Here is a 42,492-nt window from a genome sequence, read left to right as displayed (position 1 = left end):
CGGTTGAACCGTCCTTGATTTGTGAAAGTACATTTCCTAAAGGCATTACACTTTTGTCAATCATGTCCATGTGTCTACAGTCAAAAACTTATCATTAGTATATTTAATTCGCCTAGCGCTCATTATCCTATTTCTACAAACAATTTGTTTCCCTTTTAAATACAAATGAACACACTGATCTCCAATAAAATACGCTTTTCGCATACAGGATAAAATGCAATGAATTATATTGAGATGGTCAAAAAAGCTGAACAAGATCGTTTCCAAGCATTGATAAATCAGGACTATGTTGCTTTTCAAAACTTTTGTGACCCTGCTCTAACTTATGTACACAGTAGTGCTCGAGTAGATACACTGCAAAGCTATATGGATAAATTAGAAAATCAGTTTTATATTTATCAAACTATTGATTATAAAATTGAAAATGTTGTGGAATATTCCGATAGTCTATTAGTTTTTGGTGTATTTGAAGCCAGTTTACTATTGCAAGGCGCTCCGATGCAGTTAAAAAATCGAACTTTATCTGTTTGGAATAAAACCACCGATGCGGTTAAATTGTTTGCCTATCAACCCACACCGATCAAATAAAAATAGAGGGAAATTCCCTCTATTTCAAAATAGTCATACTTTAAAATTTCAGCGTATAGGTGGTAAAGAAACGATTTTCCTGATAACTGCCTTGGACATCATTTTTATAGTTCAGATTGAGCCATTGGAAACCCAAACCTTTCAACATACCTTCATTTACTCGATAATTTGCAATAAAATCAAGTTCGCTTTCATCATACCCTTTTTGCCCTTTGATTATGTAGTTTTGTCCATCGACATAACGTGCCATTACGCTTAAACCGGGAAGCAACCAACTGACATCATGATTAAACGTAAAATGATAGGATAATTCATTGGCTTTGTTAAAAGTACCTTGTGTCCAATTAACATAGCTCAGTACAGGTACAGCCCCATCCAACATTGGAAAATCACTTTTACCTTCTATCTTTTGTAATCCGATTCCGAAAGTATTCGGACCATAAGCGACTTCTTGTAATATACCAAAATATTGGTTATCAATTTTTCCTAAATATTCAGCACCGTTTTCAGTCGTATAATAATATCTAAATTTGCTGTTAAATCTTAAATCATCCATCTGTGTCTTATATTGCAGACCTACAGAATATTGATTATATAAATCTTCCAATTCACTTAAGAAAATTTGCGTTTGTAAGTTCCCTTGCAACGCTTTATATTTTAAATCCAGATAAGCAAGTCCATCTGACTCCTGATTATTTACTGTGATTTTTCTAAATTTATCTTCATTCCTTGGTGAAAATTTATCTAAATAGCCCACGTCCACTTTGAGTTGCGGATTCAATTGCCCTGAATATAACCAGCCTTGATAAATTGTGAGTAACTGTCGACTATAATCCGTTGTCGCTAAAGGCGTATCTACCCATTGTTCACCCCAACTGATTTGATATTGCTTGTGTTTTACACCCACTGATCCTGCGATTTTTTTGTATTCAGATGCCTGCTCCTGACGATTTTGATCAAATGGAATAATCATATCATTGCGATGCTGATCTTCACTAAGGCGCTGCGCGTATTGCAATGAACCTGTATACAAAAGTGCTGTTTCATCGCTAAATTCATGTTGACCATTTGCACGGGCAATAACACCTTGACTCCAACTTCCAATCGAAGCTCGATTGGCTGCATCAAAATCACGTTTGGCATATAAATTTTTGAGGGTCACATCAAAGTTGATCTCTTTTGCTGAGGCGTAGTTTACCCCTGCAGCTATTGCAATGAGCAATAGCACAGTCATTTGTTTGTTCATGCTTAATCCATTAAATTATTTTTTCAGTTATTTGATCTTTTTCACAGTCCTGAAGCCAACATGACTAATGCCTAAATCAGCTTCTTGTGAATGTCTCGCAGAAGCTCGGTAACGCATGCAGTAATTCGATGCACACAGAAATGATCCCCCTTTGATGGTGTATTGATTAAATACAGGTGCTTCTTCTGACTTTAACTGGTGCATCCCCATATGATCATCATGTGTACCTGTAAATGGGCTGTTGGTATATTCCCAAACATTGCCAATCATGTCATATAGACCAAAGGCATTTGCTTTAAAACATCCGACAGGTGCAACATCTGTAAAACCATCTTTGTTGTCATTCTGATAAGGAAACTCACCTTGCCAAACGTTGGCATCTATATGTTCCAAGTCTGCACTCACATCTCGTGCCTGAGTAAAACCTTTAGCCGCATATTCCCATTGTTCCTCTGTAGGGAGCTCATGCCCAAGCCAGTCAGCATACGCAATGGCATCTTTCAAGGTAATCATACGCACAGGTTCATTCGGTAAAATCTGGCGACTCGCATTTGGTCCCCAAGGTTTTTTCCAAAATGCACCTTTAACCAATGACCACCAAGCCAATTCTTTGACTTGTCCTTGTGGTGTTATAAATACAGCAGCTTCGCCTTGTGTTTCAGCTTCAGTAATATAACCTGTAGCTTGAACAAAGCTTTCAAATTGTGCATTGCTGACTTCTGTCGCATCCATCCAGAAATCAGTAACTATTCGCTCACTTTTATATAACGCCCGTTCTTCAGGATAGCTTTGATTGTTTCCAATCTGGAAAGTTCCCCCCGGAATTTTCACCATACCAGCTTCAGGTTGCTTTAACCAATTGTGCGGTAAACCTAAATATTGCTGGCATTGTATTTTTCCACCTAATGTCACATCCTGTGTTTCTGTAGGTGCCCCACCACAAGCGTTGAGTACCAATGCAACTGTTGGTAATGTGAGAAGTTTAAAAATATTCATCATCCTTGATCTCTATTTTCAATCATTTAAAACACAATACGTGATTTCTGATAAACAGAAATAAATGGTCATTAATCTCTGAAATACTGAGTTTAATGACCATTTTCCATTTTATTTACCTATTATTTACCTAGATTTTTCAGGAACTCAGGTTCAATACAGGTGTCATAAAAACAATTCATTTGACCATATTTATAACGAACAGGTGCTTCAACCACGCCCACATGCTGTGCATATTTATCCCATTCACTGGCTAAATTTTTCACAATATCTGGATGTTGGTCTGCGACATTTTTGATGAAGCTTTGGTCTTGAGTACGGTTATACAATTCCCAAGTGCCCGTCCCATACGGCGGTGCTTGCATTTGTAAAGCCCAGTCACCACGGTATAAGGCACGACGAGTATTAAACTCCCAACCTAATGAACGTTCTGGCAATTTTTGCTGATTGAAAATTGGCAGGAATGAAATCCCTTCCAAAGGCAAAATTGGATGGTCATTAAAACTGTTTGGGCGTTGCGTTTTTGTCAGCTCCAACACGCTTGGCACAAAGTCTTTTACATGGACTAAATCTGTTTTAATCTGACCATGCTGCACCATTTTTGGATAGCGGACAATTGCTGGAACTCGAATACCACCATTGGCAACAAAGCTTTTGAAATATGGCAGTGGTGTTGAAGCAACCTGAGCCCATTGTGGACCTAAGTTTACATACGAACCTTTTTTACCCATATTTTCAATACTGTTATCAAAGTTTGTATCGACCCATTCACGGATACCATTTTTATCTTCAGTGGTTCCCAATGATTCAGGTGTTGCAGATTCAGCACCATTATCTGACATGAACAAAATAAAAGTATTATCCAAGTCACCTGTTTGCTTCAGATAGTCTATAACGCGTCCAATATTATAGTCCAAGCTATCAATCATGGCTGCATACACTTGCATGGTCTTAATTTGATCTGCTTTCTGCGCTGCGGTTAACTGATCCCACGCTGGAAATGCTGATGCAATCGGATTATTGACTTGTGTCCCTTTAGGCATAATACCCAATGCAATCTGACGTTTTAAACGTTGGTTACGAATATATTCATAACCTTCTTTATATGAATTTTTGTATTTCGCTAAAAACTGATCGGGTGCCTGTAGTGGCCAATGTGGTGCGGTATATGCCAAATAAGCAAAGAAGGGCTGATCTTTTTTACGGTCATTTTTCAAATAAGACAGCATTTTGTCTGTATAGAAATCTGTCGAGTAAAATTCTTTAGGCAATGTTACATCTTCGCCATCTTCCAAATAGCGTGCTTTGTAGTTGCCTGGAAACATTGGGCTTGCATCCATATGGCTTGCACCACCAGGCATTAGACTGAATGATTTGGTAAATCCTCGTGCTTTAGGATTACTGTCTTCTGTTGCACCTAAATGCCACTTACCCGCCATAAATGAGACATAACCTTGAGCATTTAAAATCTCAGGCATAGTCATCACTTGCTGGTTCAGCTTACCTTCATAACCAGGCTTGCCTTTTTGTTCAGGCTGTAAATATTCAGCCATCGTCCCTAGACCAGCTTGGTGACTATCATTTCCAGTCAACAGCATTGAACGGGTCACAGAACAGGTTGGACCTGCATGAAAATTGGTTAAGATCGCGCCATCATTTGCCAATTTTTTAAGATTTGGCGTTTTAATTTCACTGCCGAATGGCTCAGTATCTGAAAAGCCTAAATCATCCGCCACAATGACCAACACATTCGGTTTTTTCACATTTTCAGCTTGAACCAGTGTGGCACTCAATAAAGTGGGAACAAATACAACCGCCAATGCTAACTTTTTAATGACCATAACATTTCCTTGATAATGGTAAGGTTTAAGCAAAATCCTTGCTAAACGTCAATGTAATGAAAATTGAAGCAGAACAAAATCGCAAAGAAACGAATTAAATGTTCATATTTTTCGAACAATCTTGTAGATAAATATTACCATCTTCAACATAAACAGATTCTTGTACTAGACTGTTCGCCTTACATGGTCCATCGATACATAAACCTGTCTTGATCTCAAACATCGCTGAATGATGGGCACACATAATCCATTGATTATCATAGGTAAAAAACTGCCCTTTGGCGTTGTCTAACTGCACAGAAAAATGTGGACAGATATTATGATAAGCATAAAAATCTTGATCATTTTTAATCAGGACGAGATTGAGCCCCGCTTTCGAGGGATGGGCAACTTTCTTGACAGATTCATGTTCAAAATCTTGCACTTGGCATAATGCAATTTTTGCTGACATCACGCCTGCTCCTTTGCCAACACAAACTGATAATCCACTTTGTAATAGGCAGAATCTATATTGAATTTCTGCTCCATTTCTGCTGAATACTCACAACGCTGATAATCAACAATCAATGCATCTTTCACTCCAAATACCGTATCTGACTCCAAATATGGATCATCTTTCAAAAACAAATGTGTGACTAAACGATGGTGATTTTCTGCTGTAATCATGAAATGAATATGCGCAGGTCGCCAAAAATGGCGTTTTGAAAAATTCAATAACTCACCTACAGGTCCATCAGATGGAATCTGATAACTCACAGGAATAATGCTTTGTATCGCATATTCCCCCTGAGCCTGACTGTAGAAGATGCCTCTTAAATTTCCCAATTGTTGTGCTGCATCCTGACCTGAATACATGCCATTTTCGGCAGTTTGCCAAATTTCGATCTTGGCATTTTGAATCGGGTTTAAGTCGGGATCAACGACCCGACCTGTGATGAGTAATGGGAGCTGTTCCGTTTCCGTATCTGCATGTTCAACAATAGAAGCACCGTAGTCACGGACAGGCATTTCTGGAATAAAGAAAGGACCAAAAACGGTGCTTGGTGTTTGTTTCTCATGTTGATGATGATTGATTTCATCGACCAACATAGAGATACCCATCACATCAGAAAGCAGAATATATTCCTGACGCTGTCCATGGCACATTTGCCCTGTACGCGTCAGAAAATCAATCGCCATTTCCCACTCATTTTGACTCAATTGCACATCTTCAATATATTCATGCAACTTTGCAGCCAAAGTCGTGATCAAATGTTTCTGTCGTTCATTTTCAATCTTTGAAAAACTATCGATTACGTCTTGTGTTAACTGATACATATGACACCCTCCTTGTCATGACCGCCAAATTAATTTGGCGGCAATCCTAAGTAAGCACGTTGCATTAATTGCTCAAGCTCATCGTAGTCATATGCACGTGGGTTGTAGTACGGGCTGTCACAGACGATTTTCGCCACAGTTTGTGGACCTTCTTCAGGTAAACCAATGTCTTTCAATGCCATTGAAATATTCAGTTTTTGATTCAATTCATAAATCAATTGCCCTACTTGCTCATGGCTTGTTCCGCCCAAAGCCTGTGCCAGTTGCGTCATTGCTGCAACATCTGCATTACGGTTGTAATGAACTGAATATGCCAACGTGATGGCATGTGCTTCAGCATGCGGTAAGTTGTAAGTTCCGCCCAAGGTATGACAAATTTTGTGATGAATCGCCATGCCAACAGACCCCAAACAAATACCCGCTAACCAAGCACCATAAGTTGCTTTTTCACGTGCAGCCATATCCGTCGGATCTTGCACAATAGCAGGCAGAGCATCTTTTAAAGCACGAATCGAATCCAATGCCATCAGGCTGATAATCGGGTTTTTATCCTGTGCATACAGGGCTTCCACTGCATGTGCCATAGCATTCATACCTGAACAAGCTGATATTTTTGCAGGCAGTGTCAGTGTTAACTCAGGATCATAAATCACCACTTTAGGCAGAACTTTGATGTCCTTTCCTGTCGTTTTTAAACGATTTTCCGTCATACCATACACAGTCGTCATTTCACTGCCTGCGTAAGTTGTTGGGATCGCCACGATTGGCAAAGCAGTTTTCAAAGCAATCGCCTTTGCCAACCCAATCGTTGAACCACCACCGATCGCCAAACAACAATCTACATTTAAACGTTCGGCTTCAAGAATAGCTTGTTCAGCCACTTCTACAGGTACATGCATAACTGCTTTGGGATAAACACTGACGCAGAGGTTGCCCAATTGTTCAGCTAACTTTTGACCATCTGCTTCTTGTTCAGGTGTGGTGATGATCATCACAGAACGAAAATTGTATTCATTGAGAATGCTGTGTACTTCTTTGGCACGCCCACGTCCAAAATGGACGTTGATTGGCAGTGCCTTATAATTAAACATTTGCATTATTCACCTCGCTGAAAATGTGGCGGGATTTTTGCATCGACATTGACCCAGATCGATTTCGCTTCGGTATAGTCATGAATCGCCTCAAAGCCCATTTCACGACCGTAACCTGATTTACCCATACCACCGAACGGACTACCTGGATTCACACGTTTATAACTGTTAATCCAGCACATGCCAGCTTTAATTTTGCGAGCAAAGCTATGCGCACGGTGAATGTTCTGTGTCCATAAACCACTGCCTAAACCATATTCTGTACAGTTGGCAATTTCGAGCGCTTCAGCATCATCTTTAAAGCGCAGTACAGTAACAAATGGACCAAAGACTTCTTCTTGCGCCACGCGGTCAAAAGGTTGTGCTTCAACAATCGTTGGCATCACATAGAAACCATTTTGTAAGGCTGGATCGGCTGGAACTTCACCACCAAGCAGTACTTTACCGCCTTGTTCTTTGGCAATCTGGGTATAAGACAGAACTTTATTACGGTGTGCTTCAGAGGTTAAAGGACCCATTTCTGTATTTGGATCCATTGGATCACCCAGACGAATAGAAGCTGCAAGCTTAATAAATTTTTCTAAAAACGCATCTGCAATATTTTCATGCAAGACCAAACGTGAACCTGCAATACATGCCTGTCCTTGGTTGTGGAAAATCGCCCATGCTGCACCATTCACTGCTGCATCAATATTGGCATCTTCAAATACAATGTTTGCACCTTTGCCACCCAGTTCAAGTTGAACACGCTTTAAGTTTGAAGATGACGCATTGATGATGCCTTGCCCTGTGCGAGTTGAACCTGTAAACGCAATTTTCCCAACTTCTGGATGTTCAGCTAGGCTTTGTCCTGCTGTTTGCCCATAACCAGGAACGACGTTTACAACGCCATCTGGGAAACCTGCTTTTTTAATCAGTTCAGCAATTTTTAACGTTGAAAGTGGCGTAATTTCTGAAGGTTTTAAAACCACTGTATTTCCAGCAGCCAAAGCAGGTCCAAGCTTCCAGCTAGTAAACATCAATGGGAAATTCCAAGGCACAATTTGCCCAACAACACCAATCGGTTCACGTACCACATAGTTCAGGAAACCCTGTTCAACAGGAATGACCGAACCTTCAATTTTATCGGCAATGCCACCGAAATAACGGAAACATGCTGCAGTACGTGGAACATCCAAACGACGTGAATCACGAATAGGATGACCTGTATCCAAAGACTCTAATTGAGCGAGTTCTTCTAAGTTTTCTTCAATTAAATCAGCTAATTTTAATAGTAAATGTCCACGTTCAGCCGCTGGCATTTCTGACCATGCAGGAAATGCATTTTTTGCCGCTTCTACAGCAAGATCAATATCTTCGGCTTCGGCTGCTGCAATTTTGGTAATCAATTCACCATTGGCAGGGTTTAATACATCAATGGTATTGCCACTTTTTGCAGGCACAAATTGCCCGTTAATAAATAATTGATTATTCATATTTAACCTAAATTTTAGAAATGACAGGGCGAGAACACGCCCTGTTTTGGATAGGAATAGAGAGATTAGAACGCCACTGGATAAGGAGCTAATTCACCTGATGCAAATTTTTCTGGTAAATCAGGTGTTGCATTTTCCCAAACCAATAACATTGAACGTTTAGTTGAATAACCTTGGTGACGAATATTTGCTGGCATTGCGCAAATATCGCCTGGCTTCATGACAATACGAGCGATTGGCGCGCCATCGACTTTATCGCCGATATCCCAAGTGATTTCGTCTGAGAACTGCATAAACCATTCAACACGGTCATTGCCATGGAAAATAGGCAAAATATATTCTTCTGTGGTTGGGCAAAATAAGCTTGCTTTACACACGGAAGTCACCGATGGGTTCCAAGTTACATCCGAACGCGACAAGTATTTAAATAAATTAAAACCACCCAATTGACCTTCAAAACCAGGTTCACAATGAATTAATGGCTCATCTTGATTTACATCAGCAAACTGACGATTGATCTCCAGATCATCACGAAGTGGAGAATCCCCTTCTAAACTTGGCATACGTTTAGTCGCGATACGGTAACGATCAATGGCTTCAATATTTTCACCATTTTTACGACCAAATGCAGAACCAGTTTCTTCAGGTGCAGCAAATGGATCAAAACCTGCATTTACCCAATCATGTAAAATGGCTTTAAAAGTTGCCATGATTTTAGGTGTAGCAAAATTTTCCACATAATCCACGCCAGCATCTTTTAATACACCATTAAAAGTCCCTGCGTAAAAATCTACACTACCATAGTGGTTTTGTGTGCCAATGACGTGGTCAAAGTTGACCCAACCATAGAAAAAACCCCATGCAACATCACGCATGATGGCACGTAAAAAGGCATCTACAGACATCAGGTGTGAATGTTCCTGACCTTTTGCTACCCATGTGACTTTGGCAAAATATTCATCACGAGTGATAGAGAAATTACCCAGTTTAAATGCCTGATAACCCGTAATAGCATCTTTGCCCGTTACTTCAACTTGATCGATGTGTGCAATTTGATTCATAGTATTCTTCCTTGAATATGATTATTTCAAACAAATTTCTGACCATTTTTCTAATGATAATGGTCCCTTGATTGTTTGGATTAATAAAACAGAAGGATCATTTGCTTCAAAACGATAAGCTGAACCTGCTGGTAAAATTGCTTGATGACCTTTTTTGAGTACAACATAACCCATCGGTGTACCATCAGGTAGTTCACCAGCAAGCTGTGTTCCTTCTATTTCAACATTCACTGTGCTTTTTAGCTTAAGGAAATCAACACGAACTTCTCCATCCATCACCACCACAAACTCATCATGAGAAGCGGTGTACCATACTGACTGACCTTCAGCACGCACAGTTTCAATCACATACTTTTGATTGAGACCGACCACAATTTTGTCATAGGCTGTTGCATGCTCAGCAACTTCAAATACATTTGAAAAAGCGTAATTGGTTGCTTCACCCTGAACAATTTGGATTGATCCTTTTTCGTAGTCTTTCAAACTACCAAATTTTGTTGTGTAAGCAGTCATTTGTTGTTCCCTTTGCAAATTTCCTATTTCAAAATTAAGGGATGTTTAACGAATGAACAATAAGCACTTTTTCGACATGAATGTTCGTTATTTTCAAACAATCAAGCACAAAATATCTTTCTATAATCGATTTCCGAGAAAAACGTAAATGAGTAACAGGAACGCTTACTCATGATAATTAGGAAATACATATGGATATTCAAAAATGGGACACTTCCTATGAATGGAAGATCGTTTTACTGCTGACCTTAGGTTTTGGTTTGGTCGGTTTAGACCGTTGGATCATTGCACCACTCCTGCCTTCAATCATGAAAGACCTCTCCCTTAATTATCAGGATGTCGGTCTAATCTTTGGTGCGTTAGGTATTACTTGGGGCATTTTTTCGATTTTCTCAGGGCATCTTTCTGACAAAATTGGACATCGTAAAATCCTACTGATTTCTTTAGTGATTTTTTCGTTGGCTTCTGGTTTTTCAGGTGCTGCAATGGGATTGACCAGTTTAATTCTGATTCGGGCTTTGATGGGTATTTCTGAAGGTGCGTTTTGTCCAACCAGTTTTGCAGCAACGGCTGTAGCGGCAAAACCTTCGCGCCGTGGGACTTTACAAGGCTTGCAACAAAGTGGATTTGCATTGTTTGGTCTAGGTTTAGGACCCATTATCGCCACACAATTAATGTTATTTTTGCCCTCATGGCGTGAGGTATTTTGGGTTGTGGCGATTCCAGGTTTTGTTCTAGTCATTTTTCTATTTTTCATTTTGCGAGAACCTGAACAAACTCAGGGTGGCAAACTACTTATTACTGAAAAAAAAGAAACCAAACAAGAAAAAGTCAATTGGTCTGTGATCTTGAAAACCCGCAATATTCTGCTAAGTATGATCGGCTTATTTTGCACCATGTCTTGTGTTTTTGTGATCAGTGCGATGGTACCGTTATACCTAGAAAACTATCTTAAACTGAATATACAACAAATGGGTTTTGTAGTGTCTGCAATTGGTTTTGGCGGCTTCCTTGGTCAATTCCTTGTACCTGCCTTTTCCGACTGGTTCGGTCGTCGTTTAAGTGCAGTATTGAGTTTTCTTGGTTCTACCATTTTTATTGTTTTATTTGCCAATTCAGCAGCATCCATCTCAAGTTTATTTATTTTACTTTTTGCCTTATCTTTTTTCAGTTTAGGTCTAATTGCACTACTTTCAGGACCAATTGCAGCAGAATCAGCACCTGCTGGACTGGTTGCATCTTCAATTGGCTTAGTCGTTGGTGCAGGTGAAATTTTTGGTGGTGGCATCGCCCCTGTATTGTCTGGCTTAGTTGCAGAACATTATGGTATTCAAAATATTTTTTATCTAAGTCTGGTTGGTACTGTGGTGGGCATGATAGTCAGTTTATTTATCAGAGAAACAGCGCCACGAAAAATAGGTACATTGCATAAAGAAAAGAATGAATCAACAGAAACGATCCAATCACATGAATCAGCTTAAAATTTATTTTTCATAAATTGAATCATGGAAATATTGCCTGAACTAATTTGAATTTTAGGCAATATTTCCAACTATTTTCATGACTTAAACACAGCATGGTCTCAATCAAAATAGCATACGATATTGTTCTAAATCCAATGCATACCTCTATACCTACGATACTCAATGTAAAGCTCAAAGATGAAAAAAATTTATGATATTACACAATTGAATCTAGCTGAGTTTATTTCTCCGAATGATTGTGTGGTTTGGGGGCAAGCACAAGCCGAACCAACGACTTTGACAGAATATTTAATGCAAAATCGAGCACAAATCGGTCGATTTAATGTCTTTTTAGGAATTTCAGAATATCCAACTTGCTTGGCTGAATATTCAGATCAGATTCAATATTCTAGCTATTGTGGTGCTGGATATAATCGTATGTTGGCACAACAACATTGTTTAGATATTCTACCCTTCCATTATTCACAATTACCAACATTGATCGAGCAACAAAAATTAAAAGTTGATGTGGTTTTAATTCAAGTATCTTCTGCAAATGCACATGGTCAATATAGTTATAGCCTTGCACAAGATTATTTAAGATCAGCAATTCGACAGGCACGTGTTGTTATTGCAGAAGTCAATCAACAAGCCCCGTGGGTATATGCAAATGACTACTTAACTGAAGACGATTTTGACCTTATGCTTTATACAGATCGTCCAATTATCTCAAAACGGTTTACCCTAGCTACTGAAACTGAACAAAAGATTGCTAAAAATGTAGCTTCTTTAATCGATGATGGTTCGACTTTACAAATTGGACTTGGCACGATTCCTGAGTCAATCTTACAAGCACTTGACCAACATCAACACTTAGGTATTCACTCAGGAATGATCAGTGATGGTGTTGCACAGTTAATGCAAACAGGTGTCATCACAAATGAGAAAAAGAGTTTTGATTGTGGTCAAACCATCACTGGACTCATTACTGGTTCTCATCAATTACACCAATTTGTTCAAAATCGTGTAGAAGTACAACTCCGTCCAACAGAATATACTCATCATCCTGCTGTTCTGGCAGCAATCAAACAATTTATTGCAATCAATTCGGCTATTGAGGTTGATCTCACAGGGCAAGTCAATGCTGAGGTACTGAATCAAACTTATGTTGGCGCAGTTGGTGGTGCTTTAGATTTTATTCGTGCTGCCAATCAATCACAAAATGGTGCTTCTATTATCGCATTACCTGCTTCAAGTAAAGGATTCTCTAGGATCGTACCACAGCTACAAGGTCCTGTATCAACACCACGTAGCGATGTCGGTTTTATCGTCACTGAATATGGTGTTGCAGATTTACGTGGCTTGTCTATTTCTCAACGTATTCAGCGCATGATTGCTATTGCTGAACCCAGTTTACAAGATGAATTATCCTTTCAGGCTTATATATTAAAACAAGTTAAATAGGATTTAGTTATGACGGACTAAATAAAGGAAAAATAAGCTATTAAATACTTATTAGTGACAGAAGAATGTATTTAGACTAATCTTCAAATTTTGCATTGCAAATTTTATTCTAGACAAAATACATCTTCTATAAAAGTTGAAAAAACTATAGCGCATAAACCCTATAGTTGACTTATATTTATGCTCTTAGTTAAAAATAATATCCAATATTTATATTGACTTGATTTTCCCATTGATTACTTCCACCAATAGCCAAGCTTTGCCCATAATCACTTCCTCCAATATATGGATTATTTTTGCCAAATAACCATTCTGTAGCGATGTAAATATTTTTTTTGAAGGTAAATGCAGACCCAAGCACAAATTGCTGTGAATCTAAGAAATCCTTTTTGGATTTGTCATAACGACTATAATGCCCATAAACATTAAAATCATTAATGTCTTTTATATTTAATTTTGGAATTTTATAATTGATATCAATACTACTAATCACACCTTGATTGGCAATATTAAATGTCCCATCATAAGAACCTAAAGTAGTTTGAGTGAATGGCGTATCAATATGATTATATAAACTAATTAATTTTAAACTAAATCGATCATTATTTAAGCCATAATGTAATCCAATGACTTTCCGTTCACCATTATTTTCATCAAAATCACTTTTTGATTTTAATTTTGAATAATAACCTGACACACCATAGTTTGAAATCCAATGATCAGCTTTTTGAGTATAATTATATTGTACTGCAAGAGCATCTTTCTCTTCATAATGTGTACCATTTTCTAAACTATCATCTGCTGAAACAATCTGATTAGAATAGTAAGTACCACGACTTGTCCCCTTACCTTGCCAAGGATTTGCAGCATAGTAAGCTGCTAAAAATTCATGATTTTCATTTTTATAATCATATTTCACACCTAAGCGATATAAATCCTCAATCCCTGCAATATATGCTATAGATTCAATAACAGTACTCGTATAATAAGGCTGAAAACCAATAGGTACTTGATTTAAACCCACTTGAATGGCTTGCTCTTTATCTACTGTATATTCTAAATAAGCTTTCTTTGTGAAGTTAATATCTCCAATATGATCAGTATAAGTATAAGGGTATGCTCCACCTAATATACGATGTTCAACATGCCCTGAGAATTGATCATAATAAAAATCTAAATTTACAATTGCAGTATCAAAACTTAGTTTTCGAATATCACGGTCAGGATCATAATCAAATCGCATTCGTATAGCACCACCCAAATCTATACGATTTTTCTGTGTTAAACTTTCTTCTACCACATCATCAGCATAACTCAAGCTTGAAAAAAAGCATGAGGAAGCAAATAAGAAAACAGAAGCTAATTTTAATTTATCATCTTTTAATGATAAGTCCGCATATATAAAAAATTTCGATAAAATATCCATACTTAATCCCTAAGTATCTGTATCATTGTACTTTATTTTGACAAAGCTTCGCTCTTCGCCAGAACGAATGTCAAAATTTAAAATTGATTTTAAAAGAGAAATTTCTGATCAGACTGCCCATTCAATCTGATCAGAAAGCGAGTGAGTGTTACTCAACAGGTTTGTCATAAAAGAAAATTTTAATAATCGACAACACTTGCAACATAAATATAAATAGTACGCAGAAACCACCGCATGCAGCTAAAAACTTAATGCCATCAATCCCTTGCTCACCACCCCCAAAAACACTCATAATAATCGCAATTGATCCAATTAATGTGCCCCAAATAATACGTTGATAAGCAGGTGCTTCTTCACCAATTGGTACATCTTTAGTACACATTCCTGCAATAGTGGTTGTTACACTATTTGCAGCAACAGCATAAGCAAATAAACTAAGTACAAGAATTAATGGCACGATCACTACACCTAGTTTAAAAGGAAGATGTTGTAAAAATGCCCATAAACCAGATACAGCACCATTATCTTTAATAATTTGAACTAAATTTAAAACATTGCTTTCTTGTAGATATAATGAGGTTCCGCCCCAAATTGCAAACCAAATCAAAGCAAAACAAGAAGGTAGAATCCAATTGACAATAATAAATTCTTTTAATGTACGACCATAAGCAATCATGGCAAGGAATAATCCCATCAATGGTGCATACGCAATCCACATTGCCCAGTCAAATAATGTCCACCATTGTGTTAACTCGACGCCACCAATATCACCTGGATCTAATCCCCATAAAAAGAAGTTATCTAACCATACAGCCATTCCAGCTGTTGAGGTTTTTAGAATATAAATCGTTGGACCTGTAATAAATAAAAGCATAAGTAAGAAATATAAAACTTTTGATTTTATATTTGCTAAAACTTTAAAACCTTTATCTAGTCCTAAATAAGATGAGAATGTGAATAACGCTGTTGTCATTACACCTAATACAACAAATACTGTCGTTGTAATATGAATGCCATAAGCAATTTTCAAACCTGTAGCAACAACTGTTAAACCTGTTCCTAAACCTGATGCAAGAGCAAGTACAATCGCTAATGTAGAAAATACATCAATAAAATTTGCCACAAATTTATTTTGGGCATATTGACCTAATATCGGCTCTAAAGTCGCAGATACTGTCAATCCACGCTTTTTATTGAAATACATATAAGCAGCGATTAAGCCTGATAAGGTATACATTGCATAAGGAATAAAACCCCAATTATAAAATGAACGACCTAATGCCCAAATAGCAGCATAATGCGTATGAGGTTCAACAGGTACATGATTCAACTCACCATAAATATTACCAAAATAAATAATTGGCTCATTTGCACCATAAGTAATTAAACCTGTTGCAATACCACTACTCAATGCCATTGCAAACCAGCGCCCAAAACTCATGTTGGCTTGGGCATCTTTACCGCCAATACGTAGGTTTCCATAACGCGATATCATTATTACACCCACTAAAATAAGAGCAATAATTGAAATCCATTGATATAACCAGCCAAAACTTTGCAACGACCAATTAAAAAAATCTTTGGTTAAGGCAATCAACATTTCACTATGAAAAATACCTAAAATCACCGCAGAAAAAACAAATAAAAACATTGGAGCAAAGACCCCCCAACGTATCGTTTTTTCCTCTTTTTTTACATCTTCCATATACTCATCCTTTTGTATCTAGTGGCAGTAAGTCCATTAAAAAATCTAGATCGCATGCTGATGAAATCTTTTCATCCTCTAAGCCATACAAAAGATCATTTACAAACTTTAGATATAGCTAAACCATTCAATTTATCCATATATGGATTTTTAAAATAAAAATATTCCTTAGCTCCCTATTCCAAGCTAATTTCATCCATAGAAAATGATTGGTTTTTACATACTGAACACTACATGATTTAACATGTATATACAACATAATAAATTTCTTTTGAAATTAGTAGTTTTTTTTGAACGATTTTTACGTTTTTTATTGATTTTTTAAGTGGAAAAACATATAAAAAATATCATTTAAAATATTTATTTTTAAAAAACATGTGTTTATAAAAATTAAAAACAAAGATTCAATTCGCTTAAAAACAAATATAAACTAAAGTTTTATACGATTAGCTCATATATCAGCTTTATTGCAGAAAGCTTTCAAAGCTAAACTACTTTTTAATTACTCAAATTTAAGTAGCAACTTGAGCATAGAATTAAGTTCATTTTATAAACTTATTGAGTATGACCAAACATACATGTGTTATTAAATTGACGATCAAAATTCTTAGTTTTGAGTTATAAGCTTCATCTGTATCGATTATATCTAGCATACTATCTAATCCAATCCACACAGTTTAATCAGCGCTTAAACAAGCTATTATGCATAAAAAATAAAGTCGAAACTAAATATTTGATCATCTACAACCTTGCATGCTGTCTTAGAATAGGTTTACTTTTATTGATATTTGCCTGATAGCCAAAAATACCCTTGAGTCTTAGGCTCAATGAAGTATTTATTCGATTAATTAATGCTAGATCATAAGAGGAACTATTGATTAGATTTTGGATATAGGCTTTTCATTTGGAAATGATATTGATAAATAAATCTTCAATGATAACTTTATACAAAAAATTGCTATAACAATAAAAAATAGGGATACATTTGTATCCCTATGAAATAAAAAATTTATGTCGTGATTTTTTACTGATCAAACCATAATACTTAATTTAGCTCACCAATCACATTTTCTACAATCGAAACTAAAGTCCCATTATGAATCATGCTTTTGATCTCTGTTATAAACTGAAAAATATAGGCATCTTTTTCTGGAACTTGAATTGTTTTTTGTAATTCAGTAAGAATTGTTTCAACTGCTAAACTATGCTTCTTATTTTCCAATAAAAATTGCTGACTATAATAGGCAGATAACAACTCAATTGCCAAAATATATTCAAGCTTATCAACAACAGAAATCGCTTTTTTAGAGGCATTATATCCCATTGCCACATAATCTTCTTGATTACCACAAGTCGGTGTATTATCAATTGTCGCAGGATGAGATAATATACGCATATCATTTAATAATGCCGCTTGTGTATATTGCGGAATCATCAAACCAGAATTTAAACCAGGTTGTTTAATTAAAAAAGATGGAAAACCAGATAAACTGCCATCAATTAAACGATTATTACGACGCTCAGACATTTTTGCTAAATTTGTCGCTGCGATGGCTGCTGTGTCCATCGCCAGCCCCACATACGATGAATCTGGATTACAAGCAGAAATAATTTCTTTTTGATCTAAATCTAAGTCATACCAGACAATTGGATTATCACAGCAAGCATTCATCTCAATTTCGATCGTCACCAAAGCATCATTTAAGACTTTTTTAGCTGCACCATGCAACTGTGGAATACATCTGAGCGATAGTGCATCTTGCAATTTTATAGGATGACGTTGTAATGCCAGTTCTGAATCTTTAAGTAAACGACGAATATTTGAAGCAGTTTTGGCTTGCTCTGGATGCGGACGCACATTCATAACACGCTCATCAAATGCAACTAAAATTCCTTCTAATGACTCCAAAGTTAAAGCTGCAATAATATCAGCAGATTTAGCTGCGTTTTGCATATCATATAAAGCTAAAGCGCCTAGTGCAGTTGTTGAGGTCGTTCCAGAAATCAGCGCCAAACCCTCTTTCGCATGTAGTTGAATAGGCTGAATATTCTCTGCTTGTAATACTTCGACTGCGGTGCATAATTTTCCTTGATAAAAAATACGCCCACGACCTATCAAAGTCAGTGCAAAATGTGCTTCAGGTGCTAAATATCCGACTGAACCTTCTTTTGGCATCCAAGGAATGAGATTTAAATTTAAAAATTGACGAATCATTTCCAAAACTTCGAAACGGACACCACTATAACCTTGCCCTAAGTTTTGCAAAATCATAAGCATACAAGCACGCACCTGCTCTTCATTCAGCGGATCTCCAACTGAAACTGCGTGTGATAGAATTAGATTTTCTTGTAATTCAGCGGTTTGCTCTTGTGAAATTTTCTCTGAACATAAAGCACCAAAACCTGTTGTAATCCCATACATCAACTCATCACTTGCCATCATTTCTTCAAGAACTTCACGTGATTTTTTTACACGTTTGACATACTGTTCTGAGAATTCGATCTGCTTTTTAAAGCGAGCGATTTCAATAAACGTGTTTATATCAATTTTATCGCCTAATTGTATGTTCATATTTTCGTCCTGATGTTCATATTTTACATTCGTAAAGTCCATGAATTTCCATTTTCATGTGATTTCAATAGAAAAAAGTCCTTTACTTTTCACATATTCTTCTCTTTTTCTAACAAAAACTAGAAGAAACGATTTGTTTTCTACTCTTACTTAAAGAGGAATTAAGAAAAAAATTATTAACTCCCTATTTTTGAAAAAAATAAGGAGTTAGGGAGAGTTTTTAAATTACATCCAAGTCATTAACCTGGATAAATACCGCGTTCTTTACGCGCACGTAGAATACGTTCGCATGCCAAAATATAGGCTGCTGTTCGTAGACTACACACTTTTTCATTAGCAGCTTTCCAGACATCATTCACTGCTTGAATCATCAACTTATCCAGACGTTGATTAATTTCTTCTTCAGACCAGAACAAACTCGCCATGTCCTGAACCCATTCAAAATAACTCACAGTCACACCACCCGCATTACAAATTACATCAGGTACAACAGTGATACCTCGTTCAATTAAAATGTCATCTGCATCTAAATACGTTGGACCATTTGCACCTTCAAGCACTAATTTTGCAGACAGTTTTTTTGCTCTTTCAACAGTAATCTGACCTTCTAATGCTGCTGGAATAAGAATATCCATTTCAACATACCAAAAATGATCATTACTGATTGCTTCTGCACCCACAAAGCCAGCTACGCCTTGATGTTCTGCTAAATGCAATTTTAATGCCTCAATATCCATACCTTCAGGCTGAAAAATCGTTCCTGTATGATCTTGAATAGCAACAATTTTTGATTTTGCATTTGCAAATAAATAAGCTGCTTCACTACCGACATTACCAAAACCTTGTACAGCAACTTTTGCGCCTTCCAAAGGTAATTTGATTTTTTGTGCAACTTGTTGACCTGTAATAAACACACCTCGACCAGTGGCTTTAATACGCCCTAATGAACCACCTAAATGTACAGGCTTGCCCGTCACAACACCAGTCACTGTATGACCTTGACCTGATGAATAGGTATCCATAATCCAACCCATAACATTAGGATTGGTTCCTACATCTGGTGCAGGAATATCTTTTTGTGGACCAATAATATGACCAATTTCACTGGTATAACGACGCGTCAAGCGCTCAAGTTCACGTGGTGATAATGATCGAGGATCAACACGAATACCTCCTTTTGCGCCACCAAATGGTAAGTTTAGCGCAGCAGTCTTTATCGTCATCCAAGCAGATAATGCCATCACTTCATTTAAATCTACATCTGGATGATAACGAATCCCACCCTTACCTGGTCCACGAGATAAATTGTGCTGCACACGATAACCTTCAAAATGGCGAATTGTGCCATCATCCATCACAATGGGCACATCTACAATCAAAGCGCGTTTTGGGCGCTTTAAAGTATTGATATAGTCTTTGAGATGTTCCAAATATGGTGCAACACGATCAACTTGTGCCAAATATGTTTGCCATGCACCATTACTTTCTGGAACATACGATAAATTAGACATGCTTCATCCTTGTGAAATTATTTTATGAGCTTTTTACACCGATTTTTCATCTATTTTAATAAATCTCAGATTCAAAACTAAAATGTAAAAAGCCCCTGTTGTGTAATGTTGATTCGCTCAGAACTTCAACCCTATTCTTTAATCCTTCTCTTTATAAAGAGAGTATAAGAAGAGGTTTTCTAGCTTTTAAGTGCTTTAATCGAAGATATAATTAAAAATAATATAAGCCGCCAACTTGGCAGTTTTATTGTCCAAGTCAAATTTTGGATTACATTCAGCTACATCAAACACTCTGATTTTTCCAGAATCTTTAATGAATTGAATTAATGGATCAAATACAGCCAAATCAATGCCTTTTACTGCTGGCGCACTTACACCTGGTGCAATACTTGAAGCAAATACATCCAAATCAATGGTCACATATAAATAGTCAACCTGATCAATAAAGGATTGGATTTTCTGTTTTAAGCTTTCAAGCTGTGTAACTTGTACATCACGGTCTAAAATATAAGCAGCATTTAAACGATCAGCCGTTTCAAACAAGACTTGAGTATTTGAATGTTTTGCAACACCAATACATAAGTAATGAAATGATTTGCCCTGCTCTTTAGACTTTTGTGCTGCCTGTAAAAATGGTGTACCTGACGATGCTTGATCAGCTTGTCTTAAATCAAAATGTGCATCAAAATTGATTATTCCAATATTTTTATCAGGTTCATGTGCCTTCAAATACTGAAATAATCCACTAAAACTACCATAAGCAACTTCATGACCACCACCCAATACAATGGGCTTTTCACCTTGCTCAAGTGCTTGAGCAACATGGTCTGCTAGTACTGCTTGTGCTTCTTCAAGTAAACCATGTTGACAAATAACATCGCCACGGTCAGCAATGCTTATAGTCTGATGCACAGGTAAATTTGCCAATTGCTTACGTATCGCATTTGGTGCTTCTGCTGCACCAATACGACCTTTATTACGCTGTACACCTTCGTCAGAACCAAAACCAATTAAACTATACTCGGTTGATTCTGATTGATTAATCACTTGAAAAATACGCTTATGATTAACCGCAGTGCCATCATCACGCCCATCCCAATGAAATGTATTACTCATTTTAAAATCTCTATACAGCAGGATACTTAAGCTCAAAAAATCATTATTTCAAATGAATAGGGAAATAAATCTCTTTATGAAATTTGCAATTCTTGAGCTTGATAAATAATACGTTTAGACAAATCACCACCTAACCAATAGGTAATTTCAGATGGATGCTCAATTTCCCAAGCAATAAAGTCCGCAACTTTACCGACTTGTAAACTACCATGTGTATCTTGTAACCCTAATGCTTTGGCTGCATGAATCGTCACACCTGCTAAGGCTTCTTCAGGTGTTAAACGGAAAATAGTACTGCCCATGTTCAACATCAAACGTAAAGATAAACATGGTGATGTACCTGGATTTAAATCTGTTGATAGCGCAATTGGAACTTGATGCTGTTTCAACACATCAATCAGTGGAAATTTAGTTTCTCTTAAGAAATAAAATGCGCCTGGCAAGATCACAGCAACAGTGCCTGATGCTGCCATTGCTTTAACATCATCTTCGGTAATATATTCTAAATGATCTGCTGATAATGCCTGATAACGTGCTGCCAAACTTGAACCTGCTAAAGCTGATAATTGTTCTGCATGAATTTTGACAGGAAGTCCTAAACTTTGTGCAGTCTGAAATACTCGCTCAACTTGTTCAGGTGAAAATGCCAAGTATTCACAAAATGCATCAACAGCATCCACTAAACCTTCTTCATGTAATTTTGGCAGTATTTCTGTACAGATATACTCAATGTATGCATTGCTTTCCCCTTCATATTCTGGTGGAAGTGCATGTGCTGCCAAGCAGGTACTTTTTACTGTAATAGGCAAATGCTGTGAAATTTGACGAATCACACGAAGCATTTTTCTTTCATTTTCATAATCAAGTCCATATCCAGACTTAATTTCAATGGTGGTTACACCATCTTTTAATAGACTTTTGATACGTTTTAATGCGCTAAGTAATAACTGTTCTTCACTTGCTTCGCGTGTTGCTCTTACTGTGCTAGCAATGCCACCACCTTGCGCTGCAATTTCGGCGTAACTCATCCCTTGTAATCTTTTTTCAAATTCGATGCTACGATTTCCGCCAAACACACTATGTGTATGACAATCGATAAAACCTGGTGTTACCCAAGCTTGATTTAAATCGGCAGTTTCATCATATTGATCGAATGCTAGATCTTGTTCTGGTCCAATCCAGTGAATCACATTCCCTAAAGTCACAATTGCTGCATTTTCAATGATGGAATATTTTCCATGCTGCATCGTTGCAATATGACAGTTGTGCCAAAGTTTTTTCATAACATCCACCTTAGGCTTTTGACCTAACTCTGTATCGTGATTTACTTTTTCTTTGTTCATGTTTTAGGAAACAAACGAATCCTTTATTGAAATTGTTTATTTACAATTTCAGAAGGCTACTACTGATCAGTCAATAGCAACCTAAAATTTCATCTAAAAATAGGATTAACCTGTAATCATTGGCAGATTCAGCCCTTGTTCTTTCGCACAATCAATGGCAATTTGATAACCTGCATCAGCATGACGCATAACACCTGTAGCAGGGTCATTCGTTAGTACACGTGCAATACGTGCCGCTGCTTCATCAGTACCATCACATACAATTACAACACCAGAATGCTGAGAGAAGCCCATGCCTACACCGCCACCATGATGTAAAGATACCCAAGTCGCACCACCAGCAGTATTGAGTAATGCATTGAGTAACGGCCAATCTGAAACAGCATCTGAACCATCTTGCATAGATTCAGTTTCACGGTTTGGACTAGAAACAGAACCAGAGTCTAAATGATCACGACCAATTACGATTGGTGCAGATAATTCACCACTACGAACCATTTCGTTAAATGCTAAACCAAGTTTTGCACGAAGCCCTAGACCTACCCAACAAATACGTGCAGGTAAACCTTGGAAACTAATACGTTCACGAGCCATATCTAACCAGTGATGTAAATGAGCATCATCAGGAATAAGTTCTTTTACTTTTGCATCAGTTTTATAGATATCTTCTGGATCACCAGAAAGTGCAGCCCAACGGAATGGACCAATACCACGGCAGAACAATGGACGAATATAAGCTGGAACGAAACCTGGGAAATCAAAGGCATTTTCTATACCTTCTTCCTGAGCCATCTGACGAATGTTATTACCATAGTCAAATGTTGGAATACCTTGCGCTTGGAAATCAAGCATCGCTTGAACATGCTTTGCCATAGACTGTTTTGCGGCTTTTACAACAACTTGAGGCTCAGTTTTAGCACGTTCTTTATATTCTTCCCAAGTCCAGCCAATAGGTAAATAACCATTTAATGGATCGTGAGCGCTTGTTTGGTCAGTCACCATATCTGGACGTACACCACGACGTACAAGCTCAGGTAAAATTTCAGCAGCATTGCCATGCAGTGCAATCGAAATTGCTTTACCTTCAGCTGTATATTTTGCGATACGCGCTAAAGCATCATCTAAATCATCAGCTTGTTCATCGACATAGCGAGTACGTAAACGGAAATCGATACTTGCTTGTTGGCATTCAATGTTTAATGAACATGCACCTGCAAGCGTTGCAGCCAATGGCTGAGCTCCCCCCATGCCCCCTAAACCAGCAGTCAGTACCCAACGACCCGTCAAGTCACCATTATAATGTTGACGACCTGCTTCAACAAAGGTCTCAAATGTACCTTGAACGATTCCTTGGCTACCAATATAAATCCAAGAACCTGCTGTCATTTGACCATACATTGCCAAACCTTTGGCATCAAGTTCATTGAAATGTTCCCAAGTTGCCCAATGTGGTACTAAATTTGAATTTGCGATTAAAACACGAGGAGCATCTTTATGTGTTTTGAAAACACCAACTGGCTTACCAGATTGAACCAATAAAGTTTCATCATCCTCAAGATTTTTTAGTGTTGCAACGATTTTATCAAAACATTCCCAATCACGTGCTGCACGACCAATACCACCATATACCACCAATTCTTTTGGATTTTCTGCAACATCTGGATCGAGGTTGTTCATAAGCATACGTAAAGGTGCTTCTGTTAACCAACTTTTCGCATTTAACGTTGTTCCTCTTGGCGCACGAATTTCGATGTCACGGTAACGTGGATTATTTGTCGTCATGATTAGACTCCTTTCCTTTCAAAAATCTTTTCATAGCAAAAGCACTATGAAAATCTATATGTATTAACTTGTATATACATATATATACTACATAAAAATTTACTTTTAAATACTTTATTTAATTTATTTTTTATCTTAATGATTTTTAAATAAAAAAAAGATGTACAACTTTCGTCATACATCTTTTGAAAAACAGTAAAATTTAGATTTATGCTCAATTTTTACTGTATAAGTCAATGTAAAATAGATTTATCAATATAGACAATTAAAATATGATGCTACAATCAGTATGCTCTAAAGCTCCTAATTTGTATAAATATCATACATTATTTATAAAAAATTCTATGATCAGATATTATTTGCTAAATAGTTCAATCAAACAAAAATCAAAGCCACCTTCAGATTCAAAGTCCAACTGAGTTAAAATATTCATTTCATCTGCAAGATGTAAAGTTTCAAATGTATTCAAAACAAATTCTTGCTGCTTAACTTTAATTTTAAGTGTTTTTGAATGCGTAAATACAAACACTTGCTGCGCATTACTCAAAATAGAAAATAATGATGCCTGATTTACCCATTGCACACGTGCTGAAAACTTTTCAGGATCATAAATTAGATTAAAATCTCGAATTTCATTTTCTAATAATTCAGCATATACATCACATTCGCCATGAAAAGAAATAAATTCTTTTTTCAAGATATTAACAGGTCTATTGTGATCAATTTTTAAAGCTAAACCTGTACCTTCCAAAATACTAAGTACACGTTGTTTCTTGGGAAAATAAGAAAACGAACCTGCGGTTTTAACATCAGCAATTGAAATACGCCAATCAAAATCATCCAAAGCTTCACCATGACTACGAGCAATTTCTAAAGTTACACCTAGCCCGTTTTTCCACGGCATTTCTCTATACTGCTGTGCTGTTAATACCTGAATCATGGTGTAAATTTACCTTCTAAGTGATAACGACTTCCCGGATAAATCAAACGTGCGCTAGAAATCAAGTTTTTATTAGACCATGTTCTACGCTGAATAAATAAACAAGGTTCAGTTTTATTAATTTTAAGCCATTTACTTTCCTGAGTAGATGCTAAAACTGCTTTAACGATATGTTCACCTTCTGTAATTGGTGCATTTGCCATTAAATACGCATTTGGTGTGACCTGTGTAAAATCCTGCTTTAAATAGTCAGGAACTAAAAATGAATTAACTAAACGATCTTCAACTTGTACAGGAATATCATTTTCATAATGTACAAGAATTGAATGAAATAAAGGTTGTCCTTCTTGTACTTGCATTTGTAAACTTTGAATTGAATTTGCCTTAATATTTTCTAAAATTAAAACCTCTGCACGATGTATATGATTTCTTGCAGCAATTTCATCGGCAATATTATGAATTTGAAATAGTGAAGTTTGCCCTTGCTCTTCTGCAACAAAAGATCCAACCCCTTGAACACGAACCAATACACCCTCAGCAGTCAGTTCACGTAAAGCACGGTTAATCGTCATTCGACTACAGCCTAATTGTTTTACGAGTTCACTTTCTGAAGGAATTTTTTGATTTGCAATCCAAATACCTTTATTAATTTTAGTTGTAATAAGTTGTTTAACACGTAAATAAATAGGAAGTGGACTATTTTCCTCAATAAACAGTTCTAAATCCTGTGTAGTTTTTTTTTGCTCTGACATAACATGACTCAACTCAAATAATTTAAAAAGATTTTACTCTTTTGCTTAGTAAAGGTATATACATATAAATACAAGTTAGAATTAAAATATGATTTCCATGAAAATCATATTTGATTGTCCGTTCTAAAAAGGCAAGACCATCTCAAATTTATTCTATTTTTGTCTTTTTAATCAAATTATTAGCTATTTTATTTACTTGAAAAAAATCGCATCCTGAGTAATCATAAGAATAGTGATGAAACAAATCCCATCAAAATTAGAGCTTATCAATCAATCAAATTTTATATAGTAAAAAGAAAAGTATGATTTATGAAAATCTTCAATCAAATTACCATTAATCATAAGCTTTTGTTTTTTAAAAAATATGATCATATAAAAAATTTAAGTTTGAAATTACATGTAATATATCTATTTTTTATCCACTAAAGTATAGATAAATAGATAAAAAAACGGTGATATTTAAGTTATATTACAAGCAAAATAGGGTTGAGATTTTTTAAATGTTACCAATAATCAAGGAAATAGATTTACCTTATGCATCTGCTTATTTTAGTCAGCAGATCGTATGGTTTGATTTAGAAATCAACCCACATAACAACAAGCTATTAATAGGCGCTTTACTGTGTGTGATAGATCAACAACCTTATGCTGCGACCTTTAAAGAAAGTGACTTAGAAATAGTTATGCATATTTTATGTAATGCGACTTATGTTGCAGGGCATAATATTGTGCAATTTGATTTAAAATGGTGGATTGATCATACCATTCATGCTGATTCAGCAAAATTTTTATTAAAAAATAAAGCATTAGATACTCTAATTCTATCAAATTTAGTATTTCCTCAACATCCATCACATGCATTACTCAAAATCTATAAAGCACCTGATAGTGAAAATAATCCTATATATGATTGTTTAGAAACTTATCAACTTTATCAAAGAATTTGTACGTATTGGAAGCAAGAAATACATCCTCAAATATCAGCGTGGATCGAACAAAAGCAACCCGATTGTCAATATTTACCGCAAGCTTATACAGGCGAAAATTGTACAGCCTATGAACTTTTAGTTCCCCAAGGCGATATACAAACCTTAAAGGAATATATCGAAAATATTCCAACACATGACAAAAAAGCATGGATTGGTGCAATTACATTTGCACATTGGATACTGCATTTAGATCATCCGAGTTGTCGTCGCCCATCATGGCTCATGGATAAATCAGAATATGGTGAAAATTTTATTATTGCGGAGCAAATTTTCTGGGAAAATAAACAATTCCAATATATTGATTTTAATACAGAAAGTCAAAATATATTTGGTTATTCTTTACGTCCAGGGCAAGAGAAAATTATTAATACTTTGGCTAAAGGACTAGCAGTGCCACTGGGTTTATTACCAACAGGTGGCGGGAAAAGCTTGACCTTCCAATTGCCTGCTTTTGTATTGAGCCGTTATAGACGTGAATTAACTGTCATTATTTCCCCATTAAAAGCCTTAATGGAAGATCAAATTTTAGGTTTACAACAACTTGATCCATGGGGGAAACGCGCTGCTTGTTTAATTTCAGGACAAGGTCATGAAGAACAACAACGTATTTTAGAAGAAATTTGGTTGGGTAGTATTGATTTACTCTATATTAGCCCTGAACGATTACGTACACATAGTATTCAAGCTTTGCTACAACGTCGACGTCCTGCACTCTGGGTGGTAGATGAAGCACATACATTTAGCCAATGGGGAACAGACTTTCGCCCTGACTTTATGCGTATTGGGCAATCCATTGCTAAATGTTATCAAGGCGCTGAAATAGCGACTCAACCGCAATTAATGCTGGTCACAGCAACAGCGTCACAAAGAGCGATACAGGAAATTGAACGTGAAGTGGTCAAGCCTTTACAACATCTTTTACAAGTACCTCTTGAAACTGTCATGGTTGAACCTACTCAAAATGTATGGCGAGATGAAATTAAAGTCGATATCCGTTATTTAGAGCGAGAAGATCGCTTAGTTGAAATTTTAAAAATTTTAAAACAGATTTTTCCACAACGAAAAACAGAAGAAACAGTAGAATTGGTTGCAGATGATCAAACGCATCCTGTTGTACTTATTTATGTGCGTAATCGAGATAAAACAGAAGAGTTTGCCGAAGATTTAGCAAAACAAGGTTTTATTACTGCTGCTTATCATTCACGTTTAACAGCATTACAAAAGAAAGAAGTTTTAGAAAAATTTAAACAGCATCAACTCGATGTAGTCATCTGTACCAATGCTTTTGGGATGGGCATTGATCGCGCTAACATTCATACTGTCATTCACTATACACCTCCGAATAACCTAGAATCATATTTACAAGAAATAGGACGTACAGCCAGAAAGCAAGGGGAACAAGGTCAAGCCATTTTATTTTGGAATAATCAAGACTTAGAAAGCTTAGTACGTAAAAATATTGCAAGTGAATTAGGTGGACATAAAGTCTTAGCTGACTGTTGGCAAAAAGTTATTGCACCGACATTAAAGCGCCCACCTGAAGAACGCTGGTTTAGTTCAGAAGAACTGCAACCCTACTTATCTTTTGAAAATGAAGAACTCGTGACCCAAATTCGAGTCTTATTATTAGCATTAGAACGTTATCGTTTATTGGTTGAAAAAGATCAATTGCCTGCTTTGCTGAGCATGCAGTTATTGGATGCTCCTCGTACTTCAAGCACCCGAGCTGCTCAACTTTATCAACGTTTAGCACCTTTATTACAGCATCAACAAAACGTAAAATTATATTTACCTGAAGTATCTGTCGCTTTAGGAATGAGTGTACGCCAATTATTAAATGGTGTGCGTCAGTTGGTAAAATTAGGCTGTGCGCGTTGGTCTTGTGAGGTTAGAATTCGTTTTGCCTATCGTTTTGCTCATTTACAACAACGTAAAATTAAAGAGAAAGATTTAGCATTAACAGCAATTCAAGAATGTTGGCAAACTTACCCTCCTGAGGATTTAACACGCATTGATTTACGTCATTTAGATACATGGTTTACACAACGTGGATATCGTGTAAAAGCACGAGAAATTTTTTATTTGTTTAAAATCTTTAAATTAGTCAATTTAAAAGAAAATAAATATAGTTTACGCGTCGAATCACGTGATAAAGAACATACATGGAAAGATTGGCTTTCTGAAGCAAAACAAGGCTTAGCAGATCTCCATCATAGTTTAAACTTAATTGTAAATGAACTTCCTGATGATATTCAGACCAGTCATCAACTCAATGTTGATACATTTTTAGAAAGACATGATCTTGAAATCGATTTATTTTTAGAACATTTAGAAATGATGCAACGTTTTGGTTGGCTGAATGTCAGTCGTTTAGATGATGATACACAAAAAATATTTTTCATTGACTATCCCGCAGAAAATGCAGCACAGCGTTTACATTCTAAAGTTGCATATCAATATTTAGAAGAACATTACCAAGACCGCAATCGCCGTTTACATTTAATGAAAGCGTGGCTTTTAAGAGAACCACAACAACGCAAAAAAATGCTTAATGATTATTTTAATCTAGATTTAACGGATATGTGTAAACGTTACCTAGATGATCCTGAACAAGCAAAATAAGCCCATCTTGTGAATTATGAAGCATTAATTTTTCCAGATTTTTTAAATGAAGTACAACGTAATATTATTGCCGATGATACTCGCCGTGCGATGTTAGTTTTGGCAGGTCCAGGCTCAGGCAAAACAACCATTATTGTTCATCGTGTAGCGAACTTAGTTATGCTACGTAATATTGATCCAGAAAAAATCTTGATTTTAGCGTATAACAGTCAGGCAGTATTTGAAATCCGTCAGCGTTTAATGCATTTAATTGGTATGGAATATGCCTTAAATATCAATATTTTCACTTTCCATGCTTTAGCGCGTTATTTAACAAATATTCATGAAAATCAAGCACCTTATAATCAAGATATAAATTATAAATATCAATGGTTACTTGAACAAGCAGTACAGTATTTAGCAGATACACCACAATATTTTCAATATATTTTAGTTGATGAATTTCAAGATATTGATGATGTCCAATATCAATTAATTTCACACTTGGCAGGTATGCAAGCAGAACCTGATGAGCAAGGAGAAATTAATCAACAAGGTTTCTTAGTGGCTGTAGGTGATGATGACCAAAACTTGTATGGCTTTAGAGGCGCAAATATTAAATATATTCAGAACTTTAAAGAAGACTTTAAAATTGACGAAGAAAATATTTTTTATTTATTAGACAATTATCGTAGTCCAAGCGATGTCATCGAACTTGCTAACCAATATATTCAAAATTGTTTACCTGCAGAACAACGGTTAAAAGGTTTAGCTCATGCAATACGCCCAAATAATCCTGCTAAAAATAATATTCGCTTTGGACAATACCAACAAAAACATGGTTTAGATGCAATTGGCTGGTTAATATCGGATTTAAAAAATCGAAAAAATCAAAATCAATGGTCAGATTTTGCGATTTTAGCACGTCAGTGGAATGAATTATTAGTCATACAACATGCTTTAACAGAAGCAGGTATTCGTTTTCAAATCTTAAATAAAAGCGATAATTTAGACTTATCAGACAGTTTTTTAGCTAAGCATTTATTTGCAGATTTAGCACAACGCCCTGCATTAGATATTATAGAGGGAGATGCGAGCCAATATTTAGATGAATGGTTAGAAAGTCGTGGATGGAATAAACAAGATTTAAGCTGGGGGATACTTAAACAACGTGTACAAGGCTATCAAAATTTAAGTTGCCAACAATTGTTAGAAACTTTGCAAACTGCTCCTGAACAAAACCGTACGGATCGACTGATTTTAAGTACTTATCATTCTGCAAAGGGTTGCGAATATGAGCATGTTTATATTTACGATCAATGGAAAAAAACACGAGATAGCGATAATGAAAGTCAAATTCGTTCCATGTATGTTGCTTTAACACGAGCTAAAAAAAGTTTAACCATTATTCAGCCTCAAGATCAACGTTGGCTTTTACAATATGATATACAGCTTGCTCAGTATTTAAAGGCTGTTGAAAAATTAATATTTGAACCTGCACCACAAATTAATGAAATCACCTACTTTGAGCAATTTAGTTTGGCTGATATTTATTTATCTCATCCAGAAATTGTGCAAGAAAAAGGACGCCAACGTTTATTAGATATGGCACAAAATTCATTATTTGATGTGCGTAAACAGGTCATTATAAAACCTAAAAATAAAAATGGTCGCTTTGATCGCTTAGAAATATATAATCATGATGGTGTAATTGGCGCTTTTTCTGCCATTACCTCACAGCGTTTATTCCGCATAAATTCACAAATTCGTGAAGTAAAATGTGTGGGTATGCAAATGATCAGTTATTATCAAGCAGATAAAAAATTTTACCATTTAGCAAATTATCAAGGTAAAGAAGAGAGTCATTATGTATTTATTCCTACTTTAAAGATTCGACGTGTTTTAACTTAAATGTGAATTTATAACGTTTTAAATTGAGTTTAATCGTGTTTTTTGAATTTTAGTTATTTCCCATATTGCTTAGGCTATTTTTCAACCAAAAAGAATAGCCTTAAAAAGGTATTAAATCAGTTATAAAATGAGTGAATTGATTAAATTAAAGTTAATCGTTATATTTCACCCTATTATGTCTATAGACATTCAATTGCATTCTCATCTGGAAAAATATGTTTTCTGAAAATACTCAAATTAGCGTTGTTTCTAGTTTTACTGAACTGGTTGATTCAAGTTTTGCAGGAAATATCAATGCCATGTGTTGGTCTAGAAATTTAATGGGTGATTTTCAGGAAATTGTCACTAAACTTAAATTAAAAGAGAATATTACAGAAATTTCTACCCATGATCTTTTAGCACTTCAACTTTCAGAAAATGGAAAATTAGCAAGGCAAATTATTTTAGAAGATATACAACAACTTACTGATTTTGGTGCTTCCCCTTCTCTTAATTTACTCAAAAATTATGAGCGAGATGAAGAACTCGATTTCATCGCCACTGATGTATATTCTTATCATGTTGATCGCTCACCTGTAGCCACAGACACTTTTTTATGTACCTATTTTGGTCCTGCAAGTGATATTTTACCTAATCATCAAGTTAAACAAAAAATTTATATTCCTGAAATACGAACAAAACTTAAAGCTTTGTATGATGGAGCTGAAAATGGTTTTGAAAACTTTTTAGAAGAATATTTTTTTGATTTACATTATGAAGCTCAAGCTGATGCTCTGCCGATTAATTTAGGTACAGGTCATTTATGGAAACTCGCTGTGGATCATCCCACACAGCAAGTATTACCCTGTGTACATAGAGCACCTGTTGAAAATGAAGGTGAATATAGACTGCTGTTGATTTGTTAATACAATGTCAGTCGATCAAAATATTCATTTTATTAACAATTGAACCATTAAATTTTGATTAGATTTTTCAGTGAACCCTTCATAATATCCATTGGATAATTAAACACAAAAGACTGGTGGTGCTTCAAATAACATTTGAATTGCATTTTATGCAAAAAATTAAGTCAAAGATCATAAGGTATTGAAAATATATAAAATATTACTTTATTTATTTTCAACTCTCCCATAAACTAGTTGAGTCAACATGTGATTTAACACACCACCAAAATCACTTTAAAAATCATAAATTGCGGTGAAATTTACACGATTATCAAGCCCTTTTTTATGGTTAAAAGTTTCACGCTCACCGTACATGTATTCTAAACCAAAATTAATAGGCTTCACTGGATTATAAAATACATTGATCCAACCTTGTTTCAGTGCCTTATTCTGCGTTTCATCACCATAAACTAAGTTTGCAAATGTATTATCATCATCTGCACGCATATAACCAAAGCCTAAAGTTGAACGTAATTTGGGTGTAATTTTATGACTAATCCCTAAGGTTAAAGCATCAAATTCATTTGCTTGCATGTGACCATGATCATCAAATACATATGCCATATTAGACCATAGCAAATTTTTGGTATCCCCTTTAATGTGATTATAATCCATGCGGAGCAACGTGTTTTCTGTAATTTGATATTTTCCTCCTAATGCTGCTCCCCATGCTAAAAAAGTATCATTAGCTTCATGATTAGTACGTTTTTCTGTCAAAAATACACGCCCTGAAAGTATTGATTTATCATCAAATTTATAATTGATACGACCTGTTATAGAAGGTAATTTTAGTTTTGCATCAGCATCGGTCGTAAAGTTCTGCGTTCCTGTACGAGTTACAGTTTCTGCTTTTGAATCTTCCAGACTCAAGGCAAAATTAAGTTTTGGATCTACAGCTATAGAGTACTTAATTTGAGGAACGCGCGTTAAAGAACCACCCACAGCTAAAGAAGCATCAACAGTTTCGGGAAAATATTCAACAGCGTTAAAGTTAGACCAAGTTTGCCCCAACAACCATTGGTCATAAGTGATATAAGCATGGCGAATACGGAAAGTGTCGCGTCCAGATCCTCCAAAAAAATCCATTTCTACTTTACCACCGATTTTATGATCTCCTTGTACTGGCGTGTTAAAGTTAAAACCAAAACGTGTTGCATTTAATGTGCTTTGGAATTTATTTGAATTTTTATGTTCAGCTTCCGTGCCTTTCAAAGGAACAGCACTAATCAGGTTATACATCGTACTTGGACCTTTACGCTGATAGCTCATGTCTCCACGAATGTTGCCATATAACTCAAATGAAGCATCACCTTTAGTCGTATGTTTTATTACTGGAGTATTTTCAATTGAATGTTCTTGGATCTTGGGTATTTCAGCTACAATTTGATCATTTACAGCTTTTTGCTGTTGCATCAATATTTGTAATTCTTGAATTTGCTGCTGCAATTGAGCAACTTGTTGTTCCAAAGTCATTTCAGCATAGCTAAATGTTGTACACATAAAGAGCGTTAAACTCACAGTACTTTTCACGAAAAAACCAAAATGCTTTTCCATTATTTAATTCCTTTTATTCAATATTTTTAGTTTTTCAATCCATTTCATTTTTTTCAGCACGAACAAACCCCATTTGATCAATACTTAAATATTGATCAAATCACTTGAGGTGAGTGTGTTGCTGTTAAATTTTAGACCAAATCCGTTTTAGGTCTGGTCAGCATGCTGTAATAATTCACGCAGTTTAAATTTTTGAATTTTACCTGAAGGTGTCATTGGAATATCATTCCATATTTCTAAACGCTCAGGAAGGTATTGATTTGCAAGATTATGCTGTTTTAAAAAGTCGACCAAATCTTTCAATGCAATATGCTCTGTATTTTCTTTTAGCTTGACAATAGCACATGCTTTCTCACCCATTCTTTCATCTGGATAAGGCACTAAAGCCACTGTCGCTATATCTGGATGCAAATAAATCAGTGATTCAACTTCAGCAACAGGTATATTTTCACCACCACGAATAATCACATCTTTTTTTCGACCTGCAATACGGATATAGCCTCTCTCGTCTTGATAAGCAATATCACCTGTATCAAACCAATCATCTTCATCTGTTTCATTGAGATGAGCGCGTTTAAGATATCCTCCAAAGTTTGAACAACTGCGAATCATCAACGTACCTGATTGATTTGCTGCTAATAGATGTCCCTGATCATCGACAATTTTAACTTCTACACCAGACAACGGTAATCCGTCAGTGTTAAATGAACGTTCATCATCATCTTCAGGGCGTGTCATCGTCACTGCACCGCACTCTGTCATTCCCCAAGCAGAAATGACTTTGACTCCCATATTTTGACGCGCTTTTTGAACCAATGTACTAGGAATTGGAGCGCCTGCACAAAGGAAAAGTTTTAAACTATCCAAAGATTGATGTGTATCTAATACCGCTTCTGATAGATCATTTAAAAATGGCGTTGAAGCCATCGTAAAGCTCACTTGGTACTTTTGAATTAAATGAATCGCAGTATTTACATCCCATACATCTTGTAATACAGCTTTTGCCTGCAATAAAATAGGCATAATTAGACCATACATAAAACCAGTCTGATGAGCCATAGGTGATCCCATTAAAATGACATCATCCTTATTTAAATTCAGGCGTTTAGCATAAGGCACAATATTAGAAAATAAAGTATTTGCAGTATGCATCACCCCTTTTGGTTCACCTGTAGTTCCTGAAGTAAATATCAGTTGAGCAACATCATCCGCTGTGATTTTTACATCATTCAGTGTTTCTAACATCTGAGGATCATGATCTAGACCATGATTTAATAAGCATGTCTCAAAATTATTTTCACCTTCGCCACCAATGACAATAACATGTTCAAGACTTTTGATATTTTCCTGTAATTGATAGGCTAAATTTTCATGATTAAACTTACGGAAAGTTTTTGGCACAATGAACACTTTACTTTCTGTATGTTTCAACATAAATGAAAGTTCACGTTCTCTAAAAATTGGCATTAAAGGATTTAAAACAGCGCCAATACGTCGACAAGCGATATAAAGTAAAGTAAATTCCCACCAATTGGGTAACTGACAGGAAACAATATCTTGTTTTTGAACACCTAAGTTTTTCAAACCTAAAGCAATTTTCTGAGCTGTATGCAAAATTTCACGATAAGTAAAACTTTTTTCAGATTGCTCTTCAGTTTTGTAACTCACCAAAGCTACTTTATCGGGATTTTGATGTACTGCTTGGTTTAATGACTCTAATATGGTTGTATTTAACCAATATCCTTGCTGTAACATTTTTTCCTTACGTGGTGGTAAAAGAACCGCATCGAAATCCATTTCATAACTCCAATTTATAATTATGTAGTTGTCTTATATTGCATGGTGATACTTGATACATTGCATGAGCTTTCACGCTTATTTCTCTTTATTTTCTCCAAAAATTTGGAACATTTAAAAAGAAAAATAAAAGCAATACATATTTTTATTAAGCTGGAACAGCCTGACGACCTGCTTTATGTCTTGCAATAATCGTCTTCATAATCTGTGCTGTACCATCGCCGATTTGAAAACCTAAAACATCTCGCATACGCTGTTCCATCACTCCACGGTCATATCCTGCATGCCCAAGTGTAAGTAAACATTGATGAACGACATCATAAGCTAATTTTGGTCCCCACCATTTACACATCCCTGCTTCGGCAGTATGAGGTAAGTGGTTGTCTTTTAACCATAATGTCTGTAAACAGAGCAATCGTGCTGCTTCAACTTGCGTTTCATAATCTGCCAACGGATGTGAAACCCCTTGAAATGCAGTTAATGGTTTACCAAACGCTTCTCGTTGCGCTGCATATTCCCATGCCTCATCTAAAGAAACACGTGCGACAGCTAACACTTGCAGACCAATTAATGCCCGTGAAAAATCAAATCCCTGCATCACTTGAACAAAACCTTTATTTTCATCTCCTAAACGGTGACTAACAGGTACCCTAACATTGTCAAAAAATATAGATCCACGTCCAATCGCACGCTGCCCATGACAGTCAAAACGTGTTGTGCTTATACCTGGCAAATTCATTGGTACAAATACAGCAGTCACCCCATGTGCGCCAGATTCAACTGTGCCAGTACGACCAAAAATAACTGAAGCATCAGCTTGATCTGCGGCTGAGATTGAAGTTTTTTCACCATTTAATATGTAGTCATCACCATCTCTCTCGATTTTTAAACGCAAACTTCCTGCATCTGAGCCACCACGTGGTTCAGTTAAACCTATAGAAAAGATTGCCTCACCTGCAGTAAGCTTTTTCAGCCAAGGTTCAACAATTTCAGGTTGCCCATGTTCAGCTAAAATTTGCCCATTTAATGAAGCTAATAAATTAATATATGAAAAACTCAAATCTGCCTTTGCAATCGCTTCATGAATCACCCCTGCCGCTAATCGTCCCATACCTTGACCGCCATATTGCTCAGGTAACTCAGGTGCAATAAAACCCATTTCTCCCATTTTTTTAACCAAGGCACGGTCAAAAATACGACTTTGGTCACGTTCTAAAAAACCTGGAGCGATATATTTTTTTGCAAATTTATCTACAGTTTCTGCCAAAAACTCTAAATCTTCAGTGATATAAGGATTTTTATTCATCATTTTTTTCCTTACTTAAAAAATTTACGAAATTCTGGCTTACGTTTTTCCTTTAGCGCATTCACACCTTCACGTGACTCTTCTGTATCGTAATATAGCTTTAATGCGTACATACCCATGCCTGCAATGCCTGCCTGATGCGCGGTATCCATATTGAAACTACGTTTTGCAATTGCTAAAGCAGTTGGGCTACGCTCACAAAGTTCTTCACCCCATGCCTGTACTTCTGCATCTAACTGATCTGAAGGCACACACTTATTTGCTAAGCCTATTTCAACAGCTTCTTGTCCTTTATAACGACGGCACATATACCATATTTCACGAGCTTTTTTCTCTCCAACAACGCGGGCAAGAAAAGCTGTACCGTAACCTGGATCAACTGATCCCATTTTAGGACCTACCTGTCCAAAAATTGCATTTTCAGAACAAATGGTTAAATCACAAATAGTTGCCAATACGTTACCACCACCAATTGCATATCCTTGTACTCGAGCAATCACAGGTTTTGGCACATCACGAATCGCGTTATGTAACTCTTCCATCGGTAGACCAATTGTGCCACGTCCATCATAATTACCATCATGTGCAGACTGATCACCACCAGTACAAAAGGCTTTCTCACCCGCACCTGCAAGTACAATGGCACCGATCTGACGGTCATAACCTGCTTTATTTAATGCACGAATAATTTCATCACAGGTTTGACCACGAAATGCATTCATTTTTTCTGGGCGATTAATAATAATCCACGCTACACCGTTACGTACTTCATATAAAATATCTTCGAAATTCATGATTTTTTCCTTTCCTTGAAACTGCTTTTAACTTTATTTATTAGATTGTATTGTGGGCTTGAGTGGTGAATATTCTATTGCTCAAGACCCATATTTTACTGTATTTATCATTTAACCATTCATGGTTAAACCACCTGAAACACTTAATACTTGTCCCGTAATAAAGCTTGCATCATCACTTAAGAAAAAGGCGATAGATGAAGCAAGATCATCTGGTTGCCCCAAACGCCCTAAAGGAATGGCACGAGTAAAAGCTTCACGAAGTTTTTCAGGATTTGCTGCACCTTGCGTTACACCTGCCAATAAAGCTGTATCTGTTGGTCCAGGGCAAATGACATTGACTGTAATATTATTACGAGAATGTTCACGAGCTAAAGTTTTGGAAAAAGAAAGTAATCCACCTTTACATGCAGAATAAACAGCTTCACCAGAAGAACCTACACGTGCCGCATCCGAAGCAATATTGACAATAGCGCCCTTATTTCGTTCTACCATGCCTTTGAGTACGGCATGGTGCATATTCAACATACCAACCAAATTAATTTGGATCAGTTTTTCCCATTCATCTGGTGTAGATTGAATGAATGGTTTAAAAATATCCCAACCTGCATTATTGACTAAACCATCAATTTTACCCAGTTTAGCTTCTGTGGTCTCAACCGCCTGATCTACAACTTCTTTATTGGTGATATCGCATTCAATTGCCAGCGCAATACCGCCTGCGGATTTAATTTCATCTACGATCTGCTGTGCAGCATCTAAATTCATATCAAAGACTGCAACTTTGGCACCTTCTTTAGCCAAACGTTTACAAGTCGCTCCACCAATACCACCAGCACCACCAGTCACAATAATGACCTTATCTTTGAGTCCATTCATCTTGCTATCCTTCTTTGTTTTCTTCGAAATATTTCTATGTTGTATCTAATTTCAAAATAGACAAAAAGAAAAATAATTTCAATTATCAATTATATAATTTCGTCATACGAAATTTATTAAAAAACCAAAAAATCAATATAAGATATTGTTATAAATAACATTTATTAAAATAAATTCAGTATTTTTGAAATATTTTATTACATATTGAATAAATTAAAATAATTAAAATTTTTATTTTTTAACTTTTAAAACAAATTTTAAATATTATTCAGTAAAAATCGTCAATATTTGACTATATTTCATAATACAAAATATAGTTTCTATGGTGATGAATAAACATCGTAAGTCTAATAGCAGCAATAAAAACTATCCCAATACATCGACTTTAAATGTTCAATAAGAGCAAAAATACGTGATACATTTTACTTTTAACTGAAGCCATTAATAAGCGTTAGAAAAGTAAAAAACGAGAAAAGGCTTTGTTTAACAAAGATAAAAGTCTTTGAGCTTCTGCTTTTTGTTAAAAAAGCAAAGTAGCAATCTGATTATTGGTAAGGAAAGATCTTATTTTTGTGTATTTTTATTTTTCTATCATTAAGTATTACTATTGAATATCATTGGTAAAATTTTTATAAAAATCAAAAATATAATTAAAATCTAAGCAAAAAATCATATAAAATTATTTTAAGTGATATATTGGTAGGCACGTTGAGTTCTTCAGTCTTGTGTCGTGATTAAATTGTGACTCAAGTGCCTATCTCTTAAAAAATTTTATGCTTAAAAATTCTTAGCATGAATTTTCATTTTAAACAAAAAACTATTTTAAAACGCCATCTGTAGCAGTCCTTATCATGTCACGTGCAATAATAATCTGTTGGATCTGCGTTGTTCCTTCATACAGGCGAAATAATCGTACATCACGGTAAAAGCGCTCTATAGCATATTCACTAATATAACCCGCCCCACCATGTATTTGTAGGCAGCGATCTGCGACCCGACCACACATTTCAGTCGCAAACATTTTTGCACAAGAAGCTTCTGTACTAATATTTTCACCTAAATCACGACGACGTGCCGCATCAATGACCATGCATTTCGCTGCGTAAATTTCCGCTTTTGAATCAGCAAGCATGCCTTGTATCAGTTGAAAATTAGCAATAGGTTGACCAAACTGTTTACGTTCAATCGCATAATTTAAAGCATCATTTAACATACGCTCCGCCATACCAGCACTATAAGCTGCAATATGTAAGCGCCCTTTATCCAGTACTTTCATTGCAGTTTTAAAGCCAACACCCTCTACGCCACCAATCAATTGATCTTGATGTATACGACAATCTTCAAAAATAACATCACAGGTATATGAGCCTTTTTGTCCCATTTTTTTATCTATTTTTCCAAGTGATAACCCTGATGTACCCGCCTCAACTAAAAAAGCAGATATTCCACCTGAGCCTTTAATATCAGGATTGGTTCTTGCCATGACTGTAAAAGTTTGCGCACGTGGAGCATTGGTAATAAAACGTTTCGTTCCATTCAAAATATAATAGTCACCCTCCTTAACAGCAGAAGTTTTTAATGAAGCTGCATCAGAACCTGAATCTGGTTCGGTTAAACAGAATGAACCAATAATTTCACCATTTGCATAACGAGGTAAATATTTTTGTTTTTGCTCTTCTGTTCCATCAATTAAAATACCACTTGAGCCAATACCATTATTTGTCCCAATTAAAGAACGAAATGCAGCAGACGTTTGACCTAACTCAAAAGCGACCAATACTTCTTCTTCCATCGTAATACCTAAACCGCCATATTGTTCTGGGATGGTCAGTCCAAATAATCCCATATCACGCATTTTCTGTACAATATGATCTGGAATAGCATCTGTTTCATCGACTTCATGTTCAAATGGCTTTAATTCATTGTCTACAAAATCTCGTATTGTTGCTAACAGTTGGTCCATCATTTTTTCATCACGAATCATTTTTATTTCCTACTCCATGTAGAATTAATAGTTTTAGATTATATGCAATAATTAAAAATTATTTCGCTATACAAAATACAATATCAATTTAATATTATTTTGACAATAAACATTCTTATTTTTTTATAAAAAACAACTTTTAAGTTACACTTTCATCCTAATATACAGATAAATTGAAAGTTTTAGATCCTATTAAGGCAAAATTAAGATAAAAATTAAATTTCTCTATACGAAATTTTTACAATAACCAGAGTGTTTTTGATGGATTGATTTTTTAACATTAAATATGACTCAATATTGTTCATAAAAAATTCCCAATCAGATAAAAAATCCTTCATTTTATGTATGAACAATACCACTTGATTTGCCCTATGCTCATGGCACTATAAATATACATCCACATAAATTATGATAAAAGTTTTGCAGAGCGAAATTTATTGCTATGATAGTGATCAATGATTCTTTAAATATTGGAATATTATGTATCCTGAAGATGACACAGCACCCGAGCTGATAGAAAAAAAAATAAACTTTGATGAAATTCGTTTAGATCCTATTTCGCATATTCATCGTGAAAATAATCCACAATTTATTGCATCACTGGCACGTGGCTTAGAAATTTTACGCTGCTTTACGCCATCTTCGCAGGTATTAGGAAATCAGGAGCTGTCACAACTTACAGGTTTACCAAAACCAACAATTGCACGCATTACCAGTACTTTGGTATCTTTGGGGTATTTAAAGCAATTACCAAATTCTACAAAATACACACTTGATACTGGTGTATTAGCCTTAGGTTATGCGTCTTTATCGAATATTTCAGCACGTATTCATGCACGTCCTTATATGGAAGAAATGGCAAAATATGCTCAAGCACCTGTTGCAATGGCAACACGTGATCGTTTGACTATGCTTTATCTTGATGTTGTACAAGCAGAATCAAATTTGACCATGCGCCGTCCAATTGGATCGACTATTCCATTGCATAATACAGCAATGGGACGTGCTTGTTTGGCAGCTATGACTGAAAATGAACGTGGTTTTATTTTAGAAGCCTTGGCAAAACGTCATAAAGAAGATTGGGCTAAAGTAAAACGAGCTTTGGAACGTTCTTTTTATGACTATCAAAATTATGGTTATTGTCTCTCTTTAAGTGAGTGGCATAAAGAAGTTAACTCCGTTGCAGTACCAATGATTCATCCGATTCATGGTTTATTGGTCTTTAATTGTGGCGCACCAAGCTATTTAGTGGATCAGGAAAAATTAGAAAATGAAATTGGTCCACGCTTAATTTATATGGTGCAAAATATTCAAGAAGCCTTGAATGCCATGTAAGTTTTTACATCATTTTTCTATTTATGATTTTAAGTTACTATTTTTTATCACCAAAGCAGAAAAGTTGGCTGCTTTGGTGATATTAAGGTACAAATATATATTTAAAAAAATACAATCAAAACTTTAATCTTATCAAGATTAAAACCTCAACAATAAATTGAATAATTAAGAAATTTATCCATAGAAAGAGGTGGTT

General features: G+C 35.9%; 31 protein-coding genes. 7 read left to right on the top strand and 24 right to left on the bottom strand.

The features are described from left to right. The first annotated feature begins 219 nt into the window (after positions 1-219). Entirely contained in the window at positions 220-588 is a 369-nt protein-coding gene (locus tag C9E89_RS17465; protein WP_107009611.1) for a nuclear transport factor 2 family protein, read from the top strand. 40 nt (positions 589-628) lie between these two features. Here C9E89_RS17465 and C9E89_RS17460 read toward each other — a convergent pair whose 3' ends face one another. The 9 genes from C9E89_RS17460 to C9E89_RS17420 form a co-directional block, all read right to left on the bottom strand. Beyond that, complete coding sequence (locus C9E89_RS17460; protein ID WP_107009610.1) at positions 629-1,834, bottom strand: OprD family outer membrane porin; 1,206 nt, start codon at positions 1,832-1,834, stop codon at positions 629-631. 27 nt (positions 1,835-1,861) lie between these two features. Next, complete coding sequence (locus tag C9E89_RS17455) at positions 1,862-2,830, bottom strand: formylglycine-generating enzyme family protein (RefSeq protein ID WP_378227503.1); 969 nt, start codon at positions 2,828-2,830, stop codon at positions 1,862-1,864. 122 nt (positions 2,831-2,952) lie between these two features. Beyond that, positions 2,953-4,671 carry an arylsulfatase gene (locus C9E89_RS17450; protein ID WP_107009608.1) on the bottom strand — a complete coding sequence of 573 codons (1,719 nt, stop codon included), beginning with the start codon at positions 4,669-4,671 and terminating at the stop codon, positions 2,953-2,955. Between the two features lie 94 nt (positions 4,672-4,765). Beyond that, entirely contained in the window at positions 4,766-5,122 is a 357-nt protein-coding gene (locus C9E89_RS17445) for a Rieske (2Fe-2S) protein (protein ID WP_107009607.1), read from the bottom strand. Beyond that, positions 5,122-5,988 carry a dioxygenase family protein gene (locus tag C9E89_RS17440; protein WP_107009606.1) on the bottom strand — a complete coding sequence of 289 codons (867 nt, stop codon included), beginning with the start codon at positions 5,986-5,988 and terminating at the stop codon, positions 5,122-5,124. Before C9E89_RS17440 ends, C9E89_RS17445 begins: the two co-directional genes overlap by 1 nt. 29 nt (positions 5,989-6,017) lie before the next feature. Next, the gene (locus C9E89_RS17435; protein ID WP_107009605.1) at positions 6,018-7,085 is read right to left on the bottom strand and encodes a maleylacetate reductase; all 1,068 of its coding nucleotides are present in this window, start codon (positions 7,083-7,085) and stop codon (positions 6,018-6,020) included. Beyond that, a complete protein-coding gene (locus C9E89_RS17430) occupies positions 7,085-8,554 on the bottom strand; it encodes an aldehyde dehydrogenase family protein (RefSeq protein WP_107009604.1) in 1,470 nt (489 codons plus the stop codon). The genes C9E89_RS17435 and C9E89_RS17430 overlap by 1 nt, the downstream gene beginning before the upstream one ends. Before the next feature lie 65 nt (positions 8,555-8,619). After that, positions 8,620-9,615: a hydroxyquinol 1,2-dioxygenase gene (locus C9E89_RS17425; RefSeq protein ID WP_107009603.1), complete on the bottom strand. Its 996-nt coding sequence runs from the start codon at positions 9,613-9,615 to the stop codon at positions 8,620-8,622. A 21-nt stretch (positions 9,616-9,636) separates the two neighbouring features. After that, a complete protein-coding gene (locus tag C9E89_RS17420) occupies positions 9,637-10,128 on the bottom strand; it encodes a cupin domain-containing protein (protein WP_107009602.1) in 492 nt (163 codons plus the stop codon). A gap of 191 nt (positions 10,129-10,319) precedes the next feature. Here C9E89_RS17420 and C9E89_RS17415 point away from each other — a divergent pair, with 191 nt between their 5' ends. Further along, a complete protein-coding gene (locus C9E89_RS17415) occupies positions 10,320-11,609 on the top strand; it encodes an MFS transporter (protein WP_171405167.1) in 1,290 nt (429 codons plus the stop codon). 180 nt (positions 11,610-11,789) lie between these two features. Continuing rightward, the gene (locus C9E89_RS17410; RefSeq protein ID WP_107009601.1) at positions 11,790-13,055 is read left to right on the top strand and encodes an acetyl-CoA hydrolase/transferase family protein; all 1,266 of its coding nucleotides are present in this window, start codon (positions 11,790-11,792) and stop codon (positions 13,053-13,055) included. 190 nt (positions 13,056-13,245) lie between these two features. Here C9E89_RS17410 and C9E89_RS17405 read toward each other — a convergent pair whose 3' ends face one another. The 9 genes from C9E89_RS17405 to hutC all read right to left on the bottom strand — a co-directional run bounded on the left by C9E89_RS17405 (position 13,246) and on the right by hutC (position 26,202). Then, positions 13,246-14,481 (bottom strand): hypothetical protein, encoded by a 1,236-nt coding sequence (locus tag C9E89_RS17405; RefSeq protein WP_228199060.1) that lies wholly within the window; start codon positions 14,479-14,481, stop codon positions 13,246-13,248. Between the two features lie 148 nt (positions 14,482-14,629). Further along, positions 14,630-16,186 (bottom strand): BCCT family transporter, encoded by a 1,557-nt coding sequence (locus tag C9E89_RS17400; protein ID WP_107009600.1) that lies wholly within the window; start codon positions 16,184-16,186, stop codon positions 14,630-14,632. A gap of 1,045 nt (positions 16,187-17,231) precedes the next feature. Further along, entirely contained in the window at positions 17,232-18,758 is a 1,527-nt protein-coding gene (locus C9E89_RS17395) for an HAL/PAL/TAL family ammonia-lyase (protein ID WP_107009613.1), read from the bottom strand. 239 nt (positions 18,759-18,997) lie between these two features. Further along, positions 18,998-20,269 carry a Glu/Leu/Phe/Val family dehydrogenase gene (locus C9E89_RS17390; RefSeq protein WP_107009599.1) on the bottom strand — a complete coding sequence of 424 codons (1,272 nt, stop codon included), beginning with the start codon at positions 20,267-20,269 and terminating at the stop codon, positions 18,998-19,000. Between the two features lie 195 nt (positions 20,270-20,464). Then, complete coding sequence (hutG, locus tag C9E89_RS17385; protein WP_107009598.1) at positions 20,465-21,385, bottom strand: formimidoylglutamase; 921 nt, start codon at positions 21,383-21,385, stop codon at positions 20,465-20,467. Between the two features lie 74 nt (positions 21,386-21,459). Further along, entirely contained in the window at positions 21,460-22,668 is a 1,209-nt protein-coding gene (hutI, locus tag C9E89_RS17380) for an imidazolonepropionase (protein ID WP_107009612.1), read from the bottom strand. Between the two features lie 165 nt (positions 22,669-22,833). Next, complete coding sequence (gene hutU, locus C9E89_RS17375; protein ID WP_107009597.1) at positions 22,834-24,510, bottom strand: urocanate hydratase; 1,677 nt, start codon at positions 24,508-24,510, stop codon at positions 22,834-22,836. A 355-nt stretch (positions 24,511-24,865) separates the two neighbouring features. Next, a complete protein-coding gene (locus tag C9E89_RS17370; RefSeq protein WP_107009596.1) occupies positions 24,866-25,450 on the bottom strand; it encodes a HutD/Ves family protein in 585 nt (194 codons plus the stop codon). Continuing rightward, the gene (hutC, locus tag C9E89_RS17365; protein ID WP_107009595.1) at positions 25,447-26,202 is read right to left on the bottom strand and encodes a histidine utilization repressor; all 756 of its coding nucleotides are present in this window, start codon (positions 26,200-26,202) and stop codon (positions 25,447-25,449) included. Before hutC ends, C9E89_RS17370 begins: the two co-directional genes overlap by 4 nt. Positions 26,203-26,702: 500 nt before the next feature. Between hutC and C9E89_RS17360 the strand changes: the two genes are divergently transcribed. From C9E89_RS17360 to C9E89_RS17350, 3 genes are all read left to right on the top strand, one after another. Continuing rightward, complete coding sequence (locus C9E89_RS17360; protein WP_107009594.1) at positions 26,703-29,813, top strand: RecQ family ATP-dependent DNA helicase; 3,111 nt, start codon at positions 26,703-26,705, stop codon at positions 29,811-29,813. 9 nt (positions 29,814-29,822) lie between these two features. Beyond that, entirely contained in the window at positions 29,823-31,703 is a 1,881-nt protein-coding gene (locus C9E89_RS17355) for a UvrD-helicase domain-containing protein (RefSeq protein WP_107009593.1), read from the top strand. Positions 31,704-31,918: 215 nt separating this feature from the next. Next, on the top strand, positions 31,919-32,608 hold the full coding sequence (locus tag C9E89_RS17350; RefSeq protein ID WP_107009592.1) for a DUF1826 domain-containing protein: 690 nt from the start codon (positions 31,919-31,921) through the stop codon (positions 32,606-32,608). A 273-nt stretch (positions 32,609-32,881) separates the two neighbouring features. Here C9E89_RS17350 and C9E89_RS17345 read toward each other — a convergent pair whose 3' ends face one another. The 6 genes from C9E89_RS17345 to C9E89_RS17320 form a co-directional block, all read right to left on the bottom strand. Continuing rightward, positions 32,882-34,201: a DcaP family trimeric outer membrane transporter gene (locus tag C9E89_RS17345; protein ID WP_107009591.1), complete on the bottom strand. Its 1,320-nt coding sequence runs from the start codon at positions 34,199-34,201 to the stop codon at positions 32,882-32,884. A gap of 147 nt (positions 34,202-34,348) precedes the next feature. Further along, positions 34,349-35,998: a cyclohexanecarboxylate-CoA ligase gene (aliA, locus tag C9E89_RS17340; protein WP_107009590.1), complete on the bottom strand. Its 1,650-nt coding sequence runs from the start codon at positions 35,996-35,998 to the stop codon at positions 34,349-34,351. A 148-nt stretch (positions 35,999-36,146) separates the two neighbouring features. Further along, on the bottom strand, positions 36,147-37,304 hold the full coding sequence (gene aliB, locus C9E89_RS17335) for a cyclohexanecarboxyl-CoA dehydrogenase (protein ID WP_107009589.1): 1,158 nt from the start codon (positions 37,302-37,304) through the stop codon (positions 36,147-36,149). An 11-nt stretch (positions 37,305-37,315) separates the two neighbouring features. Next, entirely contained in the window at positions 37,316-38,098 is a 783-nt protein-coding gene (badI, locus tag C9E89_RS17330) for a 2-ketocyclohexanecarboxyl-CoA hydrolase (RefSeq protein ID WP_107009588.1), read from the bottom strand. Positions 38,099-38,209: 111 nt separating this feature from the next. Next, positions 38,210-38,977, bottom strand: a complete 768-nt coding sequence (gene badH / locus C9E89_RS17325; protein ID WP_107009587.1) for a 2-hydroxycyclohexanecarboxyl-CoA dehydrogenase — start codon at positions 38,975-38,977, stop codon at positions 38,210-38,212. Between the two features lie 817 nt (positions 38,978-39,794). Continuing rightward, positions 39,795-40,961 (bottom strand): acyl-CoA dehydrogenase family protein, encoded by a 1,167-nt coding sequence (locus tag C9E89_RS17320; RefSeq protein WP_107009586.1) that lies wholly within the window; start codon positions 40,959-40,961, stop codon positions 39,795-39,797. A 480-nt stretch (positions 40,962-41,441) separates the two neighbouring features. Here C9E89_RS17320 and C9E89_RS17315 point away from each other — a divergent pair, with 480 nt between their 5' ends. Continuing rightward, the gene (locus tag C9E89_RS17315) at positions 41,442-42,296 is read left to right on the top strand and encodes an IclR family transcriptional regulator (RefSeq protein ID WP_107009585.1); all 855 of its coding nucleotides are present in this window, start codon (positions 41,442-41,444) and stop codon (positions 42,294-42,296) included. Positions 42,297-42,492: the final 196 nt, after the last annotated feature.

It is taken from the genome of Acinetobacter sichuanensis, assembly GCF_003024515.2.
In the GTDB taxonomy this organism is placed as follows: Bacteria; Pseudomonadota; Gammaproteobacteria; order Pseudomonadales; family Moraxellaceae; genus Acinetobacter; species Acinetobacter sichuanensis.
This window is presented reverse-complemented; position numbering and strand designations above follow the sequence as displayed.

What these genes read in the sequence shown, in the direction of transcription:
- C9E89_RS17440 (WP_107009606.1), bottom strand. Translation starts at nt 5,988, where the DNA reads ATGTATCAGTTAACACAAGACGTAATCGATAGTTTTTCAAAGATTGAA.
- C9E89_RS17315 (WP_107009585.1), top strand. Translation starts at nt 41,442, where the DNA reads ATGTATCCTGAAGATGACACAGCACCCGAGCTGATAGAAAAAAAAATA.
- hutI (WP_107009612.1), bottom strand. Translation starts at nt 22,668, where the DNA reads ATGAAAAAACTTTGGCACAACTGTCATATTGCAACGATGCAGCATGGA.
- C9E89_RS17390 (WP_107009599.1), bottom strand. Translation starts at nt 20,269, where the DNA reads ATGTCTAATTTATCGTATGTTCCAGAAAGTAATGGTGCATGGCAAACA.
- hutG (WP_107009598.1), bottom strand. Translation starts at nt 21,385, where the DNA reads ATGAGTAATACATTTCATTGGGATGGGCGTGATGATGGCACTGCGGTT.
- C9E89_RS17360 (WP_107009594.1), top strand. Translation starts at nt 26,703, where the DNA reads ATGTTACCAATAATCAAGGAAATAGATTTACCTTATGCATCTGCTTAT.
- badI (WP_107009588.1), bottom strand. Translation starts at nt 38,098, where the DNA reads ATGAATTTCGAAGATATTTTATATGAAGTACGTAACGGTGTAGCGTGG.
- C9E89_RS17460 (WP_107009610.1), bottom strand. Translation starts at nt 1,834, where the DNA reads ATGAACAAACAAATGACTGTGCTATTGCTCATTGCAATAGCTGCAGGG.
- C9E89_RS17395 (WP_107009613.1), bottom strand. Translation starts at nt 18,758, where the DNA reads ATGAACATACAATTAGGCGATAAAATTGATATAAACACGTTTATTGAA.
- C9E89_RS17430 (WP_107009604.1), bottom strand. Translation starts at nt 8,554, where the DNA reads ATGAATAATCAATTATTTATTAACGGGCAATTTGTGCCTGCAAAAAGT.
- C9E89_RS17345 (WP_107009591.1), bottom strand. Translation starts at nt 34,201, where the DNA reads ATGGAAAAGCATTTTGGTTTTTTCGTGAAAAGTACTGTGAGTTTAACG.
- C9E89_RS17465 (WP_107009611.1), top strand. Translation starts at nt 220, where the DNA reads ATGAATTATATTGAGATGGTCAAAAAAGCTGAACAAGATCGTTTCCAA.
- C9E89_RS17420 (WP_107009602.1), bottom strand. Translation starts at nt 10,128, where the DNA reads ATGACTGCTTACACAACAAAATTTGGTAGTTTGAAAGACTACGAAAAA.
- hutU (WP_107009597.1), bottom strand. Translation starts at nt 24,510, where the DNA reads ATGACGACAAATAATCCACGTTACCGTGACATCGAAATTCGTGCGCCA.
- C9E89_RS17405 (WP_228199060.1), bottom strand. Translation starts at nt 14,481, where the DNA reads ATGGATATTTTATCGAAATTTTTTATATATGCGGACTTATCATTAAAA.
- aliB (WP_107009589.1), bottom strand. Translation starts at nt 37,304, where the DNA reads ATGAATAAAAATCCTTATATCACTGAAGATTTAGAGTTTTTGGCAGAA.
- C9E89_RS17370 (WP_107009596.1), bottom strand. Translation starts at nt 25,450, where the DNA reads ATGATTCAGGTATTAACAGCACAGCAGTATAGAGAAATGCCGTGGAAA.
- C9E89_RS17410 (WP_107009601.1), top strand. Translation starts at nt 11,790, where the DNA reads ATGAAAAAAATTTATGATATTACACAATTGAATCTAGCTGAGTTTATT.
- hutC (WP_107009595.1), bottom strand. Translation starts at nt 26,202, where the DNA reads ATGTCAGAGCAAAAAAAAACTACACAGGATTTAGAACTGTTTATTGAG.
- C9E89_RS17400 (WP_107009600.1), bottom strand. Translation starts at nt 16,186, where the DNA reads ATGGAAGATGTAAAAAAAGAGGAAAAAACGATACGTTGGGGGGTCTTT.
- C9E89_RS17445 (WP_107009607.1), bottom strand. Translation starts at nt 5,122, where the DNA reads ATGTCAGCAAAAATTGCATTATGCCAAGTGCAAGATTTTGAACATGAA.
- badH (WP_107009587.1), bottom strand. Translation starts at nt 38,977, where the DNA reads ATGAATGGACTCAAAGATAAGGTCATTATTGTGACTGGTGGTGCTGGT.
- C9E89_RS17425 (WP_107009603.1), bottom strand. Translation starts at nt 9,615, where the DNA reads ATGAATCAAATTGCACACATCGATCAAGTTGAAGTAACGGGCAAAGAT.
- C9E89_RS17455 (WP_378227503.1), bottom strand. Translation starts at nt 2,830, where the DNA reads ATGAATATTTTTAAACTTCTCACATTACCAACAGTTGCATTGGTACTC.
- C9E89_RS17320 (WP_107009586.1), bottom strand. Translation starts at nt 40,961, where the DNA reads ATGATTCGTGATGAAAAAATGATGGACCAACTGTTAGCAACAATACGA.
- C9E89_RS17415 (WP_171405167.1), top strand. Translation starts at nt 10,320, where the DNA reads ATGGATATTCAAAAATGGGACACTTCCTATGAATGGAAGATCGTTTTA.
- aliA (WP_107009590.1), bottom strand. Translation starts at nt 35,998, where the DNA reads ATGGATTTCGATGCGGTTCTTTTACCACCACGTAAGGAAAAAATGTTA.
- C9E89_RS17450 (WP_107009608.1), bottom strand. Translation starts at nt 4,671, where the DNA reads ATGGTCATTAAAAAGTTAGCATTGGCGGTTGTATTTGTTCCCACTTTA.
- C9E89_RS17435 (WP_107009605.1), bottom strand. Translation starts at nt 7,085, where the DNA reads ATGCAAATGTTTAATTATAAGGCACTGCCAATCAACGTCCATTTTGGA.
- C9E89_RS17350 (WP_107009592.1), top strand. Translation starts at nt 31,919, where the DNA reads ATGTTTTCTGAAAATACTCAAATTAGCGTTGTTTCTAGTTTTACTGAA.